Source organism: Gordonia rhizosphera NBRC 16068 (genome assembly GCF_000298195.1).
Taxonomy (GTDB): Bacteria; Actinomycetota; Actinomycetes; order Mycobacteriales; family Mycobacteriaceae; genus Gordonia; species Gordonia rhizosphera.
Genome location: NZ_BAHC01000006.1, coordinates 1 through 48443, shown reverse-complemented (window position 1 = coordinate 48443; position 48443 = coordinate 1). Strand labels below are relative to the sequence as shown.

At 62.5% G+C, this 48443-nt stretch carries 33 protein-coding genes and 4 pseudogenes; 19 read left to right on the top strand and 18 right to left on the bottom strand.

What is annotated here, in order from left to right; genetic code table 11:
* Positions 1-1152: hypothetical protein (locus GORHZ_RS31355; RefSeq protein WP_217998296.1), on the top strand; the 1152-nt coding region annotated here is incomplete at its 5' end.
* A gap of 717 nt (positions 1153-1869) precedes the next feature.
* Positions 1870-2856, top strand: coding sequence for a hypothetical protein (locus tag GORHZ_RS00490; protein WP_006329241.1), 987 nt, complete (start codon positions 1870-1872; stop codon positions 2854-2856).
* Between the two features lie 111 nt (positions 2857-2967).
* Here GORHZ_RS00490 and GORHZ_RS32370 read toward each other — a convergent pair.
* A pseudogene (locus GORHZ_RS32370) lies at positions 2968-3036 on the bottom strand (DUF8462 domain-containing protein); the annotation flags it as partial.
* A 620-nt stretch (positions 3037-3656) separates the two neighbouring features.
* On the opposite strand from GORHZ_RS32370, the gene GORHZ_RS30670 reads away from it, so the two are divergent.
* Positions 3657-3848: a hypothetical protein gene (locus GORHZ_RS30670; RefSeq protein WP_006329239.1), complete on the top strand. Its 192-nt coding sequence runs from the start codon at positions 3657-3659 to the stop codon at positions 3846-3848.
* Positions 3849-4281: 433 nt separating this feature from the next.
* On the top strand, positions 4282-4497 hold the full coding sequence (locus tag GORHZ_RS30665; RefSeq protein ID WP_006329237.1) for a hypothetical protein: 216 nt from the start codon (positions 4282-4284) through the stop codon (positions 4495-4497).
* Between the two features lie 284 nt (positions 4498-4781).
* Here the strand turns inward: GORHZ_RS30665 and GORHZ_RS00485 are convergent, their stop codons facing one another.
* Positions 4782-9710: a DEAD/DEAH box helicase gene (locus GORHZ_RS00485; protein ID WP_006329236.1), complete on the bottom strand. Its 4929-nt coding sequence runs from the start codon at positions 9708-9710 to the stop codon at positions 4782-4784.
* A 387-nt stretch (positions 9711-10097) separates the two neighbouring features.
* The gene (locus GORHZ_RS00480) at positions 10098-12962 is read right to left on the bottom strand and encodes an NACHT domain-containing protein (RefSeq protein WP_006329227.1); all 2865 of its coding nucleotides are present in this window, start codon (positions 12960-12962) and stop codon (positions 10098-10100) included.
* Positions 12963-14176: 1214 nt separating this feature from the next.
* Between GORHZ_RS00480 and ltrA the strand changes: the two genes are divergently transcribed.
* From ltrA to GORHZ_RS00465, 3 genes and pseudogenes are all read left to right on the top strand, one after another.
* A complete protein-coding gene (gene ltrA, locus GORHZ_RS00475; protein WP_157204996.1) occupies positions 14177-15625 on the top strand; it encodes a group II intron reverse transcriptase/maturase in 1449 nt (482 codons plus the stop codon).
* A 105-nt stretch (positions 15626-15730) separates the two neighbouring features.
* Positions 15731-16630, top strand: a pseudogene (locus GORHZ_RS00470) (IS1634 family transposase); the annotation flags it as partial.
* A gap of 1 nt (position 16631) precedes the next feature.
* Positions 16632-17051 (top strand): hypothetical protein, encoded by a 420-nt coding sequence (locus GORHZ_RS00465; RefSeq protein ID WP_085948683.1) that lies wholly within the window; start codon positions 16632-16634, stop codon positions 17049-17051.
* Positions 17052-17311: 260 nt separating this feature from the next.
* On the opposite strand, the gene GORHZ_RS00460 is transcribed toward GORHZ_RS00465, so the two are convergent.
* Together GORHZ_RS00460 and GORHZ_RS00455 are read right to left on the bottom strand one after the other, a co-directional pair.
* The gene (locus tag GORHZ_RS00460) at positions 17312-18202 is read right to left on the bottom strand and encodes an IS3 family transposase (protein WP_006329219.1); all 891 of its coding nucleotides are present in this window, start codon (positions 18200-18202) and stop codon (positions 17312-17314) included.
* On the bottom strand, positions 18199-18516 hold the full coding sequence (locus GORHZ_RS00455; protein ID WP_006329218.1) for a transposase: 318 nt from the start codon (positions 18514-18516) through the stop codon (positions 18199-18201). The genes GORHZ_RS00460 and GORHZ_RS00455 overlap by 4 nt, the downstream gene beginning before the upstream one ends.
* Before the next feature lie 94 nt (positions 18517-18610).
* On the opposite strand from GORHZ_RS00455, the pseudogene GORHZ_RS32335 reads away from it, so the two are divergent.
* Positions 18611-18778 (top strand): annotated as a pseudogene (locus tag GORHZ_RS32335) (IS1634 family transposase); the annotation flags it as partial.
* A 478-nt stretch (positions 18779-19256) separates the two neighbouring features.
* Here the strand turns inward: GORHZ_RS32335 and GORHZ_RS30655 are convergent.
* Positions 19257-20315, bottom strand: a complete 1059-nt coding sequence (locus GORHZ_RS30655; RefSeq protein WP_006329214.1) for a hypothetical protein — start codon at positions 20313-20315, stop codon at positions 19257-19259.
* A 125-nt stretch (positions 20316-20440) separates the two neighbouring features.
* Between GORHZ_RS30655 and GORHZ_RS00440 the strand changes: the two genes are divergently transcribed.
* On the top strand, positions 20441-21211 hold the full coding sequence (locus tag GORHZ_RS00440; protein ID WP_006329213.1) for a hypothetical protein: 771 nt from the start codon (positions 20441-20443) through the stop codon (positions 21209-21211).
* Positions 21212-21498: 287 nt separating this feature from the next.
* Entirely contained in the window at positions 21499-21789 is a 291-nt protein-coding gene (locus GORHZ_RS00435; protein ID WP_006329208.1) for an Lsr2 family DNA-binding protein, read from the top strand.
* 312 nt (positions 21790-22101) lie between these two features.
* Here GORHZ_RS00435 and GORHZ_RS29355 read toward each other — a convergent pair whose 3' ends face one another.
* Both GORHZ_RS29355 and GORHZ_RS29350 read right to left on the bottom strand, forming a co-directional pair.
* Complete coding sequence (locus tag GORHZ_RS29355) at positions 22102-26466, bottom strand: outer membrane protein assembly factor BamB family protein (protein ID WP_006329203.1); 4365 nt, start codon at positions 26464-26466, stop codon at positions 22102-22104.
* 29 nt (positions 26467-26495) lie between these two features.
* Positions 26496-26990, bottom strand: a complete 495-nt coding sequence (locus GORHZ_RS29350; protein WP_051998704.1) for an alpha/beta hydrolase family protein — start codon at positions 26988-26990, stop codon at positions 26496-26498.
* A 1400-nt stretch (positions 26991-28390) separates the two neighbouring features.
* Between GORHZ_RS29350 and GORHZ_RS00420 the strand changes: the two genes are divergently transcribed.
* Positions 28391-29194: an Abi family protein gene (locus GORHZ_RS00420; protein WP_157204994.1), complete on the top strand. Its 804-nt coding sequence runs from the start codon at positions 28391-28393 to the stop codon at positions 29192-29194.
* A gap of 304 nt (positions 29195-29498) precedes the next feature.
* Here GORHZ_RS00420 and GORHZ_RS00415 read toward each other — a convergent pair whose 3' ends face one another.
* On the bottom strand, positions 29499-30380 hold the full coding sequence (locus tag GORHZ_RS00415) for a hypothetical protein (protein ID WP_157204992.1): 882 nt from the start codon (positions 30378-30380) through the stop codon (positions 29499-29501).
* 1430 nt (positions 30381-31810) lie between these two features.
* Here GORHZ_RS00415 and GORHZ_RS00405 point away from each other — a divergent pair.
* Together GORHZ_RS00405 and GORHZ_RS00400 are read left to right on the top strand one after the other, a co-directional pair.
* Positions 31811-32719 (top strand): restriction endonuclease, encoded by a 909-nt coding sequence (locus GORHZ_RS00405; RefSeq protein ID WP_040529513.1) that lies wholly within the window; start codon positions 31811-31813, stop codon positions 32717-32719.
* Positions 32720-32899: 180 nt separating this feature from the next.
* The gene (locus GORHZ_RS00400; RefSeq protein WP_006329191.1) at positions 32900-33268 is read left to right on the top strand and encodes a histone-like nucleoid-structuring protein Lsr2; all 369 of its coding nucleotides are present in this window, start codon (positions 32900-32902) and stop codon (positions 33266-33268) included.
* A gap of 207 nt (positions 33269-33475) precedes the next feature.
* Here the strand turns inward: GORHZ_RS00400 and GORHZ_RS32365 are convergent, their stop codons facing one another.
* On the bottom strand, positions 33476-34357 hold the full coding sequence (locus GORHZ_RS32365) for a DUF2510 domain-containing protein (protein ID WP_083877146.1): 882 nt from the start codon (positions 34355-34357) through the stop codon (positions 33476-33478).
* Positions 34358-34771: 414 nt separating this feature from the next.
* Here GORHZ_RS32365 and GORHZ_RS00390 point away from each other — a divergent pair, with 414 nt between their 5' ends.
* The gene (locus tag GORHZ_RS00390) at positions 34772-35362 is read left to right on the top strand and encodes a DNA-binding protein (RefSeq protein ID WP_006329182.1); all 591 of its coding nucleotides are present in this window, start codon (positions 34772-34774) and stop codon (positions 35360-35362) included.
* 80 nt (positions 35363-35442) lie between these two features.
* Here GORHZ_RS00390 and GORHZ_RS29345 read toward each other — a convergent pair whose 3' ends face one another.
* The 6 genes from GORHZ_RS29345 to GORHZ_RS00365 form a co-directional block, all read right to left on the bottom strand.
* Positions 35443-36363, bottom strand: coding sequence for a DUF2637 domain-containing protein (locus GORHZ_RS29345; protein WP_051998703.1), 921 nt, complete (start codon positions 36361-36363; stop codon positions 35443-35445).
* Positions 36364-36497: 134 nt separating this feature from the next.
* On the bottom strand, positions 36498-36821 hold the full coding sequence (locus tag GORHZ_RS30645; RefSeq protein WP_040529490.1) for a hypothetical protein: 324 nt from the start codon (positions 36819-36821) through the stop codon (positions 36498-36500).
* Positions 36818-37600 (bottom strand): ParA family protein, encoded by a 783-nt coding sequence (locus tag GORHZ_RS00375; protein ID WP_006329176.1) that lies wholly within the window; start codon positions 37598-37600, stop codon positions 36818-36820. The genes GORHZ_RS30645 and GORHZ_RS00375 overlap by 4 nt, the downstream gene beginning before the upstream one ends.
* 815 nt (positions 37601-38415) lie before the next feature.
* Complete coding sequence (locus GORHZ_RS00370; RefSeq protein WP_157204989.1) at positions 38416-40206, bottom strand: hypothetical protein; 1791 nt, start codon at positions 40204-40206, stop codon at positions 38416-38418.
* A 202-nt stretch (positions 40207-40408) separates the two neighbouring features.
* Positions 40409-40627, bottom strand: coding sequence for a hypothetical protein (locus tag GORHZ_RS30640; RefSeq protein WP_006329170.1), 219 nt, complete (start codon positions 40625-40627; stop codon positions 40409-40411).
* Between the two features lie 118 nt (positions 40628-40745).
* Entirely contained in the window at positions 40746-41588 is an 843-nt protein-coding gene (locus GORHZ_RS00365; protein ID WP_006329169.1) for an alpha/beta fold hydrolase, read from the bottom strand.
* A gap of 349 nt (positions 41589-41937) precedes the next feature.
* On the opposite strand from GORHZ_RS00365, the gene GORHZ_RS29340 reads away from it, so the two are divergent.
* Together GORHZ_RS29340 and GORHZ_RS00355 are read left to right on the top strand one after the other, a co-directional pair.
* Positions 41938-42240, top strand: coding sequence for an ImmA/IrrE family metallo-endopeptidase (locus GORHZ_RS29340; protein ID WP_157204986.1), 303 nt, complete (start codon positions 41938-41940; stop codon positions 42238-42240).
* A gap of 17 nt (positions 42241-42257) precedes the next feature.
* Positions 42258-42788: a hypothetical protein gene (locus GORHZ_RS00355; protein WP_157204984.1), complete on the top strand. Its 531-nt coding sequence runs from the start codon at positions 42258-42260 to the stop codon at positions 42786-42788.
* Between the two features lie 171 nt (positions 42789-42959).
* On the opposite strand, the gene GORHZ_RS29335 is transcribed toward GORHZ_RS00355, so the two are convergent.
* The gene (locus GORHZ_RS29335; protein ID WP_006329164.1) at positions 42960-43535 is read right to left on the bottom strand and encodes a DUF6431 domain-containing protein; all 576 of its coding nucleotides are present in this window, start codon (positions 43533-43535) and stop codon (positions 42960-42962) included.
* 357 nt (positions 43536-43892) lie between these two features.
* Between GORHZ_RS29335 and GORHZ_RS32125 the strand changes: the two genes are divergently transcribed.
* Entirely contained in the window at positions 43893-44450 is a 558-nt protein-coding gene (locus tag GORHZ_RS32125) for a DUF6545 domain-containing protein (RefSeq protein ID WP_373279548.1), read from the top strand.
* 413 nt (positions 44451-44863) lie between these two features.
* On the opposite strand, the gene GORHZ_RS00340 is transcribed toward GORHZ_RS32125, so the two are convergent.
* Positions 44864-45550: a helix-turn-helix domain-containing protein gene (locus GORHZ_RS00340; RefSeq protein ID WP_245551315.1), complete on the bottom strand. Its 687-nt coding sequence runs from the start codon at positions 45548-45550 to the stop codon at positions 44864-44866.
* A 458-nt stretch (positions 45551-46008) separates the two neighbouring features.
* Between GORHZ_RS00340 and GORHZ_RS00335 the strand changes: the two genes are divergently transcribed.
* On the top strand, positions 46009-47652 hold the full coding sequence (locus tag GORHZ_RS00335) for a cutinase family protein (RefSeq protein ID WP_006329160.1): 1644 nt from the start codon (positions 46009-46011) through the stop codon (positions 47650-47652).
* A 16-nt stretch (positions 47653-47668) separates the two neighbouring features.
* Positions 47669-48443: pseudogene (locus GORHZ_RS00325) on the top strand (hypothetical protein); the annotation flags it as partial.

Sequence of the window (48443 nt, the reverse complement as noted above, 5' to 3'; positions counted from 1 at the left end):
ATCCGTCAGTGGTGGTATTTCGTATGGCGGTGCGGTGTCACTTTGATGCGCCGCACAAGGATAATTACCGCGCAAGTCGGCAATACCATTCAAACGTTGATACAACGAACAGCAAGGTGGATCGGGTGGCGGCGCCTGCGGGCCATAATTGTCCTGATTTCAGTCAGTGGTGCACTGCTTATGGGAGGGCTCATCGCGTATAGGAATGCGAATCCACCATTCCCGTTACCGCGTTCCACTGACAATTCTGGTGGCATCCTAATCTATTCCGACTCCCCCAATTCGCATCTGAGAATCAATGCATGCTTCAGACCGGACGGACACTTCCAGCTCTCAGCGGAGGAAACTGATATACTTCGGAATGGAAGCTATCTTGCGGTATTTTCAGGTTCTGGCGGAGTGGACGAAGCGACAGTCGCTAAGTGGCCCGCGCTCAGAAAGAGGGACAGACAGCGTATCGCGATTCCAATGATTCCACCGAATTCTTATATACACGCCTTTCAGCTATCGGAGTCGTCGTCAGCTAGGTTGGACGAGAAGGCGGCAGTTGTACTCAACGACGCGTTCGTCAGTACTGAAGCGCGTAGCTATCAGTATCACATGAGCGGTTACTCGGGCGAGCGCAGTGAAGTGGTGGTACGTGCCGGCGAGTTGGGTCGTGCTAACGGCTCTGGCATTCCGCCTGTGCCGATCTCGGGCAGGCTTGCAGCACGTCTGCAGGAAACTTCCGGCTCGTTGACGATCGGCGGACTTCCTATGGTGGGCGGCGCGCCCAACAATTTTACGATACGGGTTTTCCGTTCATATTCTCCTGTCGAAGTTGAATCGGTAGTAATCTCCGGTCAACCTGAAACTAAGTGGTATCCACCCTCTGCCGTCGACGTTTCGATTGTTTTTGAATCTGAACAAGAAGACTGTCGCTCCGGTGTATTATCGTCTCGCAAGCAGCTAGACGGTGCGGTCCCGGAGACGGTTGGACCGTCGCAGTTATCTTGGCTGAGCACGAGCCGCGTATCTCCGACTTGGACTATCACAGACTTGAGCGATAAGCGTGGCGAGTCGAATATCCTCTTCGTGTCCGGATTGATGCTTGGAGCGGCATTCGCTTTCGCTGGCGCAGCGATCGAGCGAGCGCTGCAAGGGTACGATTAATTCAATTTGCATTCCGCCCGATCTGGTCGACGATTTTCGAAACGCGCTGCGCCTGGATCTCGACGAACGCGTGCCCCCATTCATCCCGAGCTCGTTACCGCGCTCGACACGACAAGGTGACCGCACCGTCGGCGTGAGGTTCCCCCAAAACCGTAGAGACATCGATAATGAGGAGCACGATGTCTGAGAACCCGCCGGCGGCGACGCCTGTCGCAGGAGGCGATCGACGACATGGCCCTCGTCCTGGCGGTCCTGATTCTCGTTGGCGGTCCTGGTGGGCCGTGGCTATTGGCCTGCCGAGGAATCAGAGGGGTGATAGCAGGCCCGACAGTGGGGAGCTGGGCAGCAGTGGTCTGCGGTGTCGTTCTCGTGCTGATCTTCGTGGCCATCTTGTGGTGGATCATCACCGCCGCTGACGATCCTGGGTAACCGCTACGAAGTGCTGGCACGGCACACCACCTCAGCGTTGGCGGCACTGGCGTGGCGTCACCGATCCACTGGGATTACGTAAAGCTGAGGTCGTGCCCGTGGGAGCTGAGACCCAGTGACGTGTATCTGGGAGCGCGACACCACCGAGCAGACCGGGATGTGCAGAACCAGTTCCGCGCCAGGTGTCACCGGGCTGGCTCGACGGCCGCTTCGGTGGGCTGTCTCAGATCGTTTGGCACTGCCGCGCCTGCAAGATAACCTTCGCCCACCGAGCCATGAGGAGGGAAGATGCTCGACGGCTACAGCGATGAGGACGACGCGCGAGGAGTCGCGGCGTGGTCTCGGCTGATGCACATCGGTGCTCACGAAGGGGACACCAGCACTCGCCCAGGGCTCGCCGAACTCGGCGTCGATGAAGTGCACCGCGTCTGCGTCCGCGCATGGAAGTACAGCCGCAACGACTTTGAACCGGATACGTTCGCAGAACTCAGACGCAGCCAATGGCGCGAAACGTGCGCGCTCGCGGGATCAATGGCCGAGTCGCTCATGCTCGGTAGTGCGGCCTACGTCGAGGCTGTATGGCACCAACGAGCCATTGGCGCCGATACAGAGCCCGCCGGTATGGCCCTCGCGCAGCGCTATCTCGCCGACGGTGCGATAGATAATGTCGTCAGCGTCGGGCACCGGCTCGCCAACTTCGTCGTGCGAGTGGCGAGGACCTCTCCTACTGCTCAAGCTGCCCTCGATAGAGTTGAGAAACTGCGCCCCCTGGGGCCTATATACGTCCCGTTCGCTACAGACGATCCCAGTGCCTGGCTGTCGCTCAACGGTGCGACAGTGACGCGCCTCAGGAACGTCCTCGATCCAAAGCTCCATACGGCCCCACTCGACGCACTCGATAGCCTTGTCGCATCGTCAGAGTGGGTTGTCGCAGTGGGCAACCGGGCGGAGAACTTCCACCGATGGCGCAAGGAACATGAGTACGTGACCGGAGTGGACGCCGAATCCGGCAACGCGCGAGACATCTACGACGCGACGAACCAACACATCGGTCGTGCTGTTGGCGGGCACGGGCGCCGGCATAAGATCAGCGACGGTCTGACAGCAAGAACCACAGATGCAGCCGGAGAAGGGCTCCGGCGAATTGCGCAAACGCTCGACATCATCCTGACCAACACCGTCGACCTCGTGCTCCCAACACAGCACGACGGTTTCACAGTCGAGATTGACGATCCCAACCGTATCGGCACGCGTCGTCGAACCCGGAGCACTTGATGCTTTGACACAGCCAAGGTGCGAATTCGGTGACGGAGATATCGAACAGTCCCAACTACCTGTCACTAGTCTCGCCTGGGTGTCATCCAACAGGCGGGCGATGAAGGCGGCCATGCCGGGCGCGGTGAAGCTGATCCGTCCGTGTTCGGGGGAGTACACGATGCCTTTGCGGATGAGTGCGGCCCGGAAGGGGCGTTATGGGGAATCGACAGCGACGCCGGCCGTCTTGGGGGACAGAAGCGCAAACACGGCGCCGTCGCGATCTGACACTGTCAGAGTCGAGCATCCTGCCTCTGCTCACCAGCGACTCGAGGAGCTTCCATGACCACCCACCATCCCTACGCCTACGTGTGCACTCGCTGTCAGCACCTCGCGTCCCGCCACTACCTCGCCACCGGGTCGACAGACACCGTCGCCGGGCCGTACCTGTGCTCACACCGAGACTTGCGCCTGCACCATCGACCAGACGGTGGCGCTGACCGGAATCCGCTGAACTGCTGAGCGAGCCGAGGCATAGTCTCAGCAGTTGACCGGAATCACCCAGGCGCGGTTCGAGCAGTCGTTCGCCCATCACCTCGACGAGTACACCGAGAAGCCTCGATGAGCGACATCCGGGAGGAACATCTGAATCGTTCCCTGACCCGCGGCGTCGTCTCGTCGTCGTCAGGCACCCAGCGCAGGACACCTTGCGACCCTCTCGGATGCTTGGTGCTGGTGGTGCTCGATATGTTCGGATGACGTCAAGCTTGGCTGTACCTCGCGACTTCGTGGCTTCGCCCAACCCGTCAAGCGACGCCTGCGTGACCGCAACGAAAAAGCTCGTTGTCCAGGCTGGACGTCCACGCCGGGCGTCGCGGGAGGGCTCGGTGTCGCGGCAGCGCGGATCGTGGTTGTTCGTCTTGGATCATCTTGCGAAGGGCTTCACCCCGACTGTGGCCTACGAGCTCGACGACATCAGCGAGGAACTCCGCGATCAGATCTGGCTGCTGTAGAACAGCGTTAAGTCTTATGTCCTGGGCAACTCACCGTTACCGTTTGGATTTTACTGAGATCGATTGAGCGACAACACCTCCCGACATTGTTCCTTCTCGAACTCGCGGGTCTGTGAACGACACGCCGGACACGCCGGAGTTCACGATCGCGCATAGGCTGCGACCTGCGAGTTTCACGAATGTTATTCACACACCCTTGTGATGCACCTAAATTGCCGGGTCGGTGGCATAGAGTTGTTGCCGGGTCTGGGACGGCTTTTGCCCGGATACCCACAAACGCCCCCATCGGGGGGTCACATGGACCGCCCGATGGGGGCGTTCGCGATGCACCGTCAGGTGCCTTCGACAAGTACGACAGTAGCATCGCAGCGATTGCCATTGCGGCATTTCCTTTCCTCGGGCGATTCACGCCGAGAAGTTGAGGAGAGTTTCGTTGTCCGTTGATAGTGTTTCGTGGTTCTCTGCTGCCCTCGATGCGGCTCCGCGAGAGTCGATTCCGTTGTTGATCATCACGGCCCTGGTGGTGGCCGGGGTGCCGTCGGCGTGGCTGCCGTGGGCAGGGGCGGTCCTGGTGATGGACGCGGGGCGCCGGCTGCTGCGTGATGCAGCGGGCTCGGATGACCCGCCCGGGGCTCACGCAGCGGGATGAGATCTCGTAGCCGCCCAGCGGTTGCGGAGTCCGCTGGGCGGCTACGAACGTCAGTCGAGGCCGATGAGGCCTGTCGATGAGGCGATGAATGGTGGCGTGCCGGCGGATATGGGTGCCGGCGATACCGAAGTCGAGGAGTTCGACTCTGCCTTCGGTGGTGGGTGCAGATCATCGGTTGCCCATCCCCGCGTGTCAGCACCCGCTCAACGGGCTTGTCCGGAAGGCCTGCGGCGATCCGCCGACCCGATACCTGGGGAGTACGTCAGGTCGGCGACTCTGCCCGATCAGCCGGGGAGTGCGTCGATGATCTTCATGGTTTCGACCGCGACCGTGGTGATCTTCGCGATGAGCTCGGCGATGTAGGTGGGGTTGTCGTGTTCGTCGCCCCAGTCGTTGGGGTCGTTGGTGATCTGGGCGGCCTTGTCGGTCTTGACTTGGTAGCGGTCGATGATCCAGCCGAGCGCTGATCGGGAGCCGAGCATGTAGCGGTCGGCGTCTTCAGGGATCCCGGAGATGGTGACCTTGGCGTTGTAGATGATCGTGGTCTTGTCGTCGATGTTCTTGCCGGTTGCGGGGTCTTTCTTCTTGGCCCACTTGATCTTCTGGACTCGCCACGTCTCGGGGTCCTGGGGGTCGACGCCCTGCTTGAGTTGGTAGTCCAGCTCGTACGGTTCGACGTCCTGATAGTCGGCGTGCAGATCAGCAAGTCTACGGCCGGCGACGGCGAAGGTGTCGAACTCCACGCGTGACTCGGGTGTTGGGATACGGGGCAGCATCTTTTTCAGATCTGCTCCGTACTTGCTGCGGTAAGACGGTGAATGCAGGAGGCCATATACGAAGTAGAAGATGTCGTCTCGGCGGATGTCATCACCGAGCGTCGAACTGTACAGGGAGTGGATGGTGTCGGTGATGTTGTCGGAGCGCCAGTAGCCCCACTCGTCCACACCTTCCAATGTGGCTGAGAAATCCAACATGCCGTCGCCGGGAGCGGGCTTGTCGTAGGTGTAACGAGGGAAGAACTGGCCCGTATCCAAGGTGTGAAGATTGGGAAGCAGCCGTGTGATGAACGGTGTGAACTCAAAATGCGACGCCGGGGCGGTCAGGACGATGCCAATGTTCTTGTGGTGTGGTGTCGGATAGAACTTGGGTAGCTGGGATCGTTCGTGGTTGAGGTAGGCGTCGAAGTAAACGTGCTCGCGGCTGAAGGGTCGATAGGTACCGTCGATGAACCCTGTACCGGACACCTTGATCACCCGGTCCCGAGCAGCATGTGCTCGCAGGCTTCGTGACCACTTGATTTTCGATTCGTCGGATGCGGCTGGTGAGTCTTTGAGGAATTCGGTGACCGTGGCCTCAGTGGGTTTGGTGATGTTCTGGCGTGCGCAGTAGGCCTTGAAGTGGTCGAGGATGGTGTTGTAGTTGGCGATCAGCCGTGTCACGGATTCTTCGAGCGCCTGCTGACTGTAGTTGTATACCCACGCATCTCGGTTGGTCTGTAGCCCTGCTGAAAATGTCTGAAAGACAACGGTTTGTCCGGGTTTGGGTTTCTTGTCACCGATGGCTGGGTAGGTGCTGTAGTTGCTGTCTCGTTGGTTGATCCAGTCTCCGGCGGTGTTCGGAGTAATGGTCACCCAGTCGATTCTGGGCAATGGATCGGCGTCGAGAATGCGGAGTTTGTCGTCTTGGCTGAGGTAGTCGCCGATGTCGCGGTAGTGGATGGCGGCGGGCCCAGTGTGTGAGGGGTTCTTGACACCGATGAAGATCGCGACGGTATTGCGGCTTCCGGCTCCGAAGATCTTGCCGCCTTCCTTGCGGCTGAGTTCTCCCGCGGTGCGTTGATTTCCGCGGAGGTTGTAGACGTAGATGGCGCTGTAGTCATCGGCGAGGGTGAGGCGCACGCCGTCGGCGGTGTTGCCATCGATCCATCCGCCGTTGGAGACGAAGGCGACAATGCCGTGGTCGCCGATGCGGTTGGTGGCCCATCGGTAGGCGCGGATGTAGGAATCGTAAAGGCTGTTCTTGTTGGTGGCGGTGGATCGGGCGGCGTAGGTGTTTTCGATGTGGCGGTCGAGGCTGGGGTACTTGACGTTCGCGTTGTTGTCGTTGGCGCTGTCTTGGCCGACGGAGTAGGGCGGGTTACCGATGATGACGTTGATGGGTGTCTGGAGCTGTCGGGTGATGCGGTCGTTGTTGGCGGGAAACATTTCCGCGTCCATCGAGTCGTCGGCTTCACTGATCTGGAAAGTGTCGGCGAGAACGATGCCAGGAAAAGGTTGGTAGTCGCCGGCGTCGGTCTTGCCAGCGAGGGGGTGGTAGGTGGATTCGATGTTGACCGCGGCCACATAGTAGGCGAGCAGCATGATCTCGTTGGCGTGCAACTCGTTTGCGTATTTGCGGGCCAGGTCGTGTGGATGCACCAGTCCGGTCTGCATGAGTCGCGTGATGAAGGTGCCGGTACCGGTGAATGGATCGAGGATGTGGACGTTCTCATCGGTCAGTCCGCGGCCGAAGTGTTCGCGAGAGACGGTGTCGGCGGCGTGCAGGATCCAGTCGACGACTTGGACAGGGGTGTAGACGATGCCGAGGGCGTCGGCTTGTTTCTTGAAGCCGATCTTGAAGAACTTCTCATAGAGTTCGGCGATGACCTGCTGTTTACCTTCGGCGCTGGTGACCTGTTCAGCGCGGAGGCGGACACTGTCGTAGAAGCCGGTGAGGTCGCGGGTTTCGGCCTCGAGTCCCGCGCTGCCGAGGGTGGCGATCATGGTTTCCATGACTCGCGAGACAGGGTTGTGTGAGGCGAAGTCGTGGCCGGCGAACAGGGCATCGAAGACGGGTTTGGTGATCAGGTGCTGGGCGAGCATGCTGATCGCATCGTCTTGCCCGATGGAGTCGTTGAGATTGTCACGCAGCCCTTGGAGGAACTTGCCGAACGCCTCCACAACTAGGGGATCTGCGTGGGTAAGGGTGGCGTTGATGCGTTGGATGAGGCGGGTGGCGATGTCGGCGACGTCTTCGGCCCATTGTTCCCAGTAGACGCGGGTGCCGACCTTGTCGACGATGCGCGCGAGGATCGCTTCCTGCCATTCCGACAGGGCGAAAAGCGCCATCTGCTGCGCCATGCTCACATCGGCGGCAACTCCGGATTCGCCGTCTCGGGTAAGTGATTCGTCGTGTGTGGGATCGGTGACCGGGCCGAGGTGGGCGCCGAGGAGTTTGGTGGTGCCTTTGCCCTTCTTCTCGTCGGTGGTGGAGTTCAGTGCGATGGAGTTGACCATGGCGTTGAAGCGGTCGTCGTGGGCGCGTAGGGCGTTGAGGACCTGCCAGACAACCTTGAAACGCTTGTTGTCGTTCAAGGCCGCTGAGGGGGAAACGCCGGCGGGGACGGCGACGGGGAGGATGATGTAGCCGTAGTCTTTGCCCTCGGCGCGGCGCATGACGCGGCCGACGGACTGGACGACGTCGACGATGGAGTTGCGGGGCTGCAGGAACAGGACGGCGTCGAGTGCGGGGACGTCGACGCCTTCGGAGAGGCAGCGGGCGTTGGTGAGGATGCGGCACTCGTCTTCGGGTACCGGGGCTTTGAGCCAGGAGAGGGCTTCGTTGCGTCGGAGCGCGTTGAAGGTGCCGTCGACGTGCTTGATGTCGCAGGTGAGGTCGCGGTTGGTGGTGTCGATCTGGTGGCCTTCGGTTTCGCTGTCGGTAAGGAGGTCCTGGTAGGACTCGACGACGGCGGGAAAGACGGTGGCGAGGTGTTTGGAGTCGGCGATGTCGCGGGCGAACGCCACCGCGCGCTGCATGGGCCGCTCGCCGGGGGTGAAGCCCTGCTCGCCGCCCGGGGTGGTGCCGGAGCGTTTGGCCAGGCCGTTCCAGCAGCCGATGATCTTCGAGGCGTCGTCGAGGTCGAGTTCGTTGAAGTCGCCGGCCAACTCTTTCTGCAGCCGTCCGCTCATCACTGATTCGTCGACGGTGAGCACCAGGACGCGGTAGTCGGTGAGTAGCCCTTGGTCGACGGCCTGTCCGAATGTGAGCCGGTGGAAGACCGGTCCGAACACCATCTCGTCGTCCATCGACGCCAGTTCGGCCGAGTGTTCGGCGGCGTGGGTTTTGGTGTCCTCGCTGTAGAGGCGTGGTGTGGCGGTCATGTACAGCCGGCGGTGGCCCTTGATGGTGTCGTTGTTGTGGACGAGGACGAAGTTCGAGGCGTCCTCACCGGCGAGGGTGACGCCGGTGGTGCGGTGGGCTTCGTCGCAGATGATCAGATCGAAGGGGTCGACCCCCAATTCTTGGGCCTTGGCGATCGCGGGGAGTGACTGGTAGGTGGTGAAGACCACCGTCAGTCCTTTGGCACGTTTGCGATGGGCGAGTTCGGCGGCCAGGGTGGCGCCGTCGGTGGTGACCGGGATCGCAAGGTCGTGGGCCGCGACGTCCTCGGCGGCCCGGGCCACCTTGGTATCCGAGCACACGCCGAACGCGCGCAGATCAAGTTGGGTTTGCGCGGTCCACTCCCGCAGTGTTTGCGACAGCAGCGAGATTGACGGAACGCAGAACAGGATGCGGGCCGAGCCGTGATTGTCCTCGACGGTGCGTTCAGCGATCTTGAGGGCGGTGAAGGTTTTTCCGGTTCCGCAGGCCATGATCATCTGGCCGCGGTCAAGACCGCGACCGAACTCGGCGAAGACGTCGTCGATCGCGGCCTGCTGGTGTGGTCGGGGTTCATGGCGCTTGGCTTCGGACAGATCGACCTGGAGTTCTCCTTGTGGCCAGGCGATGTCCCAGTCGATGGGGGACTCGGCGATCTCGGCCATCCCGATGCGCTGCACCGGGATGGTCTGCCCGTCGAGGGCGTCTTCGGCGTTACGTCCCCATTTGTCGGTGGTGGAGATGATGATCCGGTTGGTGAACGGCTTCTTGCCGGACGCGGTGAAGAACGAATCAATGTCGTCTTTGGCGAGGGTGGTCGTCGGTTCGTAGAACTTGCACTGGATCGCCGTCAACGCACCGGTGTCACGCGTGCGGGCTACCAGATCGATACCCGTGTCGGGTTTGCCGGCCCGGTCGGGCCAGTCGATCCACCGCCACACCTGGTCGTACTGCTGGGACATCGTCGGGTCGAGTTCGAAATAGCGCACCATCAGCTTCTCGAACTTCGTACCCCGCTCAGAGTTCGACGGGGCCTGACGGAACGCCTCGATCACCTGATGGATCGAACCCACATCGCCCTCCACCTCTCAACGAACAGCCGGCTTGTCGGAGCCTATCCAACGGCGACACAGCGACGCATGCCCGCGAGCTGTATCCGGACGAGCGACCGGTGCCGCCGGCGGAGTCGGTGCTCGTGCCGCTGGTTGCTAAATGGGCCCTAGACCTAGAGGCAGATGCTCGCCATCTTTCCATCTTGAGAGAACGGAACTCCCCAACGTGGTGCGAAGCGCGAGTTGGCAGGACTTGACTCGCAGTTCCACAGTCAGCTCGGCTGACCCGGTAGCCCAAGGGTCGCGCTCTTGTGCTACCGCGCTTGTCTTCCCGTAACACGCACGAGTGACGAAGCCATCTCGGACAGTCCCCAGTTACTCAGTTAATAGAGGCGAGCGCGTTGCCAGCTAAGGGGGCGGGACTGGCAAGCGTGTGGTGAGTAGGTGGCCAACGGTTCGGCGGGCTCTGGTTGTCCCGATGAGGCGCGCGACCATTGCTGAGGCCGTCCATTCCTGGGGGCTGAGCGAGCCGAGGCATAGTCTCAGCAGTTCAGCGGATTCCGGGTTTGCGAGTGCGGCGTCGACGAGGGGCGCGTCTCCTGCGTGTGTGGTGGTTATTGGCCAAAGATCCCCGCAGCGTGTACGGGTGAGCATGAGTGTCGATAGGTCGCTCATAGCTTCGTGAGCCGGGGCTGCATCTTGTGGTGCGACGGCTGCGCTGAGATCGTCGAGTGCAGGCCGAATGAGGTCGGCAACTGAGACTTGGCCTAGGTGGTCAGCTGTTGGTAGCCGGTATTGCCAGATATCGGCGGCGCGCTGGAGGTCTGCGTCGGTGTAGCTTCCCGGAATCCGGCTCGATCCGTATTGGCCGTAATGCATGAGGAGTCGTGCGATTCCCTGTCGTTCCCCGGTGGAGGCTTGCGCTTTGGCTATTGCGTTGCGTATGCGTTGGCTGTCAAGTTGGCGTCTGGACGCGGTGATCTCTAGTGCGTTGGCGAGCGTCTGGGGTTCTCGAGGTAAAGGGCCGTCGAGGCTACGCAGCGCGACGTCGATTAGGCGGGTTTGGTCGTTGGGCCTATCGGCGACCAAACCGTCCTCAAGGAGGTAAGCAGCGAGTTCGGGACCGGCTGGGCATAGCCAGGCTGGCCAGCTGGGTGTGTCGTCACAATGCTCGACGATGTCGATGAGCATCTCACGACGATGGCGACCGTCGGTGGCGAGTTTGCCGGCCGCGAAGAGCCACGCATTGCGCCAATGTGGGCTTAACGCTGCCGCCTCCAGGTTTGCGCGGATCTCGTTGTCGTCCCCATCGATCATGCGGCACCCGGCCATTAGCTCCTGCAGACTACGCACGTCGAACGAGACAGTGTCGTCTTCGTCTGCGGTGAGGAGAACGAGCCGCTGTGTGGCGACGTCGAAGATCTTCGCGGCGAACGAGGCCACGTCCGTGTCGTCGTGACCGGCGTCGCGCATGTACTGTCCGGCTAGCTGCGAAAGCTCATTGCGAGGCATCTTGGCAACGACCTCTTCGGTGGTCTCGCAGCGGGTTTGGAGTATCCCGCCGACGATTTGGTGCAGCTCGATGATTGCTGCTTTGCGGTCGCGAAAGAACGCTCTGTTGGTGGTGTTCTTGTTCGCCTCGCGTTTGAAGACGGTCTCGAAGTAGGTCCAGAAGAGTAGGTACCGGGTTGTGGGTAGCGCGCCGGAGCCGCCGAGGATGATGGTGAGGATCAGCACCTGTAACGGTGTTTTGAGTAGTCGTTCGATGGCGGGATTGGTGACGGCGTCGTCGAAGCGAGCAAGCACGTGAGTGCGGTGTGCTGCATCGTCATTGAGGCGCTGCGCGGTAATGTGGCGGGCGTACTGGATGGCCTCGGCGGTGGTGAAGTCGGCCAGGTCGATCTGGTCGAAGTGCTCAGGCAGGATTTGTTCGGTGTAGCCTGTGCGGCGGGTGGTGATGATCATCAACAGGTCAGCGTCGACAGTGTCGGCCCACTCGAGGAGGCTGCTGATTTCGTCGACGACGCGGTGGCGAAGCTGGGGCATGGTGACCTCGTCGAAGCCGTCGAAGATCAGCAGCGTCGGCCACGCCGCGATCCATCGGCTCAGAGAGGCTGGCTCTATTGTGAGCTCGGTGTTGTCGGTGACGAGGCTGGCGAGCCAACGCTTGATGTTAGGGCCTCCTGCAGGGCCCATCTCGTTGGCCATGGTGGCGAGGTCTACGCGGAGGGGCCATCGTGGATTCTTGGGTGCGGACACGTTGATGCGTTCGAGTGATCCTTCCGTACGGTTGACGAGTTCGATGACTCCCGCTTGATTCGCCTCGTGGCGGACGAATTGTGCCCGGTATACTTGGGTAATATACTGTACTGCTGTACTTTTGCCGTTTCCCGGTGCTCCGGTGATGACGAGGTGGCGTGGGTTAGGAGATTCCCATACCGATGGGCGGGTGATCTGGTCGGCCCGGAGGATCACGCGAGTGAGAAGGGACCGGAGTCGGCGGCCGTCGTGGCGGGCGGGGAGATCGACGATGGCGTCGTCGATGCGATGGCGTGTTTCGGGGGTGTCGCCGGCTTCATCAAATCGAAGCCATTGCTCTTGACGGATGGTGCTCTGGGCATGGTCGACAAGCAGCGGTGCAAGGTGTTCAGGCTCTATCAATCCGGGGAGTGCGGCCAACCGTGTGAGTAGGTCTCCGACTGTCAGCAGGGCTGGGAATGCGTCACGTATCGCGGTGTTGCCAGAAACGAAAGCATTGAGGGTGTCACGGTGCCACACGAAGACGTTGCGGAGTCCCTGGGTTCTGAGCGATGCTGTGGGCTTGCCGTCATCACCAATGCCGGTTTCATCAAGCCTGCCCGTGGCGTACCGCCCGATTTGATCGACTCCACCGGATTCGTCGACGGCCGACAATCGGGCGTTCGTCACGAACAGCAGGTTGTTCGGTAGGCGGCTCCGGGTCCCCGTGGCCCAAGCATCTAGTTCTTCGCGGATCTGCCCTTTCAGCCACACCAGGTCCTGATCAGGTGGGCCGACGCGCTCGCGCTGCTTGGCCTGTACCACGGTGTACCCGGTCCACCGCTCATTCGGCCCAGCAGCACCGTCTGCGATTTCTGGCCACTCGATGACCCCGGTGTAAGTGGCTTCCCGCCCGCCGTCCTTGCCAGAGCCATAGACGTTGACCTCAGGCCCGATCAGTGAGGTGGCCAGGGCGACCGCCAGCTGCTCAAAAGCACGCGGCGCCAACTCTTCGAACGCCCAGTCGCTCGCCATGAAGAAAAACGTACCGCGTCACAGCTCTTGACCCCGCCGCAACGCGCGCTGGTAATAGGCATTGAGTTCGATCGATTTGGTCGTCCCTTGAAATCGGAGAGATGACCACGCTGGGCCTCGAGCAGCTGGGCCCGTAGCTGCGGTGAGGCATTCGTCGCGCAGCCAGTTGTTGAATGGCCGCAACATCGTCACTGAACTTAGAAGGATCTCTTCGGGTTGAACACGACAGGACTGCGATTCAGCAGGATCGTCGATAGTTTGTCAGAGCGCAGCGCTTGCATTCATCTAATGAATAGACGTGCGCGGATACCCCCGTCGGGCCACGGCATTTCCAAGGCACGTCTCGGTCCCGGCGGACGACCACACTCGGATCCAACGGCAGGAACCGCCAGATGACCTGTTCAACAGGTAAATACACCGCAGTGAGAAACGTCACTGTGACGAATATCGAACCTAGTAGACGCGCTGAAGTGCGGGAACCGGACGGACACCCAATCGCCGCGTACGGGTGCATCGGCGCGTAGATCCCATTCATTAGATGAATGATCTCAACATGTCTGCACGTCATCGTTACGGCAGCCCGGCCATAAGGCGCCTCCGGCCAGTTCGGCGATGGACAATGATTGCTGGTCAGCGGGTTTTAGCACTCGTCTCGAGTATTCATCTGTTTTCGAACTCGATAGGTAACTACGCCGATAATAATGATTATGTAAAGTAGTGGTTTACTCACAATATAAATCATGGGCCCTGACAAAGTCGGGACGTGCCAGCACTGCCAGATGGTGCGGGTCCGGCGAGCGAGTCGAGAAGGTATACGCAAGAAACCAGTGTGTGATCCCCCGTTAGGATTACCCGGCTCGAAATCTGGCGGATCTGGGCCGGTATTACGGTGCGGGCGGCGCTCATCCAATAGGCGCTGTCTCCGCCTGGGCGGAAGCCGTTCGTTCGGGCAGCCCGTCTCTCGTCTTTTTCTGCGTGGGGGGCGGGGACCGTCGGGGCTGAGCTGGGTGCCTCACTCGACGACCGAGACACAGTGAACATGGGAACCGGGTCGGTTCGGCCCGTGGTGGAGCATCACCCGATGCCCAGCACGGGCAAGGCGCACTGCCCGCTGATCGGGCCGGCTCGGGGCGGAGTGGCCGTAGTACTCCGAGGACGGGAGAGCCGTCCACATGGGGAAGGGCCACAGCGAGGAACGCAGCACGGATATGGTCATGCCACAAGATGCGTCGGTGAATATCGGCGCCTGGACAGGCACGCCCGCTGAGGCGGCCGACCGGGTAGTGGGGATTCAAACCAAACTGCACCGATGGGCGACGGCCGATGCCGGTCGTCGCTTCGATGATCTGTTCAACCTGGTCTGCGACCCGGCGTTCCTGCTCACGGCATGGACGCGGGTGCGCACCAACACCGGGGCGCGCAGCGCGGGCATCGACAGGCGCGTGGCGTCGCAGATCGAAGCGCTGTCAGGCGGGGTCGAAGCGTTCCTGAACGACCTGCGTAAGCAGGTGAGATCAGGGACGTTCGCTCCGCTCCCGGTGCGGCGGGTGATGATCCCGAAAGCGAGTGGAAAGCTGCGCGCTCTGGGTATTCCCACGGTCGCTGACCGTGTGGTCCAGGCCGCACTCAAACTCGTGCTGGAACCCATTTTCGAGGCGGGGTTCTCGTCCTCGAGCTACGGGTTTCGGCCCGGCCGACGCGCTCACGACGCCATCGAGGACATCCGCATGCACGCCCATAACGGCTACGTGCGGGTGTTCGAAGGTGACATCCACGCGTGCTTCGACGAGATCTCGCACACCGCTCTGCTGGGCAGGGTGCGCGATCGGATCAAGGACAAACGGATCGTGGCGCTGGTGCGGTCGTTCCTGAAGGCCGGAGTCCTCGCGAGTGACGGGTTCGTCCGCGACACTCCCGCCGGAACACCGCAGGGCGGGATTCTGTCGCCACTGCTCGCCAATATCGCTTTGAGCGTGCTCGATGAGCATTTCGATGCGAAATGGGTCGCGCAGGGCGACACAGCCTCGGCACGATGGTGGCATCGCAAGAAGGGCGGGGCGTCCTATCGCCTCGTCCGCTATGCGGATGATTTCGTCGTGCTCGTCCATGGCACCGACTCGCATCTGCACGCCGTGCGTGACGAGATCGAGGACGTGCTGGCGACGATGGGGCTGCAGCTGGCAGTGGACAAGACACACACCGTCCATATCGACCAGGGTTTCGATTTCCTCGGGTTCCGCATCCAGCGGCATACCCAATGGGGAAGCAACCGGCGATACGTCTACTCCTACCCTTCGCACAAAGCGATGCTTTCAGTGAAGGCAAAGATCAAGGCGCTCACCAACAGACAGATCACCGAACGCGATCCGATGCTCGTGATCCTGGAATTGAACCGGGTCACGCGCGGCTGGGCGAACTACTTCCGTACTGGTGCATCCAAACGCGCATTCCGCGACATCGACCGCTATCTGTGGTGGCGGGCATGGCGCTGGCTCTGTGCGAAGCACCCACAACGGGGCGCCCACTGGATCAAGCGGACCTACTACGTGGACGACCCGTGGTGGCCGTCCGCGGAGGGATGGCTTCTTGATCATCCGGCACGTATCCGCATCCAGCGGCACGCGTACCGCGGTAATCAGATCCCCACCCCGTGGACCGCGTAGCGACTCCCGACGTTTCCTCGGGGAGAGCCTGGTGCCGGGAAACTGGCACGCCAGGTTCGGAGGAGCAGCCACGGGAAACGGACCCACCGCAAGGTGGACACCGCGCCCGTGGTCGACTCCCACCTGCTGACCGATGCGGCCGGGTTTCCGTTGCAGATCGAGGCATTCGAGGGCAACAAGGCCGAGTCCGCGACCATGATGCCCACCCTCCGAAAGTTCATGGACGCCCACCAACTGGAGGATGTCACCGTGGTCGCCGATGCGGGGATGATCTCGGCGGCCAACAAGGAAGCGATTGAAGCCGCCGGACTGTCGTTCATCCTCGGTGACAAGATCCCCACCATCCCGTACCTGATCAGCCAATGGCACACCGATCATCCCGGTCAGACCCCGCCGGATGGGCTGGTGCTGACCCAGCGGTGGCCGGCCAACGCCAAGACGCGGCATCGCCGCGATCAGGTCGTCTACTACGCCTACAGCGCCGACCGGGCCCGGCGCAGCCTGCGGGGGATCGACGAACAGATCGCGAAGGCCGAAAAGGCCGTGGACGGGAAGATCCCGGTCAAACGCAACCGGTTCGTCACCCTCAAAGGTGCCGACAAGAGTGTGAACCGGGAGTTGGAGGCCAAGGCCCGCACGTTGGCCGGGTGGAAAGCCTACGCCACCAATATCGGTTCTCCCACAGCGGAATTCGTGATCGGTACCTACCACAACCTGTGGAAGATCGAGCAGAGCTTCCGGATGTCCAAACACGACCTGGCCGCCCGCCCGATCTACCATCGGCTGCGCGACTCCATCGAGGCGCACCTGAGCATCGTCTTCGCCGCCCTCGCGATCACCCGGGTCATCGAGACCCGCACCGGTTGGTCGATCAGAAAGTTCGTCACCACCACCCGCCGCTACCGGGCCATCACCGTCAAGGCCGGCGAGCACACCATCAACGCCGCCGACCCGATCCCCGCCGATTTACAGGCCGCGATCACCGCGATCCGGGGTGGACACTAATTTGAGCCAAGTCGGGTACTACGGCGAGATGGAAATGCGGCGACTGGCCGCGCCAGCGTGGTCGGTGGAACGGTGCCTGCTGACCGGGTACTGGTTGGTGGCAGGGTACGGGCTGCGCGCCTGGCGGGCGTTCGTCGCGCTCACCGCCGTGATCGTGGTGGCCGGCTGGTGTTTCACCAATCACGCGTGGGCACGACTCACCACCACCGGCACACCCACGTCGGTGAACCTGCAGCCCGGTGCCATCATCTCGACCGCGCCGCCCCCGCAGGGGCTATCGCTTGCGCGGGCGTGGTTGTTCGCCGCGCAGGAAGCCGTCGCCCTGGTCCGGGCCAGCCGGCCTGTCCAGGGTCACCCTCACCGGGCCACCACCTCGTGGACTTCGCTGTCCGGGTCCTCGGACCCGTGCTGCTGGCGCTGATGGTGCTGGCGATCCGGAACCGCACCAAACGCATGACCTGGGATGAGCCGGGCGACCTGGTGTGGCGGCCGATATTCCTCACTTACGTCAACTCAGTCCCCTATGGCACAAGGGTATGACACCAACCCCGGAACCACGGACATCGATCATCGTAACCCTGTCGGATGACAAGCTAATTGAGACTTTGACATCTTAGATGAGACTCAGTGACATCAACATGAGACTCGACCTCTGGGGCTCCCCCGAAAAAGTGGACACGTTTAGCTTGATTGTTGGCTTGCCTGTTCGGCGATCTCGAAGTGGATAGGTGAGATCATTCCCAACGCCGTGTGTCTCCTGTCATGATTGTAGATTCGAATGTAATTGTCAAGTCCTGCAGTCAGATTCGCGATCGTATCGAAGGCGTGGCGCTTGTAGTATTCGTGCTTGACCGTCGACCACAGCGACTCCGCGCCGGCGTTGTCCCAGCACACCCCGGTCGCGCCCATAGAGCGTTTGAGGCCGTGCTTGGAGCACGCGGCAGCCATGTCGTGGCTGGTGAACTGGCTGCCTCGGTCGCTGTGCATCACGGTGCCGGCCACCGACCCGCCACGGGTGTGCACCGCGGCATCGACGGCGGCCACGACAAGCTCGGTGCGCATGTGGTCGGCGACCGCCCAGCCCAGGATTCGGCGCGAGTGCTCATCGCGGATCGCGCACAGGTACACATCACCTTCCCCGCAGGTCAAGTACGTGATGTCCGACGTCCAGACGGCGTTGATGCGGCCCTGGTCGAACTGGCGGCCCACCCGATCGGGCGGGAACGACGCGTTCGGATCGACCTGCGTGGTGGTCTTGAACGTGCGTGGGCTGATGCCCTCGATGCCCATCTCGGCCATGATCTTGGCCACGGTGTTCTCCGAGACCGCCACGCCTTCGGCGTGCAGGTCAGCGGTGATCCGCGGCGAGCCGTAGGTGCGTTGCGATGCCTTCCAGTGCGCGGCGATCTTGACCTCGAGATCCCGACGCCACAGCTGACGTGCCGTCGGTTCGGTGCGGCGTTGCCGAGTCGCCCAAGCATAGAACCCGGACCGTGAAACACCCAGCAACGCAGCCAGTTTCGAGATGTCGTGGTCGGCGCACTCCGCGGCGATGAGCTCGAACTTGCTCACCGATGTTGTTGCGCCGCAAAGTACGCCGATACTTTTTTCAGGAACGCGATGTCCCGATCCTTCTCGGCGAGCTCCGCACGCAGCCGGGTCAACTCCGCGCGCTCGCTGCCCGAGAGCTCGCCATCCGGCGGGGCGTCACGCACCTGGTCGATGACACCGTCACGAAGTCGTTCGGCACGAACCCATTTACCCAACAGGTTCTCATGCACGTTCAACTCACGTGCGATCTCAGTGATCGGCCGGCCGCCGTCGATCACCCGACGAGCAGCCTCCACCTTGAACTCAGGTGTGAACGACCGACGCGTCCTGGACATGGTGACATCCTTCCAGCAGGACCCCTCGCCCCGCTATCTCGGGTGTCCACTGAAACTGGGGAACCTCACTCCTCGGCCACCTGCGAAAACCGCCCGCGTCATCGAGGCCCGCACCGGCTGGTCGATCGAGAAATTCGTCACCACCGCCCGCCGCTACCGCACCGTCAGCATCCAGGCCGGCCAGCAAACCGCCACCGCCGCCGATCTAATCCCCGACGAACTCCAAGACGCACTCAACGCGATCCGCGATGATACGCACTAATTGACAAAAGTCAGGGTTTCATGGTTAGACCCGACGATGTTGCCTAGACTTAGTCGAGTGGGAAGTAATGTGGTTCCGGGGAATGTGCCGCGTAAACCATCTGAGCACTATGCCAACACTTTGTCGATGGGTTCACCGGCTCTCGCCCGTCTAGTTAGTGAACTCATCGACGGTCACCCCGCCCAGCCTGACTATGTTGAGCTGCACCTCCAGCCAATCTCGGAAAGTCCCATATATTCGCGGATCACTGCGCATGACGAGGACCCCAATGCAAAAGCAAGCTTTGTCGTCGACTTGTGGTCTCGGACAGACAACGGCAGCCTCGGCGAGTGGGACGGACGTGGAACGCCGTCCTTGCTGACCGATGTCCGCCAAAACGGGACATGGCAGCTCTTCAACTGCTGCGTCGCCGTACGGCCCTTTGACCGCGCCGACCTCTACGCCGGCAAGTACCCTGACCCCTGATGTGCGTCGGCGGTCACCCCGAGATGGAGCCACAGGCAAACGCCAGCCTGAACCAGCGGGCCGCTTCGGCGGGATTGTCTGCGTGGCGGGCAAGATTACCTAGCCGCCACATCACCCCGACATCCAACCGCGGTACGTCCGTCAGAAGCGCTTGAACATATTTCGCGCGGGCCTCGACCGGATCGGTGGACTCCAGCTGTTCTCCCATCAGCACCGTTAACCGCTGCTTCGGGTCTTTGTGAATCCCCAACTCCATGAGACGGCCCGACACATCGCCATGGACGTCGACGGCGCGGCCCGCCGCGACGGCCTCGCCAAGAATCTTGAACGCGTCCCGCACCGTGTCTTCAACGTCAGAGCCCTTCGTGCGCCAATCGTCAAGCTCGCTGTCCACGCTACCGTTTGCTTCGAAACTAGCAGCTACTCTCGGCCATGCCTGCGCCGATGCTCCAACCTCGTCCGTACCTGCAGCGTCCGTAGCCACATTCTCGCGATTGACATCCAAGACTGCCGTGCCGCCGTTGACCATCACGGAGCTGTCGTGGTCCGACTCGGCTATTGCTTGCGTCGCTGGTTGTGAAGCTCCGTTCCCATCCTCATCACCAGCACCAAGGCTGTCCGCGAACTTCATAGCGTCATCGATCGATGCTTGCGGGTTGCGTTGATGGTACTCAAGGATTGCCTCCGCCACGGCGCTGACAGCTACAGGGGTAGGTACTACCTCCGGGCGGGGTGCTCTTGCAGGTGTCAGCATTCCGTAGACGTGACCGTCCTTTTCGACGATACATGGCAGTCCAGCCTCCGCGGCCGCAATCTGACGAGACAAGCCTTCGCGAGAAAAGTTGCTGGCGCTGAGGGTGGCTAGATCCAGATTCGGCGACGAACGTAGCGCCGCGACGTCCCCGGGAACAAGTGCGTACGGGCGGAACGCGGCCACGATCTGTCCATATTTGGAAACATAGATGACCCTGCCGACCTCAAGGGCCCCAAATATAGCTGTAGCCTGCGCTTTCAGTGCTGAGACTGGCAGGACCGCTGGCAGGACCGTGTATCCCTGTTTGGTAGCAGACATGCTTGGGCCTTCCTGTTGCTCCGTGCTTTCGTGGGCGGGGAGTTCATCGATTGCCCTCGCTGCAACCGCTGGCTAGCTATTCTACCGACAAGTGTCGGTAACAACAAGGTGGTTGCGCTGTGCCCATGCCGAAAGAAGCCGAAACGGCCAAGTGGCTCATGACCTTCGTTCCCATCACAATCATCATCACGCTTGTGCTAGCCGTTGCTAGTCAAGGCAGCGCGATCCAGACTGTGGGGGTCACAACTTGGATCTGTGAGCACCTGCTAGCGACCATTGGACTGATCTGCACCCTGCTCGCGGTTGGGGTGATCGTCTTTTTGTGCCGCAACGTACTCTTAGCGGAGGCCGACAAATGGTCCGACCTGAAAAGCCAAGCTGGATGGTTCTCGGATGCATTCAGCAAGCATGCCGTCGGACTCCCGCTGTTCCCCGCGTCAGACGACTTCACGCGGGCAGAGGCAAAGGCAGCAAGCGACGCCACCGCCGCGGAGTATAACGCTCTCACAACCACCACTCAGCGGATCATTGAGCTGTCTGAGGCGGAAAATACCCGGAAGGAATTCCGCAAGTTCAGCATCGGTTACATTATCTGTCTCCTAGTGATCATCATAGGTCTGGTTGTCTCTTTTGTCTCTATTGCCACAGCGCCAACCAGCCCAGAAGAGATCACCAAGCCAACCTCGGTCACCATCCATATGCCCCACATGCCACCGACGGCTGAAGATCAAAAAAAGTTCACCGCCAACACTGGATGTACCGTCCTCGGCGAGACCACCGCGATCGCGGTGGGCGGGTTCTGGGACCACCCGAAGCTGCGACTGATCGGACCGGGTTGCACAACTAGTGACTGGACACCACCCGACGATCTCGGGATCGTCATCGTGCCCAAGTAGCGCTCAGCTCCCGGGCGGAGTCCGGTGGAGACTTCAATCTCGCACGGCATCACGTCGGATCATCCGTCCAGGAGGCTGCGCGTGGAGGTAGCGAAGGTACGACGTGAGCTCGTGAAACCTCAACTCTTTGCTGTTCGCAGTGGATACCTTCGCGATATTCCGTTCCCCAATACCCGTCCGTACGACTCGCGCTGCCGCTCGATCGTCCGGCGACGGAGGAATGGCCATCGAAGAAATCGTTGAAGTGACCCGACTTCGACGGCAAGGTCCTGTCCAGCTACGAAACCGTGCACTTCGGCATCGGCGACACCACCTACGAGTTCGACACGACACCGCAGCGCGCCGCATTCCGCACCGACCTGCTGACCTACCTCGAGGTGTCCCGGTCAGTCCCCTACAGCCACGCGACACCACCGAAGACCACTCGAGTCCCGGCCGCCGGCAGTGGACCGACCTCCACCGAACAGAAACGTGCGATACGGGACTGGGCACGCACCAACGGATTCCGCGTCAGCGACCGAGGTTGCATTCCCGGCGACATCGTCGAGGCATTCGAAGCCGCCCACAACTCAGCCTGACACCGACGGATCATGGCCATGCCAGCAGACGCCCGATAATGACCCGTTACGTCAACTGAAAGGAGTGTCTCAGTAACGCACCGACATCGCGAGTTACACAGGATGATTATGGACATGAGTTTCGAGACGCCCAACGCGCAAGAGGAGCGTTGCACAATCAATGTGTCCTGAAAACGGTCGTATTCGAGACACGTCATAGCATCGGCCACTCTCGCTACCCCACGGGTCGAGGGATGAAGGCTTTGGACCGACTCAACTCAGACTGGTGTTCATCGGGATGAGAAGGTCTGAGGTAGGCAAGCTACAGGTGAGTCACAGCAGGAGCGTGCCAAGCGAGAGATGAGCGACCCCCCTGTCCCCGCAAAACACCAATCCCATTCCAGTGGCAGCAATGACCGGCTCGAGGGCTGTGACAGAGCCTCCTGTAACCAAGGAGACCAAGCAAATGCCCAGATCCGGGTCCCATATCGATATCTTGCCGTCGTCGACCTGGCTGGCGGTGGCCAGCAGGGTCCGCCCATCTGGCATCGGTAGCGCAGCGATCGCCAACCCCGGGCTCGTCGTGAGGGTATGCACAAGCTCGCCCGTCTCCGCGTCCCATATAGAAATCCCGGGATAGCCGGCGATGGCCAGCAACATTCGCCCACCTGAGGTGGATACCGCCGCTAGATGCCTCGGTTGCGCTCCGGTCGTGATGGTTCGCACCTGCCGCCCGGTCTCGAGGTCCGCCACCGCCACCCCGTCTGTGTCGCCAATGACAAGCAGTGCGCGCCGATGCGGTGCGGAGATCACCGCCAACGCCTCCATCCCGCCTATTTCGATGTAGTGATCCCACACCTGCTGCCCCACCCCGGGATCCCATACTGACACACCGCCGCCCTGGCCAATAGCCAGCAGCATCTGCCCATCTGACGTGGGTACTGCCGCTAGATGCTTCGCTGGGCCTTTGGTCGTGATGGTTTGCACCCGCTGACCGGTCTCGGCGTCCCACACGGATACTCCATCGTGGTCGTTGGTGGTGGCCAGCAGCGCGCGCCCATCTGACGTGGGTACCGCAACCAATGTGTACCCATGTCTGGTCTTGAGGGTCCGCACCTGCCGACCAGTCTCGGCGTCCCATATCGAAACCCTGTGGTCGCGGCGGCCAACGGCCAGTATCGATCGGCCGGCTAACGTGGGCATTGCAGCCAACGCCGTTGCGCTACTGACGCCGTCGAATTCCGCTGCAGGTGCAGTGGACTTGGTATCCCATATCGATACTTTGCCGCCGCCAGTGGCCAGCAAGGCTCGGCCATCTGAAGTCGCCATCGCCGCCAATGCCGAGGTATGCTGGCCGGCCGGAAGAGTGCTGCATAGCCGCCCGGTCTCGGGGTCCCATACGGAAACTCCTTGGTTGGTGGGGGCGGCCAGGAGCGCTCGTCCCCCTGACATGGGAATTGCAGCTAGCGTTGTTGGCGGATGACCTTTGACCCTGAGGGTGCGCACCCGTTGACCGGTCTCGGCGTCCCAAATGGAGACCCCAGTTTCACTAGCGATGGCCAGGAGTACTCGCCCATCTGACGTGGGTACCGCGGCCAATGCCTTCACATAGTTTTCAGTTGTAAGACTTGGCCTTCTGTATAGGTCGAGGCTCGAGGCGAAACCGGACAAGGAGGCCATCAGCGGATGGGGTTCTTTCGTGGGGGTGGGCAGCAGTTTTCCGGTGTCAGGATCCCTTATCGACACGCCGCCGGAATGGCCGACGACCAGCAGCGTTCGCCCATCCGGCGCGGGGACTGCCGCCAGTGCCTCTATGAACAGCATCTGCCCCTCCGGCGCACCGACTCCTGCCAGCGCCCCGCTCAACCCTCCGAAGTCGATTCTGGTGTCGAATTCCCAAATCAGTTGTCCGGTTGCCGGATCCCACATCGATATCGCGCGATAGCTGGCGGTGGCCAGCAGTGTCCGCCCCTCTGACGTGGGTACCGCGACCGCCATCGAATGAGTTTCAGACTGTAGAGTGCGCACCCGCTGACTGGTCTCAGCGTCCCATATGGAAATGCCGTGGCGACCGCAGACAGCGGCCAGCAGTACCCGCCCATCCGGCGAACGTACGACCGCCATTGCTGACACGCCTTTGATCGGCATCGGATGACCGGTAGGAGTTCCGGATTGCGGGTCCCACATGCGAACAGCGTCAGAGCCACCAATGGCGAGGAGGACGCGCCCACTGCGAAGGGTGACCGTGCACAACACTGGCCGAGCAGTGGCCGCATCCAGTATGTTCCCACGGGGGAGACGCCAGTGTGCCCAGAGAGGTCGCAACGGCAGGCCCACGGCAATTTCGTGTGTCTCCAACTTTGCTGCCTCGCAGGCAAACACGTGGCTGATACGGCGCGTCATTGGGTCCGCGTCGTGCAGAAACGGCTCGACTCGCGCCCACACCGTGAGTGGCCCGTTCGCGAGCTCCGGTGGAGGCGGCAGTCCGAGCAGACCCCGCACGCGCGACCCCAACTCCCATGGCAGGAACTCCGGCGGTATGTGGTCGTCGTCGAGCACACCGCCCCGGGCGGCGTGCTCGACAAGGTACCGACGCACGTACGGATGCGGCGGAATCGCCCCCCCTAGACCAGAAAGTGCGACCGTGATGCGCCGGTGCACATGCACCGCATCCTCGCTTAGGCGCAAATGATCCGCCGCGAGGAACGCATCGGAGGCTGTCGCGAGCAGGGTTTCGGCTTCATCGCGGAGCGTCTCAGCAATGCGCTCGTGGCTGGGCCGATGCACCACGCGCCCGTCCTCAACATCCTGGGAAAGGTACCCACTCAGCCGACTGGCAAGAACGGCGGCGATAAGCGTGTCCACATCGAGGACCGCGCGGCCCAGGATGGCCTCGGCGACTGCGGCCCACACCTGTGACCACGACAACCCTCGCCCCAATCCGAACGCTGCCGCTCTCAACACCGCGAGGATCTCCATCACCGAACGGTCGGCCGCCGTGGCGACGTCTGCCAGATCGTCCCGAAACAGTGCTACCGTCCCCTCGGCGAGGGTGCCTAACCACGCCGGGTCGTGCAGGTCCTGGTGAGTACTGGCGGCGCGGAGTCGTTGCCCGGCCAGCCGGGCGTCGAGAAACGACGGCGCCACCCTTTTGGCCACCGTGGCTGCCGCCGCTGCGACCACCGCAGTGTCGGCGTGGGTGTACGGGCCTTCGCGCCGCAGCAGCGCCGTCACATATGCTTCGATATCGGTGGACACCGACGGTTCTTCGTCGGTGCGCTCCACCCGAACGGGCACCAAGTCCGTCGCGCGGCGGAGTTGGTCGAGCAACGCGTGCCCGATGTCCCCGGCCAAGGCCGCATCCGGCGTCGGCTTGGCGCTACGCAACCCGAGAACAAGCCGCACCAACGGCATCCTCGTGTGCGGGTGTCGCAGACTGATCAGAGGGGCGAGGACATCGGTGACGAGCCGATCTGGGTGCAGCGCCTCGTCCAGACCGTCGATTACCACGGTCCGCTCCACACCTGACGCCGTCACCAGCTCGCGTAGGATCTCCAGCGCTCGGTCCGTGCCGGCGCCCACGCTGCCACCGAGTGCGACGACCACGTCGGTGAGAATGTGGGTAGAACTCTTGCCGCGAGCCAGGATTGCCGCATTAATGGTGCCTGTTGGAGGTCTCGTGGCCGGATCGACACCGTCGACAATGTCGGGATGCGCCGTGACGAAGTCGGGATCAGACAGCGTGACTGCCCGGGCGAGTACTGCGGATTTTCCAGACCCAGCGACGCCGGTGATCACCAACACTTGGTCATCAGATCGCAGAAATGACATCACCGACGTATTCAGGTCCTTACGCCCCGCAAAGTGCCAAGCATCGTCGTCGGGTCCGACGCGGCCACTGGCCCTCGACACCCAGTAGTCATCCAGTTCCGAAGCCGTGACCGCAACCTGTTCGAGGGGCGATTCGACGAGCGCGATCTGACGCTGGTATCCCGGGTTCGGAAGACACTGGCTCTGCTCGAATAGACCCGGCAACCACACCCACAGCGGCTCTTCCAAGGCGCGACCACCGTCGGTACGGAGGACGGCGCCGATCTCGGTCACCAAATCCGCGAAGGTCAGGAACGGTTTGACGATCTGGGCAGGTCCGCGCAGGCGGTCGTGCACCAGGCTCATCAGCGTCGTGAACTCTCCGACCCGCGGGCTCTTGTCGAAGTCCGCGCTCGCCAGCACCCCCAAGGTCGACAGCTTACGACGAGCCTGGGGAAGATTCTTGCGCAGGACTGCCCATTCGGCATCCAAGGCGCCCGCCTGGCAGGAGTCAACGATGACCAGCACGTGTTCGGCATCGGTGCCCAACACCGCCTCGAGTAATGTCGACGTGCGGTAAGCGGTTGTGCCTATCTGTTGCTCATCAGTGTCGCCGAGCAACAGGAAATGCTGTCCACCTCGCCCCTCCCGGCCATGTCCTGTTACGTAAACAACCACCACATCCGCAGGGCCGAGGTGGCGAAGCCGAGTCTTTCGGACGAAATCGTCAATGTCGTCTCTCGTGACCGGGTTAACACCCTGAAGCTCGAATGCCCGTTCACCGAGGGCAGGATCGGTCAGCCACTTAACCAGTACCGATACTTGACTATCGATCCGCCCCGGAAACTCTTTGGACTCGTCCGGGTAATCCCGTGCGGCGATGGTCACCAGCTGGCGCCTAAGACCCCCACTCTCGTTCAAGACGTCGCACCACTGACGCCCGCCACGATCGCTGTGGCCGTCTCCGCGTGTCGCAGGTAGCGCGTGAGCGCATGTGGATCGCCACGTCCGTTGTCGACACGGAAGTCCTCGTGCGCAAGTGGTTTGAGACCATTGCCGCCGGTGACTACGTCCCAGTCGTCGTACACGTTGACCCAATGCACCGCACCCATGTTCGACCCTGCGAACTTGGCCTCGAGGGCTCGGCGCACAGTGGCCAACCCCAGCGGCGATCCCAACGTCACCAACGTCGAGACCTGTGGAGCCATGCCTCGGCGCAGCAGGTCGTAGGTCACCACGCTGCCCAGCGAGTGACCGACCAGGACCCGAGAGTCGGCACCGACCTCGTAGAGGACGTCCTGGCGGATTACCTCCCCCGCTCCTTCCCGATGTAGGTAGGCGTAGACCTGACGCAGCACCCCTACCCGCAGCACACTCGTTCCACCGCCGAATCGTCGGTCGATTGCGGCCATGCCCCTCAACAAAGCCGGCGGAACAATCCCTGGAGGACCCAGCGTCGCCCTGGTCTCGTCCAACTCGGTCACATCCGCGTTCGACGTCTCCCCCAACCCCTCTTCCAGCGCGGATACGATGAAGGCTTCTTCTTCGGGGCCTAAATCTTCGGGCTCCTCGTCCGGACCTAGATAAGGCGAACCCTCACGAAAGAGCCAACCATAAAACGCTACCGCCAACGTCGGCATCGGACCACTGCGCCAGGCGTTCGCCATTCCCAACGAATCAGCCCACAACCTGAACTGCCTTTCCCGTGTTGAACGTTCCTGTGCGATCCCATGTACGCCAACCACCTCCGCCACGACACCTCCCGCTCCACCGACAGTGAGTGTTCCGACCCATTAAATCTGATCGCAAATAGCTAGCTTGCCCTCCGCCACGTCAAAAAAGAATCTCGACATAGCGACGGTGTTCGGAAAGAGAAATGGTCGGCCTCCGTTCATCTGTCGTTCATCTGTGGACAAACATGCAGGTGCGCCAACTTAACTGAGACACGCGGTGCGGGATGCGTCAGATCAAATGAGACCGCCACATCAACTGAGACGGAACTCGTGCGAATGCGCGAGACGGGCAGCGGTCACGAAAACCTTCCCAAGAGCGCCCGCCGCAACTTGCGCACGATGTCCTCCGCCGAGTGACGCTTGCGTCCTGCCATGTTCCTCATCGCCCTTCTACGCCCTCACCACCAGGGCAATCAGGACTCTAAAACCGGACCGATCTACGGGGGACACGCCACGCCGATAACTCGCACTACTGTCAACCTGGCCTGGCAGCCAGCCCCGCCCGGTTCCCCCTACCGGTGTTCGGTCTCGATGAAGTTGGCCAGTTTCTCACTACATCTGGCCATCTACGGCGCGGCGCCCTTCGTCTCAGTAAAGCTGGCCATACGTTCGGAAGATGCCGATCAGCGCGAAACCACCTTAGGTCGTTGCCGGCGAACGGAACGGATTCGGACCCGGGTGTTGCAGCGGTTCGACGGTCAACAGTAGGACGATTACCGGATCTCCGTAGCCGATGACGTCGGAGTCGAGGTGGATCAGCTCCCTGCGAAAAGGCCAACTCTATTGAGAATCGGGCAACCGAATTCTTCTCAGAATTCTTGGCCTTTCCGCAGGTCACGATGGCCAGCATTAACGAGAACGGACAACCGGCGGCCCGCCGCCCGCCGCCACGGTCAGTGCGCCGTGGAATCTTGCAGCGGTCGTCGACCGACTTTTCGCCCACTACCGTCGGCGACCACATCATCCAGGCGGTGGTCCCTTGCGGCAGTCGGCCGCTGGAGAAAAATGACCCCCCCACGGCGGAACCGGTGTGCGGGTGGCCTCATGTGGGGGGGAATACGTCTACTAACGTATCACCCGTGCCAGATGTGTCAAAGGAAGGGGTCGCGGCGGCCGGCCTACAGGCAAAACACGTGTCAAAGCAACGCCTGGCTACCTACCTTGCAGCGACGCACAACGACGAACCAAAGGCCCTCGCACTCTACGCGTGGGGGCGGCGGCTGTCGGCAGCCTTCTTTCACGACATCTCTGTCCTCGAGGTCGCTCTCCGAAACAGTCTCGATAGCGCGCTCGCTGAAAGTCACGGCGACAACTGGTTTCGCCTCAGCTCGGCTTTGTTCGACCAACGAAGCTACAGGCAGATCGCGGAGGCTTGGGATCGTCTTCCTGCGAAATTCCACAGTTACCAAATGGCTGAGGGCAAGATTCGCGGGCGATTACTTGCAAGCTGCATGTTTGGCACCTGGGTCGCGATGCTGGACGTCGGGGGTGTCACAGGACTGGAGGGTCCGTGCGGCCGCGCGAATCACGATGAAGTCTGGACTCGCGATGTGTTGATTCGAGCCTTCCCTGGCGCCAACAGAGAAGCCGGAGCGGCTGACCGCACAAAACTCGACCGAGCCTGGGTCCACGAGCAAGTTCGCGAAGTACACGTATTGCGCAATCGAATCGCCCACCACGAGTCCCTGGTTAAGGGCTATCCAATCCCGGGCACCAATGACGAAACGTCGACTCCTGTGCGCCGCACCGCTCAGGAGGGTCAGGCAGCCTGCATGCGTTTGGCTCGAATGATCGACAGGGACCTCGCTCAGTTTCTCGAATCGTCATCCACAGTCGCAGATATCCTGATGCAGGACCCCCGAATCGGTTGGGGTTTCGTCTGAGAACTCTGGCTGTCGCAACCAGGTAATCGTTGCCGCGGGGATGTTTAGATGTTGCTGCGCAACAGTCGTCGTCACTGAGTGCTCGGTTCGGGGACGCTCATCGTGCCCGGCAACCGCCGACGTCATCGAGTCCGGTGACAGCGAGCGGGAGGAGGATCGATCCGATCCCTGTGGGTTTTCTGCACACAGTGACCAGATCCACGCGCGCCCCTACACCTGCAATTCCTCTCTGCTTCATCACGATTCACATGACCGCTCAATCATGGCTGATGTAAACCAGACGAAAAACGGGATGTTCGGGAGACTACTTCTTGGCGGCCGTCAGTTTCCTGCGAGATGTGTCGGCTGCCGCCGCCGGTGTCTTCTTCTTTCGCGTGAGCTTCTTCTTCGGTCTAACGGTCACTTCTGGCGACGTCGTGCCGTAGAGCGCGGGGCCGGTCACGCAATACTCGTTTCGAACGCGGTCCGCGGTGAATGTCCGGGTTGGGGACGTCGAAATCGGTTTGCGTTTCACCGTCAATAGCTTTGCCTCGACCAGTTGTTTGGTGCCGCGCGAGCGCGTGGCGGGCGAGAGTCCGAAGCGGCCCTCGAACACCGAGGTGGCCCACCAAACGGGTGCTCCGGGTGTTGACTGATCGACGAGAACGGCAAGGAGCATCGCGATCGCCGGAGCAGACAGGGTCTGCAGGCTGCCAGTAATCCAGAGGTCATCGGGCACGTGGAAGTACCGGTCGCCGGCCGCTCCGCGCGGCGGTATGTACGGATCCCCGTTGCCGGATTCGTGGAGCAAGGTGAGCTTAGGGGCGGCACCGGGTTGCGCGGTGCTGTCGATCAGTTGCAGGCTCGTCAACGTCTTGACTGCATCGCTCACCCGACGAGCGCCGCGTCCACTGGGGTCGGGCAATGCAAGCAGTTCCGCCCACCGACGAGCCGGGATGGCAGTCGCAAACGGCTCCTTAGCGCTGCGCCACAGCAGCGACAGGTAGAGCTTGAGCGCCACGTCGTGGCCTCGACCACCGCCACTCACCAGCTTGGCCAGCGGCGCCGACTTCTGTCCCCCAACATCGCGCACAAAGGTCGATCGGACCGGTGCACTCCTGCGCCTCCCAGATGTCTTGCGGATCTCCTCTGCAAGCGTACGAGCGAGATCGAGCCGCTCGTCCACCGACGCCACGGTTGCTGACATGTTCCAACCTCCCATCCATGTACTCGTATACTGGAAATAGATGTAGTCCTCTATAGGTCTATACGCAAGGGTAGTGTCACATCGTCAACAAAACAAATAGCACATCATCAACAAACGTGATACTTGATCGTCTTAGAGCGGCCGCTCCGACTCGCACCACACACTTGAATTATGTCGAAAATATGTTGGCATGAGCCGAAATTGGGCAAACGAATCACATGCTCCCGAACACCATCGGGTCATCAACATCCTGATGACCCACTTCGGCAGCAGAGGTGGTGGCGCCCAGTCGTATGGCGTGCTATTGTCGACGTCAAGCCGGAACAGTCGAGCGGATCAATTTCGTATACGCGCTCTTCCGACGGGACGGACGGTCCTCGCAGTTCACGAGGGCAGCCGATCGTCCCCTCCCGGCCCGTAGCCCCGGTGCGGCCTGGAAACCGCCCGGGGTTTACTCATTCTACCTGCGGAAACGCCGATCCATACGTCGCACCGACACACACCAACAAGTCCCCGTACTACCGCAGTGGCATTGCCTTTGGTCCAAGGTAGCCGAGGTGCGTCCGACGACTCCCGACCACCGCTCTACGGGCAGCGATCGCGCACTACCGTTAGGGTCACATGGCACCGACGATCGAGTAACGAGTGTGACTGGCCGTGGAACGAAAGCGCCTGTCGAAGTCGTGGGGGGCGACTATCACCATCAACAGCGGATGGCCGAGATCCGCCAGCGGCTCATTGACCTGGCCGGCGAGCGGGTCGAGGCGACAGAGAGTCAATGAGCAGGCCGTCCGAAGGTCATGGAATACGAGGAGAGCGAGCCCGGACACCGAGGAAGTGGAATCGGCGCATATCGATCTCCGTGCAGCGATTGCCAAGCGTAAACCTCGCAAAGAAGAGCAAGGATAAGGTGCCGGACTTTGATCGGCAACGGAGAGTTCTGGACCAAGGACGAGTGCCGCAGGTTTGCCGGTCGTTATTCCGGCAGAGACGCTGCGACACCGGGGTGTCCGGATGGCGGCGGTCAAGTCGGGTGGACCATCGTGACGCCTTCCTCGTGGCCGCTTTCATCGCCGCGATCGTGCTCGTCGCTTGGCCCAGCGAGGAGCACCGCACCGCACACCTGAAAAGGGAACGAGCAAGAGCCGGATCATCGAGTTTCGGCTGAAACTGACTCCGCGGCGACCCACCGATATTCCGCTTCTGTCAACCCACCGGGGTACCAGTACGCCGTCATTGCGCGCGATCGTCGGCGGGAGCGAACATGCCGAACCGGTCGGACCCAGCATGGAGCGCATCCCCTAGCCCACGGGGCCGCGAGCCCGAGCGCTCCGACACCGACCAGGGTCATGACGCTCCCCCGAACGGGTTCACCACTTCCCCATCGGTTGTCACCCGACAGCCGCCGTGCCGTGCTGGATGCGGATGAGATGCTGGTCGGCATGTCCGTCGTGAAAGTGCCCGTATACCAAGACATGCTGTGGCCGACGCTGCAGGCCGTCATCGCGCTCGGCGGGTCCGCGTCCATCGAGGAACTGGACGCGGCGGTGATCGAGCGCGAGCACTACCCGCGGGACATGCAGGATGTGTTGCACGGGGACGGCCCGACCACGGAGATCAAGTATCGACTCGCCTGGGCGCGAACATACCTGAAGGGCATGGGTCTGCTGACCAACAGCAGGCGCGGCGTGTGGAGCGTGACCGAACGCGGCAGGGCCACGCCGGAAAGTCAGATCGAGCCGTTGCGCGCCGGCTACATCCAAGCGGTGCGGGACAACAAAGGCACGAAGCAGCAGACTCCCCCACCACCGGCAGCGGCACCGGGCACCGAGCCCGCGACGGTCGATGAGCACGACGCTGATGACGTGCAGTGGCAGGACCAGTTGCTCGAGGTCCTGCTCGCCATGTCGCCGGCGGGCTTCGAGAACCTGGCGAAGCGACTACTGCGCGAGTCGGGGTTCTCCAGCGTGATCGTGACCGGCAAAAGCGGCGACGGCGGCATCGACGGCATGGGCGTCCTGCAGGTGTCGCTGCTGAGCTTCCCGGTCTACTTCCAGTGCAAGCGGTACCGGGGCAGCGTCGGATCGGCGTCGGTGCGTGACTTCCGCGGTGCCATGGCCGGCCGGGGCGAGAAAGGTCTGCTGATCACGACCGGCTCGTTCACCAAAGACGCCCAGGATGAGTCCAAGCGTGATGGCGCGCCGCCCATCGACCTCATCGACGGCGACAAGCTGTGCCAACTCCTCAAAGACAACGCGCTCGGTGTCGACACCCGCGAGCGGGTCGTCGAGGACATCACCGTGAACCCCGAGTTCTTCACCGCGCTCGAGCCTCGCTAGGTCCACGGTTGCCCGCGCTCAGCGCATCGTGCGACCAAGGCACCCCGTGTCGACGGGGGAGGTCGACCGACCAACTCATTAGGGACACCGGCCCTAATCATCGCCGATGTCGACCCCGTGTGCGGCCACCGCGAACTGTTACCGTCTCGACCGGACAGAACGACCAGGAAAGGACGCCGAGTGGCCACAAGAAAAGTTCTTCAGGTAACCGACGACTTCGACGGCACGGTCCTGTCCAGCTACGAAACCGTGCACTTCGGCATCGGCGACACCACCTACGAGTTCGACACGACACCCCAGCGCGCCGCCGCATTCCACACCGACCTGCTGACCTACCTCGAGGTGTCCCGGCCGGTCCACCACAGCCACGCGACACCACCGAAGACCACTCGAGTCCCGGCCGCCGGCAGTGGACCGACCTCCACCGAACAGAAACGTGCGATACGGGACTGGGCACGCACCAACGGATTCCGCGTCAGCGACCGAGGTTGCATTCCCGGCGACATCGTCGAGGCATTCGAAGCCGCCCACAACTCAGCCGGACACTGATCGGGATCATGGCCATGCCAGCAGACCCCGATCAGTGTCCGAGCTGAGCTATGCCAGCTGCGCGAGGCCAACGCCACAAGCTGTAACCGTCATCGACGGTAACCGTCATGCTCTGACCTGAGAGTTCCGGCTGGTCGTCGGACCGGAGAGCATTGAATTGATATGTCGGTCTGCGGGAGTCGGGGACGGATCAGACGGACTGGATATTTACGGATAAACCTTGACCCCGAACGACAACGATGAGTCGTGAAGCTCGACCGCCATGATCGCTGGATCACCCTCTATCGCGAACCGGACCACCGTCGCGATGGCGTCCCCAGGGTTGATCCTCACCCGGTCTCCGATACCGTCGCAAAGCTGGCATTCAAACCCACCCTCCGGAATAGGACCAGTTTGTGGCGGAAGGTTCCTCAGTAATCTCTGATTTTCTGGGTCGAAGTCGTGAGAAATGTCGTCGGTGTTTCCCACGGCCACCGCCACCTTGGCGTAGCCGTTGTTGCACACTTCTATTGCGCTGACGATGAACGCCAAGTCACCGTCCCGCACCTCCTCGCCGATCCCGCCTGACTTGTTCCACGCATCAGATAGAGAGTCTTTGAGGCTGTTCTCTTGCACGAAGTCATTCCGGCTTGGGTTGGGAGCCGCCGGGGAACAGGCGTTGCGATGATGGTTGACGATGCCTACGGCCCCGATCAGCCCCATCGCGGTGGCGGCAGCGACGCCCACGGCGGTGGCTCTCATTCTGCGGGATGAGTTCGCCCACCAAGAACTACTCGGGGAGGGCGCACCCAGTGAAGGTGGCGGGGAAACGAGAGCCGTTTTGCCTGTCGGATGAGCCGGAGCGGCGGCGGATGAATCCGAAACGTCAGTCGCCTCGGCAGTCGCCGCCGCTGCGGGCTCCTGTGCACCCCATGTGCCGCCCTGCCAGTACCGGCGACCTCCGCTACCGGCAGGATCGGGATACCAACCCGGCGGCGCTGTTGACGGCAAGGGTTCGGCCGGTCCCCATGTGTCGCCGTCCCAGTACCGACGACCACCGCCGCCAGCGGGATCGGGATACCAACCCGGCGGTGCTGGCTGTGTGGTCATATCGCCCCCGATTGTGTGAGAAGTGTTCAACGTTGACGGCTGTGAGGCTAGCTGTCGACTTCCTGTGGGCCGCTAGCCCCCCTCGTGAGCCCAGGCCGACCCACTCGTGTGTCGGAAACAATCGCGTGTGCGTGCCCAACATTGACCGGCGATCTTCGATTTGTCCTGTCCGAGTCCCACTGTCCGCAGACACAGTCCGGAAGTTGGTGCGTTGACCAGATAGACCGTCACGGTTTGGGCTGATGGACGCGATCAGGTGCTTAACCAAAGGGCGATCAGGCCGGTGTGACTCCATAGTCGAGGTACATTAGTAACGTACTCGGTACAAAGTACGTACTTCTGATCGATTTCTCAGGTATTATTGGTACGTATCGAGTACAAGTTCTGAACCTGACCGAATGGGAGGCTTGACTGATGCCGACACGACGAGACGTCACGACAGCCGCGATCGCCGACGCGTTCGCGACGCTGACCCGGGAGGGCCGCCCGGTCACGGTGCGGGCGTTGCGCGAGGAGGCCGGCGTCGGCACCGATGCGGCCCGCGAGTGGCTGGCCAAGAACCGGCCAGCCCGCGACGTGCCGACCGTGCCGACCGAGGTCCTCGCGCCGGTGTTCGCGCCGCTGTGGTCGGCGGCGGTCGCCGCCGCGCGTGATGAAAACGCGGAATCGGTGGCCGCGGAACGAGAAGCACTGCTGACCGCGGAAGCTGCGGCGCTTCAGTCCGCGGAGCAGGCCATCGCCCGCGCCGACGCCGCCGACGCCCGCATCACCACGCTGACCGCCGAGCTCGAGAAACTGCGCACCGATCTCGCAGCGAGCATCGACCGCGCTCAAGCCGCGGAGGCGGCGGCCGCGACTGCGCGTGATACCGCGGCCGCCGAGATCGCCGCCGAACGCGATCGAGCCCGCACCGCCGAGCAGACCGCGGCCGCCGCTCAGGCCACCGCCACCACGCTGCGTGAAGTCGTCGACACCCTCAACACCCGGGACCGAAGTGGCAAATGACGGGAGCTGCTCGACCGCATCGCCAACATGTGTCGGCAACACCTTAGAACTAGACCCCAATTGCTTAGTGGGACTTGCTGTTAGACCGAGTTCAATTCCTGGTATTGCTGGTTGAGGGTATCGAAGTCCTGGGTTCGCGTGTGGTCTTCGTGGGTGCGGCGGACGGTGTCGGCGAGTTCTGCCCATCTGTTGATGGTGCTTCGGTGTACGCCGATGATCTGGGCGGTCGTGTCGCGGGGGAGGCCGCGGCGGTCCAGGACGAGGGTGTGCGCCACTGTCTGTGCATCGTGTTTGACGCGACCGGTGCCGCAGATGCGGCGTGCGAGTTCGAGGTCGTCTTCGGTGATGTCGATGTCGATGTCGATGTCCGAGACGTTGACCTGCTGGGGGTCCCCTTCCCAGTGCTCCGTAGTGCTGTCGTCCTCGTCAAGGGTTGTTTCGGTGCGGGCGATGGCCTGAGCTTCGTGCCTGATGCTCTCTGTATCATTCGGCGCTGGCTTGTCGGGTTTGCCCGTCGGCGGGGCTGTTGAGTTCGTTGAGTTCTCGGTGGCGTGGGGCGTCGGATCGTCGATGCCAGCCGGCGGCTCGTGCTGGGTCGAGGCTTGAGCGTGCCATAGGTGGACGATCAGTCCGTGTGTGCTCGCAAGGAGTGCTAGTGGTGCAACGACTGCGATGGCGGCGGATACGAGGGCGGGGAGTTCTCCCCTGCCCACGACCAGGGCGTGGTAGCCGTTGCCGAGCACGCTGATGGTGCTGAAGAGCACGAGCATCGAAAGGTGGTATCGCCGGCCTTTCGAGTCGCCGCGCCGGGTCGAGTACACCAGTAGCAGGGTGGACATGATGATGTATGCGTCGACCACGATGGGCAATAGCCATGCCCATCGTTCGGGGAACACGCCGGCCATTGTGGCCAGCTCCCATAGGGCGAAGAACGAGAGTGTGAACGCGGCAGTGGCAATGACGACGGTGAGTACCGCCGCGAGAAGTGCGGTTCCGCGCATCGCCGGCTGAGTAGCATGAATCAAAGGTCACAGCTCCTCTGTGATCGAATGGGTCCTGGCAGTGCCGCAATCACTGCCAGGACCTCTGGGGTGTATACCGACCAGCACGCAGCTAGCTCAGCTAGCTATTGGTGCTAGCAGCCGTGTTTTTTGAGGTATTCGTCGAGGGCCTGGTCGGTGATCGACTGCAGGCTGATGCTGGAATCGCCTGTCTCATACCGCAGTTTGCTGACCGCCCGGAACGCTCTTTCCTTGACGCTGGGGCGAATACGGACGTTGTGCTGCTCTGTCATCCGCTCCTCTTGCGTCCGGTCTGCCGTACTCCGCGCGGGAGGTGGCGACACCGGTGGCGCGTCGCCAGCCGAGGTGTTCGGGCTTGCAGGTTGCGGCCGCTCCGGTAGATCTTCTCCTGGGTGCCGGTTGCGGCCGATGGCGGGTGTGCGATTCACGGAACTCACGCTGTCTCCTTCACACTCAGATCAAGTTCTCCGAGAAGGTCGGTGTACGCCAGCTGTAATGCGATGGCTCGGCCACCCCGGAACTCGTGGATGGGTGTGTGTGCGCTGTGCGCGTCTTGCCGGGCGGCGAGTTCGGGAATTGCTGTCCTGGCGACGAGGTCTCCGTACACCTCGCGCAGTTCTTGTTCGCGATAGGTGTGCTCGCCGGTGTTCCGGCGGCGACTGAGGATGATCTTGTCGAACGTGAGACCAGGATTGGGCCGCCGGACGACGTTTCGGATGGTTTCTTCCAGGTTCCCCACTCCACGCACGCTGTCGATTGTCGGCTCGGTGACGGCGACAACACCGTCGGCCGCGCAGAGCACTGCGAACAGGAGCTTGCCCAGGCTTGGCGGGCAGTCGAATAGCACGAGTGAGTAGGGCGAGAGATCGACGCCTTCGAAGGCGACGTCGAGTCGGAAGATCAGGTCGTTCGCGCCATCGGCCTCGATGTTGGCGAGTGCGACACTGGCGGGGATGAGGTCAACACGATCCCACGGCGTTGCGATCACGGCATCGGCGGCGGTCCCCTCCTGTGTGCGTGCCATGAGATCGAAGGACGTCAGAGTGTTCTCGTCCACGACGACATTCAGCCCGGTCGTCGCGTTTCCTTGCGGATCCATGTCGACAACGAGTACGTGCTTACCGGCGGCGCTGAGAGCGGACGCGAGGCCGAGCGTGGTCGCGGTCTTGCCCACTCCCCCTTTCTGGTTCGCGACGGCGATCTTTCGTGGCTGCATGTGCGGTCGTCCCCTCCAGTTACTCGGTTCAGCGAGCTAGCAAAGCAAGCACAGCGAAGCTAGCACCGCTAGACAGCCAATCGTGGGACGCACGCCGAGCGTGTCTAGCGTTGCTAGCTATCACCGTTGTCTTACGTAGCCGAGCGCACACCGCTAGCGCAGCGAGGCGCGCTCGACTAGCGGTGATAGCTAGGTAACCGCGCAGTGCTGCGATAGCTAGCGCAGCAGTCTTGCGGTACATGTAGCTAGCGCGTGCACGTAGCTGCAGTAAATGCCAAATAAAAACCGAAATTGAAAACCCGAAGAACCATCTTGACATTGGGCTTCCCTAGCTACGCGCGCTAGCTACGCTAGCTACTCTCGCCTGCAATGCGATGCCTTTTCTCTCTTGGCTCGTTGCAGGCAAACAACGCTGCGACGGCCGAAGAGAACCGTTGGTGTCCGCCAACGTGCTACGCAACCTAGGTAACCTAGGTCTGCTAGCCCAGCGGGTAAAGATAGCTACGCGTTCTCACTTGGCCGCACACCAGAGGGGGTCACCGTTTGCCGTGCCTAGTCGAGCGCACACCGCTAGCGCAGCTCGACTAGCGGTCATAGCTAGGTAACCGCGCAGTTGCTGCGATAGCCAGCGCAGGCATCATGAAGTCGTTCTGGGAAAGATGCGCAAACACATCAATCGAGGTCAGGCCTGGGATTGACAGGCCCGTCATCCACACCTCATCAACACGGATTGCAGTCCTAGCTACGCGTGCTAACCCAGCTAGGTCCACCGACAGGCACCCAGAACGGTTCGCTGGACCGAAACCCTGGCGTAGCTAGGGGCCGTCCTGCTGGGGTACCCGCCGGCGGTGCCTCGATGTGTGGCGGGACGACCGCCGCGCATCGGGGAAAGGCAACACCGTGGCCGTAGCGTCGGAGTGCGTCAACCGTTCTCGAAGAATTTGTAGACCGCGTTTGCTGCGCGCCTGTTCGGACCTCGTTTCCGAATGCCAGCACCGTCTTTCAGCGACAACCCGTGCGCTGATCTGTCGCGATCTGTCCGTTGCACCGCAGGCACGCGCGGCCACATCAAGCGTGGAACCTGGGGCTGCCTGCCAGAGGGTGCCCCGCCCTCGGCCGCTCCTCGTGACCAGGCCGAGGGTTTCCAGGGTGTGGAGGTGCTGGAGCAGGCCGTGGGAGTGGTCACCGGCCGGGGTACCCGTGGTCCTCGCGAGGGCCTTGGTGCTCACCGCCTGGCCAAGGGAGGTCAGCTGGAGCCATGTACGGCGAATCTTGTGCCCGACCTGCCCCCAGAGGGGGTGGGGGAGGGAGGTGCGGGCGGGGGGACTTGTGACGTCATGGGCCCGATCCCCCCGGTAAATGCGAGGTGGCACCGTAAGCGTGTACAAATTCGCGCGCCGCGGGTTATTGGCCGGCCACCGTTCGACCAGGGTGAGAACGCCCCTACGCGCCAGTTCACCGAGCGTGCGACTGGCGGTGCCGTCGGAGAAGTGCATGAGCGTGTTCAGGTCTCGGCGCGCGATCGGCCGAGCGTGGATACCGTGTCCATCGGCGAAACGGTGGTAGATCAGGGCGGCGGCGGTCGCGGCGAGATCGGCTTCGGGCCACCACGTGAGTTCCTCGAGGACTGCGTCGATGACCGCCTGGTCCGCGACGGGGATCTCCGGTTGGTGTGCGCGTGCGCGCCGCACAATCGAGTTCCAATGACTCTGACAGGCGTCCCAACGCATCGGGCCACGTCCACCACGCTTGCGGTGGGCCTCCAGGTCGCGATCACGGAACTTGGTGAAACACGGCAGCCGTTCGTACCACCAGCGTGCCGCAGCAAAGGACCGCAGCCCATGTCGCCACAACCGCCAGGCGCCGTCCGTGGCAGCCAACGAACGATCAGCACCCAGATCGTTGAGGACGTGCCAGTCCTCGGCCGACAAGGGAGTCCGTGCTCGCCACGCTCGGGGCGCCTCCCACTGCAGCCCACTGGCCTCGTCCTCGGCAGCAGCGTGGTCGTCGAGCCGTGGGGCAGCGATGGTCGGGCGGGGAACCCGCTCGGTGTGCGGAAGCTCCTCGAGGGCAGCAGCGGCGCGGTGGGCGGCCGCGATCGCGGTAATAGGTGCGAGGGTGTGTTCATCGACAGCGACACACGGGGCGTGGCCCTTGAGCGACACACTGCCGGGCAGACGGATCGGCTTGCGACCGCGGACATCGATACCCGCGGTCTCCGACAGAGCAGGCCCATGCCGGCGGCGCAGGTCCTCGACAAGGCGCAGGAGGTACTGCATCGCCAGATCGGTAGGGCAGGCCAGCGCCACGTGCAGACAGTCGGGTCGACCCGACGCGGCACAGTGCGCGACGCCGGCCCCGACGTCGGCAGCCGCATCCCGCAAGGTCGGCCACACAACATCCGCGCACTCGTCGATATCAAGCACCAGCAAATCAGCGCGCAGTGGCGCAACGACCGCCCACGCCGCGTGACCAGCGCCAGCCCGCTCGGCTTCACTCATCAGCGCGCCGGCATCACCTGAATTGACCTTGATCGGCTTGTTCGATCGTGCGGTGGGCGCCAGCGCATACGCGACCGTGCCCGGCGCCAGAAGGAGCCGGTACAACTCACACCATTTCGACTCCACCGCAATGGAGTCGAAATCCGACACGCTTGAGTCAGGTGTAGCGGCGCTCTGAAAACGCACGCTATCCTGAGACCAGTCCGGCAAGACTGTCCCTTCGGGGTACTTGAGTGTGAGATTCCCGCCTCGCACTCACAAACTTCACGAGCGCCCCCGGTTCCCGCCGGGGGCGCTCGTCGTTTAGTTAGGCGCTACTGCGCAAGTCCAGAACCTCCTTCAACGGCGGCACACCAGGTATCGGCTGGCCGAGGTCATTTGCGACCAGGGCGCCCAGGTAATCGACGACGTACATGCCGCGCGCCTTCGCCGCAGCATGGATCGTCGCCCGCAACACCTTTGTGGTGGACAGGCTCAAGTTCACGAGGTCCTCACCGGACGGATCTTTGCGTGGGCGACCAGCCATAGGGACTATTCTGCCCAGCAAGAATGCCGACCGAGGTCAGCGACACGCCGAAAAGAACCGAACATAATGCACATCGTACGTGCATGTTCGGTTCATACTCGGTGGGTATTGGCTAGCTTCAGTGGTGAGCAGACACAATTACATGGCTTCTGATCGTTTCGGCGAGCTCTGTCGGGTGGGTCTCGGGCAACCAGTGACCTCCGTCGAGCTCAGTAAACGAGAGGTCGCTGACGACCTTCGTTGTGCGCTCGGCGACAGCGCGATTGAAGAACAGATCTTCGTTGCCCCAGATGTACTGGGTTGCTGGCGTGTGGGCGCCGACAGGAGGTATCGGTCGTGCTGGTGGCCGGATCTGCTCCACGAGCATCTGGCGGTACCAGTTGAGCGCGCCTGTGGCGATGCCCTTTTGGTTCATGAGGCTTTGGTAGTAGCTGGCCCGCTCGTCTGGCAGACCTGTGGCAGCGATGAGCTGGGCGAGGTGGTGTCGTACCACGAACTCAGGAAGAACGGGGAGGGCGATGGCGGCCATGTACCAGCTACGGAGTAGTTGGCCTGTGTGTGTGCAGGCCCACGCGAGCGCACTCGGATGAGGCGTTGAGACGATGGTCGCCGAAGTCATCCGGTGAGGGTGGGTCTTTCGCATCGTCCAGACCAGAGAGCCTCCCCAGTCGTGTCCCACGATGTGGGCTTGCTCGAGGGCTTGTGCGTCGAGAAGGGCCAACACATCTCCGACAAGGCGGTTAACTCCATAGGAGGATCTGTCGCGGGGGCATGCGCCCGGCGAATACCCACGCAGGTTCGGCGTGAGGACGCGATGGCCTCCGCCGGCGAGCTCGGCGGCAGTCGCGCTCCAAGAAGTGGCGTCCTGGGGAAATCCGTGTAAGAGGACGATAGGCTCGCCGGTCTTCGGGCCATGTTCGGTAACCTGAAACGTCAGCGCGTCCGAGGTGAAAGTGGGCACGGTGGGTTTGGTCCTCTCCATGAAGGGGCGGGCCTGGCGCGTGTATGCACCTAGACTGTCAGAAATCGGTCGCCAGGGTCGGTACGGTGTTTTGGGGGTTTCGTGGAGGATTTCACGTATGTCAAGTTGGGCCCTTCCCAACGTGCGGCGCCGAAAGGCTACGCCCAACAGGGTTGAAGCGATTCTCGCTGAGGTTCCGGTCATCCCGCCATGGACTGTCGATGAGTTCTGTGCGTGGCTTGAAGCTCGGTACGAACGTGCTGTCGTGTTGTCGCCATGGCAGACAGAGGCGCCCGAAGCAGGAGAACCCGGGTCGTGTGGGCTGCTGTGGGTGACGAAGAGTGCCTTCGTGATCAACTACGACGACACCCGCAGCGAGCGACACCAGAGACAACAAATATTCCACGAGATCGGTCATATTCTCTGCGATCACCAGGGGGATTCCTGGAATCCGGACTCGATGGCCGCGCTGGCTGAGGGCCTGGACATAGAGATGGTCGAACGGGTTCTGCATCGCAGTGTCTTCGATTCGGAGGAGGAGACTACCGCCGAGCTCGTGGGCACGCGCCTAGCAGTGTTGAGCCGAAGCCAGCGTGGAGATGGGCGGTTTGATCGAATCGCGAGCGCGTTCTTCGAGCCGGTGAAGCAGTGACACCGAGTCAAACGTTGGTGGACCAGACGACCACAGTCGTGCCCACCTCGGTCATCGGCCCTGTGCTGGCCGCAGTTGTCGCACTGATTGCGTATCGGATGCTGATCATTCGAGATCGCCGGCCTACGACCACCGCCGCGCACTGGTACGCAGCATTTATCGTGCTCTACGCCGTGCTACGAGTGCCGGAGGTTCAGCACTGGCTAGACGAGCTGTTTGGCCTCGACCTCTCTGATGTCCGGCTTTTGGGTGCAATGTTGCAGGTGTGCTCGGCGTCCGCTCTACTGCTATTGGGCCTTCGATGGCGCTCGAGAAGTGGTTTGACAGCGCGGTGGGTATGGCTGGCCATTGCGACCGGCTGCGCCGCAATCTGTGTCGTCTTGATCGCAGTGAACGAGCCGCTACGTTCAACCGGACTGGCGGTGGAGCAGCTCAGTAGTTCATGGCGCACCGGCGCGTACCTGACACTGCACAGCTTCATGTTCATACCAGCCGAACTCGTAATAGTGGTGACGCTCTGGCAGATGGCCAAGTCGGCCACTTGTTGACCGTCGCCGAGGATGACGACGATGGCGTCACTGTGGATGCAGACCTGATTTCGGGAGTTGGTCTGCATGGTGACGGGGTGATCGTCGCCGAGACGCGATGGTCGTCATAGTGACGGCTACCTGCGGGCACGACGATGGTGCCCCGGGCGGACGCGCGGGGCATCGGAGGGGTCAGCCAGGTGGCGCCAGAAGCCGACCGCGGGTGTACATCCCGATCAGGGTCCACGGCGCCTCATCAAGGCCGTAGCGGTGGTGGTCCCAGTAGGCCGCCGCGGCGAGCAGCGACAGCGCGTGGTGCAACATGTTCCCTTGGTAGCGCAGCGTGGTGAACGTGTCGGGGTCCAGGGCGAGCAGCTGCTCGGTCCCGGCGCGTGCGAGACGGTCCATGTGTGCTGGCGGTAGTCGACGAAGCCAGCGGCGTACGGTGGACAGCGGCCGTCCCATGGTCGCCGAGATGCTTCGGTGTCCGAGTCCATTTGCCCTGTGCAGCAACGCTGTTCCGATCACTGCGGTGGTGTCGGCGTGACGTGGCTGCAGGGCGGCGGGCATCACGATATGTGTCGCAGAGCAGGACCGGCATCGGGTGCGGCGGGGGCGAACGGTGATCGTGGCGTCGTCGTGATCGCGTACGGTACGCCGCCGGCCGTAGCCCCACGAACTCAGTTGGCCGTCGCGGCACAGCGGGCAGCGCAGTTCGCCGGCAGCGAGTAGTTCCTCGGCCAGTTCGCCGGTGCGCGCGACGATCACCGCAGACCCAGTCCATGATGCACCAGTCTTACCTATCACCCGTGGGCTGGCATAGGGGTCAGTTCGTGTTGGGCGACACCACAATCGACGCGGCCGCCGTCACCGACTGTGACGATCTCGGGATTCGGCATCGCGCCGGAGCCGAAACGGAGTCTCGACGAGCAGAGCAGCATGGGTCCGTTGGTGGGCGCGCTGATGATGCAGACCACCGCCGTCCCCGACACGGGCCGTCGACAAACTCAATGACGATGACCCCCGCCGTGGTCGTCACACAGCGAGACGGTCAACACCACTTCGGCCCGCCGGCTCCTAGTTTCTCTACTGTTGGCTGCGATCGCATTCAGCATCATCAACGTGATGCAAGTGATGGGCAGTGCATGGCTCATGAGCGCAGGCATTGGTGGGTCGTGGACCGAGCCGCGTAGCGCCCTGAGAAACGACGTTGCCCTCTACCCAACCCTCTTGCCCTGGTTGCCCGTAGGTATTCCAGCGGTGATCGCTGATGTGCGTCGTCGTACCGGGTTAGAAAGGGGCCCGCAAACTCGGATGGCTCAGCTCCGACCACTCTGGGAACATCTCACGAATATTGCTCCCGCTTACCGGCTCGCGGAGTTGGGACCAGACGACGGACTCCCAAGCGAAGCCGAGCGAGAGCATCGCATGAGAATCGAGCTCGAAGACATCATCTTTGCAGTCTCGCGGTGGCTTCCAGCCGGGACTGTGTGGCCTGAGGGGGCTCGCGATCGAGCGGCAGTGCTACACGAGGCATGTGAGGAGTTCAGCCAAACCTGTGGACAGCCCGCAGTTAGGGGTAGCGCACTGTCATCACCACTGTGGGCAGTTCACGACGATGAAGTAGACGACGTCGCCCGCGCATGGGCAACGTTGCAGCCGCGCGGACAACAGCTAATCTGACGAAGCCTGTGGCCGTTTCGTCATAGCTGCGAGAGCCGCTCGCAGCTTATGAACAAGCCTCGGATCCTGGTCAACATCTCTGGTCGCAATATGTTGCACTCCGAGGTCTCGAGCTTCTATGAGAAGTGCGAGACGCTCGTGCATGACGAGTACTCGATCGATGTCCGCGGCGGCGACCGGGTCGGCAAAGTATCCATGATCTCGAATACCGAACACCTGGGCGAGAGGCTCGACCAGCCCCACCGGCACTGCGTTAATCGTCCCATCCCGCAGCTCACGAATCAGCTGCTCAGAGATCTCATCTTGCAAAGTAGCCGACACCTGGTCAGCTATTTCTCGACTTGTCAGCGGTGATTCACTGCGCGAGTGGGCGAAATCGACCGCTCGATTAAGTCGCTCCTTAAGCGGTGGGATCATCGGTCTCCTCGTTCGGACTCCAAAGCCTTTGCGAACCGCCGTTCGTAGCGTTGCTGGTCTTCATCTGTCGTGGTCTCGTACCCAGCCAACCATCGAAGATACCGAAGGTCATCGATATCGGCTTGTGTGCCCGCCGTTGGTGGAGACCGAAGGTGGTCGTCGAGAACTAGGATGAGGTCGGACAACGTGTCATCGCGCCGAGCAATCTCAGTCTGTCGAATGATCCATGCGCGGGTGATGCGGTCGATTGCGTGCCTAAGTTCGGCAACGGAGCTAGTGAGGTCCGTTGTAAGGGCGGGCAGTTCATCGAGAGCCCGCCCCTTGCGTGTTAGATCCGCTAAGGCGTCGGTCCGAAGTATCACACCATGATCGATTGCGGTGACCGGTTGCGCTGGCCGGCGGCGCGTATCAACTGGCATCGCCTGTGGCTGTTCCGACGCGTCTGACGGCAGCGGAGTGGGCTCACCCCCTTGAAGCGCACGTCCTGCGCTTCCTGCCGTCCATTTAAGCGCTCGATCAAGCTTGCCGAGCGTCACGAAATCCGGACGTGCGGTATGTCCGCGCTCGAGCTTTCGCACAGTGAGATCGCTTGGGCCACCCGCGTCGCGCACATCAGCCTGCGACATCCCTAGCTCCTGACGCCGAGCCTGCACGATTCGACCGAAACGAAGGATGTCTGCCACGACCCGAACCTTATGCTGTCCGCCCGCTCGATTTTGCAAGGCGGCATGGCGCACCTCTGGCGCGCCCTTTCGACTTCGGCATACATTCGGTGTATCTTCGGTTCTACTACTCATGCAGACATCACCGTGACTTAAAGTGAAGCGAATATATACCGATACTTGTCCGATTATGTCATCACCATGACTGCGCAGGTGGGGGCGGTGCCTAGCCCATGCCTAGCCCCGGTCACAGAGATAGCGGCCGACCTGGAGAAGAAGGGAGCGGTTGGCACTGGTGCCGCCCAGCAGGGTCGTGGGTTCGGGCCTGGTGGTGGCGGCGGGTGCCAGACGGCCGCTGGGCGTTGAGCTTTGCCGTTTCCGCGGCTGGGTCGGCGTGGTGTCCAAGAGTCCGTTTCGACTGTCTTGGGCAGCTTCATATGTAGCTGTGCGGGCGGTCATCAGTTGAAGGAAGTCGCTGCATGATCAGGTTTCGGGTGGTGCCCGCGGCGGGTGCCGCGGTGATGTCGGTGGTGGTGGTGGCTGGCCTGGCGGTCGCGCCGGGGACTGCTTCGGCGGCGCCGGTGTGTGCCCCGCTGTATGTGGTTGGTGTTCCGGGGACGGGGGAGACGTCCCCGACGGGGTCGACTGATCTGTCGTCGGGGATGTTGGGTGCGATTACTCGGCCGTTGGCGTCGTTGGCGGGGTCGCTGACGAAAGATGTTGCCGTTCCTTACGATGCCGGTTTCGGTGGGGCGGTGGGCGGCGAGCTGCCGTATGCGCAGTCGGTCGCCCAGGGCGATACCCGTCTGGCCGCGACGTTGACGCAGATCGCACACAGGTGCAGCACCGCGCAGTTCGCGTTGGCGGGTTATAGCCAGGGCGCGCAGGTGGTGTCGATGGTGGCCAAGAAGATCGGTGAGGGTGCGGGTCCGATCGACGCGTCCCGGGTGGCTGGTGTTGCCTTGTTGGGCAATCCGGTGCGGCAGGCCGGCGCGCCGACGTTCGCCGGCGGTAGTGACCGTCCGGAGTCTCCACCGGGCGGCGGTTCGGGGTCGTTGGCGAATATTCCTGCGTTCCGGGCTCCGACGGCGGCGGGTGGGGGGATTGGTCCGACGGCCGACACCGTCGGGGGTTATGGCCAGCTCGATGGGCGGGTCGGCGATTTCTGCACTCCCGGTGATCTGGCGTGTGATGCGCCGTCGAACTCGCCGCTAGTGCATCTGGTCACCAACCTGGCGGGGTCGAGCACGCTCGACCAGAAGGACCCGGTCGGCACGCTCGCCTCGATCGCCACCGCTCTGGGGTCGACGGCGATCAAGGCCGGGGTGGACGTGGTGAACGAGGACGTGTCCGGTGACACCGTCGACTCGCTGTCGTACACCCCGTCGGTGCCACTGTCGCAGCGTCTGGCCACGGCGTCGGACCCACGGACCCCGATGCCCGGGATCAGCGACGCCGTGACCGCGTTGTTGAAGGTCGGCACCATCGGTTTCAACGCGGTGGCGACCGTGGTGCAAACCGTGTTCACCCCCGACACGATCGCCCAGATGGCTGCGGTCGGGCTGGCCAATCCTGCGGCGGCGCTCGGTGTTCTGGCTGCCAAGATTCCCGCTGCGGTGGTGGCGCTGGTGCCACCGTCGACGGTGTCGCGGTGGGCTGATGAGGCGTTCGAGGCGGTGAAGACCGAGGTCACCGCCAACAGCGATTTGTTGGATCTGACCAATCTGGTCTCCTACTGGAACGCCGGCACGACCCACCAGTCCTATGGTCGGGCGTCGGTGTCGGCGGCGACACCGAGCCCGGCGCTGTATATCGCGCAGTGGTTCGCCGCGCTGGCCCATGACGCGGCCGGACAGTATTCGTTCCGGCCGTACCGCGCCGACGGAATCCTCAACTACGACACCAGCTCCGGGGTGTCGGAGTCGTCGGTGTTCAGCCCGTCGGTGCCGCCGCTGTCCACCGCGCCCACCTCGCCTACCTCGTCGCCCCCGCTCGACCCCGGATCGGTCGGCGACGGCTCGTCCTGGGTTCCCTCGGGCGGTATCACCGCCGGAGCCCCGACCACCCCAGCACCCACCCCCACCGCCGACCCGTCGACGACGACCTCGTCGGCATCGAACTGAAACGAGGAGCATTCCTGTGTCCCTGCACCACACTCAGACCCACCGGGTGACGACGATCGCCGTGGCGACGCTCGCGGCCGCGGTGCTCGCCACCGGGGCGGCCGGAGGGGTCCTGGCGGCCCCGCCCGGCTCGGCACCTCCCTCGACCGACACGGCTCCCGGCACTGCGCCGCCCACCCCGACCCCCCCACCGGCTCCGGCTCCGATGGCGCCGCCGTCGTCGGGTCCGAGCATCATTCCGCCGCCGACGTATGACGCACCACCGGTCTATGAGGGCACCTCGGACTACACCCCGCCGGTGTACTCGGGACCGTACAACCCGATTCCGCCGCGGTTGACCGCGCCGCGGCCGGTGACGCCGGTGAACCCGGTGCTGCCGCGGCCGGGCGTGATCAAGCTGGGCAATCTGCACTTCCCCCAAGGCATGATCTCCGACGCCGATGCCCGCAACCTCAACGGCCAGGCGGCGACCATCCAGGCGCGGGTCGCGACCTATTACGAGTCGATCGGCTACCCCAAAGACCAGGCCGCCCGCACCGCCGCGTCCACCACCCTCGGCATCCTCGTGGGCGGCACTGCCGGGGCGATCGCCCTGGGTATCCCGGTTGCGGTGGCCGGTGCGGTGCTCGGCGCCGGTGTCGGGGCAGCAGTCGGTGCGATCGCCGGCGCAATCCTGGGCGGCGTCGGGGGAACCCCGATCGCGCCGGGGCCGGGAACCGCTGCCGGGGCTGCGGCGCTGGCGGGTCCGGGCGCGTTGATCGGCGGCGGCGTGGGCGCCGGGGTGGGTGCCC

Bases quoted from the DNA above. Each gene is read 5' to 3' on its own strand.
- GORHZ_RS29350 (WP_051998704.1), bottom strand. From the start codon at position 26,990: ATGGCCGCAATCGACCGACGATTCGGCGGTGGAACGAGTGTGCTGCGG.
- GORHZ_RS00490 (WP_006329241.1), top strand. From the start codon at position 1,870: ATGCTCGACGGCTACAGCGATGAGGACGACGCGCGAGGAGTCGCGGCG.
- GORHZ_RS00335 (WP_006329160.1), top strand. From the start codon at position 46,009: ATGATCAGGTTTCGGGTGGTGCCCGCGGCGGGTGCCGCGGTGATGTCG.
- GORHZ_RS00455 (WP_006329218.1), bottom strand. From the start codon at position 18,516: ATGTCCAGGACGCGTCGGTCGTTCACACCTGAGTTCAAGGTGGAGGCT.
- GORHZ_RS30655 (WP_006329214.1), bottom strand. From the start codon at position 20,315: ATGTCTGCTACCAAACAGGGATACACGGTCCTGCCAGCGGTCCTGCCA.
- GORHZ_RS00415 (WP_157204992.1), bottom strand. From the start codon at position 30,380: ATGTCAGCAACCGTGGCGTCGGTGGACGAGCGGCTCGATCTCGCTCGT.
- GORHZ_RS00480 (WP_006329227.1), bottom strand. From the start codon at position 12,962: ATGGCGAGCGACTGGGCGTTCGAAGAGTTGGCGCCGCGTGCTTTTGAG.
- GORHZ_RS29345 (WP_051998703.1), bottom strand. From the start codon at position 36,363: ATGCGCGGAACCGCACTTCTCGCGGCGGTACTCACCGTCGTCATTGCC.
- GORHZ_RS32365 (WP_083877146.1), bottom strand. From the start codon at position 34,357: ATGACCACACAGCCAGCACCGCCGGGTTGGTATCCCGATCCCGCTGGC.
- GORHZ_RS00405 (WP_040529513.1), top strand. From the start codon at position 31,811: ATGCTGGTCGGCATGTCCGTCGTGAAAGTGCCCGTATACCAAGACATG.
- GORHZ_RS00440 (WP_006329213.1), top strand. From the start codon at position 20,441: ATGCCGAAAGAAGCCGAAACGGCCAAGTGGCTCATGACCTTCGTTCCC.
- GORHZ_RS00390 (WP_006329182.1), top strand. From the start codon at position 34,772: ATGCCGACACGACGAGACGTCACGACAGCCGCGATCGCCGACGCGTTC.
- GORHZ_RS32125 (WP_373279548.1), top strand. From the start codon at position 43,893: ATGCAAGTGATGGGCAGTGCATGGCTCATGAGCGCAGGCATTGGTGGG.
- ltrA (WP_157204996.1), top strand. From the start codon at position 14,177: ATGCCACAAGATGCGTCGGTGAATATCGGCGCCTGGACAGGCACGCCC.
- GORHZ_RS30640 (WP_006329170.1), bottom strand. From the start codon at position 40,627: ATGGCTGGTCGCCCACGCAAAGATCCGTCCGGTGAGGACCTCGTGAAC.
- GORHZ_RS00375 (WP_006329176.1), bottom strand. From the start codon at position 37,600: ATGCAGCCACGAAAGATCGCCGTCGCGAACCAGAAAGGGGGAGTGGGC.